Below are 57671 nucleotides of genomic sequence, written 5' to 3'. Positions count from 1 at the left end.
CATCTGCTGGTAATTTGCTAACAGGGAGTTCATCTCCTTCTCCTGATATAATTTTTGCTAACACGTCTTTAACAAATTCGGGGGCTTCATCTGGAACTGGTGGAGCCAAATCAAATGTGCTGGTCACGTTATCAGGGACCTGCACTTCATGAAGATGGTCTAATGTCATGTCTACAGCTTGCCAATTCTTCTGGACAATGGCTTCTCCACGTTTTCCATACGTTTTCTTGATGGATTCTTTGATAGCTTTAATTGCTTCTTCTCGCGGTAAGATTCCGCTGATAGCAAAGAAGCATGTTTGCATGATGGTATTTATTCTTCCACCCATGCCAGCTTCGCGGGCAACTTTCACAGCATCGATAACGTAAAACTTAATTTTCTTTTCAATAATTCGTTTTTGGGTGATTTTTGGTAAGTGGTCCCATACAGTATCGGGTCCATAAGGGCTATTTAATAAGAATATAGCATTATTTTCTGCTACTTTCAATACGTCGTATTTTTCAATGAAACTGAATTGATGACATGCCACAAAATTGGCACGTGTTATAAGGTAATTGGAATGAATTTCTTTTGGTCCGAATCGCAAATGGGACACCGTCATCGACCCTGATTTTTTTGAGTCGTAAACGAAGTAGCCCTGAGCATAATTTGGAGTATCTTCACCAATAATTTTGATAGAATTCTTATTCGCACCTACGGTACCGTCAGAGCCCAAGCCATAAAATACAGCCCGAACTACATTGGGGTCTTCTGTTGAAAAATTGGGGTCATAATCAATGCTGGTGTTTGTAACATCATCCTTAATCCCAACTGTGAAATGATTTTTGGGCTGGTCTTTAGATAATTCATCTAAGACCCCCTTAATCATTGCTGGGGTAAATTCTTTAGAGGATAGCCCATATCTACCGCCGACGATTTTGGGAATGGCTTTAATTTCACCATTCATATATGCCTCGCTAACTGCATTGACAACATCTAAATAGAGAGGTTCGCCCGGGGCACCGGATTCTTTGCAACGGTCTAATACCGCTATTTTCTTTACAGAAGCAGGTATTGCTTTGATAAGTGCTTCTGCATCGAATGGACGGTAGAGACGGACTTTGATAGCACCGACTTTTTCGCCATGGTTTACGAGATAATCAATCGTTTCTGTTACTGCTTCACAACCGGAGCCCATCAAGATTACTATTCGTTCTGCATCGGGTGCCCCAATATAATCAAAAAGATGATATTGCCTGCCTGTAATTTTTGCGAAACGATCCATATATTCCTGAACAATTGCAGGGCAAGCTAAATAATATGGGTTGCAGGTTTCTCTACCCTGGAAATATACATCTGGATTTTGTGCAGTTCCACGGATTACTGGCTTGTCGGGATTTAATGCTCTCTCACGATGTGCTCGGACATATTCTTCATCTATCATAGCCTTTATATCTTTGTCTGTGAGCATCTCAATTTTCACCACTTCATGGGATGTGCGGAAACCATCAAAAAAGTGGAGAAATGGAACTCTCGATTTTAGTGTTGCGGACTGGGCTATTAATGCGAAATCCATAGCCTCCTGCACAGAAGCGGAAGCTAAAAGGGCGAAACCTGTAGTACGTGCTGCCATAACATCGGAATGGTCGCCGAAAATGGAGAGGGCATGAATAGCAAGTGAACGGGCAGAGACATGAAAGACTGTTGGTGTTAGCTCCCCAGCGATTTTATACATATTTGGTAGCATCAACATTAAACCTTGTGATGCGGTAAATGTGGTTGTAAGGGCACCTGCTTGTAAGGCACCGTGGACAGCACCTGCGGCTCCTGCTTCACTTTGCATTTCTACCACTTGTGGGATGTTGCCCCACATATTTTTTCTACCTTCTGCTGCCCATTGGTCCATAAACTCGCCCATAGGAGAAGACGGGGTAATAGGATAAATAGCGGCAACATCGTTAACCTGATAGGCTATGGTTGCTACCGCCTCGTTACCATCTAACGTATGCATTGGTCTACTCATTGTTTTACTCCATTAAACAGTTTTATTTATATTAAAATTTAGTAAAAACAACAATCCCTCTTGCCGAGATTAACAAAAGAATTGAAAATATGATATATTATCCACCTTCTGCGTAGATAATTGCAATTTTATGGAGTAACGTTTAACCGATTGCTAACTCTTTTGATTTTTCTAAAGCATGTTTTTTCTGGAGAACTGGAATAGGTCCATTCTGTGGAAGTCCGTAAGTATCATAATTTTTAATGGTTTGTATCAAGACAGTTAAGCCTGCGGACAATGTTTCTTCGCTCATGGCATCAACAGTGTCATACCGAGTATGGTAATACTTTGCAGGACTGGGGTCCATAGCAACCAATCCAGAGGCAGGGATACCAGCACGGGTAAAAGCAGTTGCATCAGAGGAACCTAAGAATATAGAAACTGGTTTTAAGGCGATTCCACAGTCTAAACCTGCCTGATATAAAAGGGATATGGCTCCCCTGTGGTGGTGGAGCAAGCCATTTAGGTCTCGAATAACTATTCCCAACTCTGCCAAATCTCCCAATGTATCAATAGTAACTACAACTGTTGGAATACTTTGTAATTCGTCTTTATGACGCTGGACGAAAGCCATAGCACCACGTAAGCCTGCTTCCTCACTGCCAGTGATTAAACATGCAATTTCTGTGTTCTGTATCTCAAATGGATGTTTGGAAAACCATTTTAATACTTCAAGTGCAGTAATGCTTCCACTTAAATTATCATTGGCTCCGGGAACTACCCGTGAGAATCTTATGAAGGAAATAGCAATAATACCATAAATAATCCCAAATATAATGCTTAACTCCCTTATACGTTCAGGGATAAATAAAATTTCCTCACCTTTGAAATATTCATAGGAAAACAATAATGATAAAAAGAGCAGAATGAGTATACTTAATATCATAGATAAAACTGCTAATTTAAGGTATAATTTTCCCCATTGATTGTATCGCATTTCATAGGCGCTATCTGCATGCCCACAAAGGATAATCCTTTGAGTTATATTTTTATTTGATGGAGTCCATTTAGCATAAACATTGTTGGACTCTTTCTTAGGGAGAAATGGGTCTAATAATTGTCGGTACTGCCCAAATTGGAACCATATAATTATCAACGATGTTACAATTCCTAAAAGTCCGAGAAGAGGGTAACGATGAAGTACTGCGGATGAGAAAAAGACCAGAATGCCTGTTACTGGGAAAAAGAAGAGTAGTCCCATGGGAGCCACTGTAAATGGTTCTATCACCACAGAGTTTGCATAGTTACTTAATTCCTCTGCCAGATATTTTTGCGTTCTATACTCACTTTCAGAGCCAGGTTCACGGGGACCAATATTTTCTAAAATATACTGGACTGTTTTAATGATTTCTTTAGAAATCTGTAGACTTTCTCCCTCTGATATAAGAATTTTATTTATCATTTCCTTACTTTCCTATTGTATAGGTGTAAAGTTTTTTCGCACATTTTGCCAAAGTTGATTTGCCAGTTCTTTTCGGTCTGTTCCAAAAAGTGGTTCTTCTCCAAAGATAACTCGTGCCTTAAACCCGCGATACCCTAACAAGCGGAATAAATGGTATGCAAAAGGTTCTGGTCGCCACCATGCAACAAAATAACTTACAGGTGGTGTCCCTTCTATCTTTTCATAAGTAATACTTGCATAATAGACGGGGATATTAAATTCTACTGGGACACTAAGTAAAGCTGGCCGAAATGTCTGGACATCTTTTCCACAAGAAATTCGACTCTCTGCAAAAACTGCAACCCCATCGCCCATTCTTAGTGCATGTTTAATCTCTTCACTAACTCTTTTGGTATCCAGTCGGTTTGTTCGGTCAATAAAAATGATGTAAAGCATTTTAGCAACAAAACCAATTACTGGCCAGTGTTGAACATCGCCACGAGCAACGAAAATACATCTGGTTGCATAATGCAATAATAATGCGTCGATATAGCTAATGTGATTTGCCACAAGAAAACAAGGAACACGGGGCACAGTCCCTTTAATTTCTACTTGAATACCTGTTAGTTTTACGAATATGACAGACCATGTATGCAATAAATATCTGCGTACTTTACGGTCAGTACGTTCTGAAAACAATGCTGTAGGATATATTAAGCATCGAACTGAAAATAATATGGGTGCAATGACAAAGAAAAGCAATGTAAGACGAAAAAATGCCCTTAACTTTGAACTCGGCTTGTATAATGGTTTATGTTTCATGAATATTATTTTCTCGACAGAGTTAAGTTATCAAAAAATTGTTAGACAATTAACATTAGATTATATAAAAGGTAAGCAAAGAATATCATCTGAATTTTAAAACTATCTTTTTTATATTTGGTATTAAATTATTGTATATAATATTAAGAAATCTATCAAGAATGTATAAATTAGTATTGTGAAATAAAAGGAGAAATTTGAAGTGAATAAAAAAATATTGGGAATTTTTTTCCTAATTCTATTTCTTGTTATTGGAGTTCCCTTTTTAGCGGTAATAAAAAATATTATCATGGTTCAGATGATGATGAATTCCGCAGATACTAAAGAAGAGGCATCTGGTCCGACAACGAAGCCGAAACCTGCTCCACCATTGCTTAACGAATCGAATCTTGTAGGGACGTCGTGGATTGTAAAACACCCTTCAATCCCAGCCCCTGTCACCATAACCCTAAATGCAGGGGGACAGGCTGTTGCGACGGTTCCGCCAGAGTTGAGAGCGCTTGCAATACAAATGTTAGGTACAGACCATTTAGTTGGGAATTGGCAGGTCAATGGTGGAAAACTTATCGCATCAATTAATTTCCAAGGGAAAACACACTCAGTGGAATGTGATATTTACGGAGACAAAATTTATTTTCAGGATAAGGAAATTAAACGAGCCCAATAAACATATTACAGTGCTATTGACAAGGAGATTTTGTAATGAATCGGGGCTTGATAATTTTTATTGTAATTCTTGTATTGGTAATAGGAGTTCCAATTCTGGCTGGATTGAAAAATCAATTCTTACCAACTTCGACACCTTCGGCTCCAACAACGTCAAAATCAAACCAACAAACGACGGCGTCTAATCTGGAGCCAAATCCCAACAAATTAGTTCCCCCACCGACACAAGAAGCCATCCCACAAGTACAATATCAGGTTCCACAGATTCCACAAGGACCGCCAGACTTTACAGGGACGATGTGGAGTGTTCCTACGCCTTATGGTATGGTACAGGTGAGTTTAAATCCTGGGGGACAAGCAGTCGCTTCACATCCCATGGTAGGGAATATCACAGGCAATTGGCGGGTGCAAGGGAACAAGATAGTGGCGACTGTTTCTTTCATGGGTCAAACACAAACAGTAGCGGCTGACATTTGCGGGAATACTCTTTGTTATAATGGTCAACCTTTACAAAGATTACGATAAATATACCATTAAGAAGGACTAATTTATGGGTAAAAGATTTTCGGAGCAGGTAGTACTTATTACTGGTGCGTCGGAAGGTATTGGTTCTGCAACTGCAAAAGTCTTTGCACAAGAAGGGGCAAAAGTGGCTCTCATTGCCCGCAGAAAAGAGAAACTTGAACAGGTAAAGGATGAAATTTTAAAAGCAGGAGGTAGTGCTGAATATTTTGTTGCTGATGTAACTGACTATAATCAGATGACAAATGCAGTAGCAGAAATTATTAAATTGTGGGGAAAAATTGACGTTGTACTGGCAAATGCAGGCATGGGTATTCCTGGACACATTGCTAAATTGAAGGTTGAAGATTTTCGGAGGCAATTTGAAGTTAATTTTTTTGGTGTATTGAACACGATGGAATTAACCCTACCATATTTGATACAACAAAAAGGGAGACTTGGCATCGTAGGCAGTGTTGCAGGAAGGGTATGTACACCTTTTTCAGCACCATATTGTAGTAGTAAATATGCAGTGGTAGCCTTGTCAGAATGCAGTTATTTTGACTTGAAACCTCTTGGGGTTTCGGTAACATGTATAAATCCAGGCTTTATTGGCACAGAAATTCGACAGAAGAACAAATATGGTGAACTTACAAGTCGCCCCGACCCTGTCCCTTCTTTTTTGGTCTATCCCGTTGACAAAACAGCAAAACAGATTGTTTGTGCGATATATCGAAGGAAACCTGAAGTCGTCATCACAATGCACGGGAAACTTTCTATTTTCTTTGCAAGACACTTTCCAAGGACATACCGTTTTTTAGTAGGTCTTGTACCTCTCAAAAAAGCAATAAAACTCCCATTACCTGTTCACCCATTTGATGATGAGAAAAAATAATTTGCGGGGTTCTTAAAAAGAATGGATTACTTTACAAAATAAGCACGCTTGATATAGTCTAAATCAGGGAACATGCTGTTCAGATATGTGTTTCCTTGCATTCTTATCATTCTTTGGTCGGGTGCCTCGCCATGTTTTGGATTGATACTTTCCACAACCTCCATCCCTTCAATCACACGGGCAAAAGGTGCAAAACCCATTGAATCTAACCGAACATTATCTGCAAGATTGATAAATAGTTGTGTGGAACGGGAATTGGGTAGCGAACTTTTTGCGTACGTAACAGTCCCTTTTAAGTTACTCTGTTTTACGGGGTCGTCTTTTATCGTTTTTTCGCCATATTTCATATTTAACTGCGGGTCTCCAGCTAACCCAAATTGAACAACAAAGCCCGGGACAACTCGGAAAAAACGTGCGGAATCATAAAATTTTACCTTCAATAATTCGTAAAAATGTTCAACGCCGATAGGTGCCCAGTCTTTGTGACATTCTATAGTAAAGTTCCCATTTGAGCATTCGAAGCGGACTTTAAAAACATCTGGTGCTTTCTCTGGCATTTGTTCAAGGGGTATTTCCTGAGCGGAAGGGATTGTGTTTGGGTTTGTCTCTTCCTTTTTTTCAACTACACTTGTATTTTTTTTTGTATTTTCGTTTTCCATTTTTCCAGTCTCCTCATTTTCTTTTGAGATTTCTTTTGCTTGTTCAAGTTTTTTTAATGCCTCTTCTGCCTGTGCCATTTGAACCCGTGTTAATCGTGGTTGAGCAAAGAACCATGAGTAAAAACCGATGGAAACGATGCCTAAAACCAGCACGATAGGGATAAAAACGATTTTATTCATAGATTATTTCACCCTTTTAATTATTTTTTCTTTGAAATTATTACTCCTTTTTTATATAGTAGATATGATTTTTAAGTATAAATAATTATAGTATTAATTAACAACATGATTTTAAGATTAATTTCACGATGGAGGACAATTGATATGAGAAGGTATTTAATATTAACGGTTCTGGTAGTTATTTTATGTTCACGTTTGGCTTACGCAGTGGAGCTAACCCTTAGCATTCAGGGTTCAATAGATGACATTTCGAGGATAATTGAACTTCTCCGACAGGCTGGAATTGGATACTCAACCCAACAAAGTTCGGAAGACCCTTTTCGCATCCACATTTACAGTTCAAGTGAAGCAGTTCAAGAAGAGGTAAAAGAGAGTCCTTCGTTAGGCTTTCAAGAAATTCGAGGTGAACCTGAAAATCCTGTTGCAGGGACATCATTGAAAATTTTTGCAAAACCAATTGACCCTTTAAAGATAATAGACACTATTTCAGCAAATATTTTTGGGACAAACATTAATGCCGATTTGAGAGATGATGGACAGAATGGGGATGAGACAGCAGGAGATGGTATTTGGACAGGAATGATTACCCTACCTGTTGATGTTTATGGTAGTAAAACCATCTTGTTAACTGCCTTTGATGACAAAGGTAAAATAATCCAGCAGAAAATGTCGGACGGAACTGTTAAGCCAGTGATAGGAACACTTGACTGTGTTATTCAAACATCTGAAAACAAATAAACATTCGGTAAAATAACTCATATTTTGAGAAAAAAGGAATTAACCCTTGCAATCCGAAACAATTCGTCTTCTTGACCGATGGGTCGGCATACTTCTCTGTTTTCTGTTAACTATCTTCAATAAAATATGCTCTTTATTTTCAAGGGTAAAGGGGGAAATTCATAACCCCAAAAAGATTATTTTCGTAAAATTAATTGAACAAGGGGCTATGGTATTAGCAATTCCAGCATTAGAGAGAGCAAAACAATGGGTTGGTAAAGAGAATGTTTATGCGTGTGTGTTTAAGAAAAATAGTTTTGTTTTGCCGACATTAGAAATACTGCCAAAAGAAAATATCATTGAGATTGACACATCAAATGTTTTCAGGCTTCTCCGTGATGTGTTTAGATACATGTGTAAATGCCGTCGGATAAAAATAGACACGGCTATAGACTGCGAATTTTTCTCAAGGGGTTCCGCAATTATTACCTACCTTAGTGGAGCCCGAGCACGGGTTGGAATGCATGGATTCTTGAACGATACGCCTTATCGGGGCAATCTAATGACACATAAGGTAACCTATAACCCTTATATACACACTGCTTATGTATATCTCCTTATGGTAGAGGCAATTAAGGAAAAACCATTTGAAATACCTTTACTAAAAATCCCCTTCTTGCATGAACCATTAATCATTCCGCGTTATGTCCCACATCCAGAACGAAAGCGGAAATGGGAACAACGGCTTGGTATCGACCCAACACACGGGAAAAAGAAGCCTTATGTTATTCTAACTCCTAATCCATGTGATTTGCTTCGTGTTCGTAAATGGCCATTTGAAAATTATTTTAGTCTATGCGAAAAACTCATTCAACGATATCCTGAAATTGTGTTCGTGCTAACAGGTTTTGCTGAAGAACGTGAAGAACTATCAAAGTTTGAAAGAACGTTCGGAACCGATTACTTTATCAATACAGCAGGTGAGACAGATTTTGAGGACTTGCTAACGTTATACAACCTTTGTGATGTTTTGGTAACAAATGATAGTGGACCAGCTCATTTTGCGACAACATCAACGATAGGAATTGTTGTATTATTTGGGCCTGAAACCCCCGTCCTGTTTGCACCTATTGGAGATAATGTGCATGTGTTATATACAAACCTCGCATGTAGCCCATGCCTGAACGCTCATAATTATCGGTTTTCTTTCTGTAATAACAATTTATGTGTACAAATGATATCGGTAGACAACGTTTTTGAAGAAGTGTGTAAATCTCTATCTTCTTTCTCAACGACAGTATTAGATACAAACAAATAACATTCATGATTTGATTAGAAAATGAATATTATAACCCCAATAAAAACAGGTGTTAAGGTAGCAAATATCATTTGGAGTCGATGGAGGGAGTCTATCCCTTACTATTTACCTATTCTTATTGCCTTTGTTACGTACCGCTGTAATCTTCGTTGTGTTATGTGTGGTCTTTGTGAACTGAGAGAAATTTACAATCCAAAAGAATTGAATACAGAAGAGTGGAAGAACGTTATCCATTCTGCAAAGAAATTGGGGACAATGATTATTTCAATATCTGGTGGAGAACCACTACTACGAAAAGACCTTGAAGAAATCATAGCATGTGCGGACAAAAATAATATTTCTACACACCTTTGCACAAATGGCACACTTATTGACAAATCAAGAGCCCAATCCTTAAAAGAGGCTGGTGTAAAAACCATTTCCTTTTCTTTGGATAGTGCTTCGGAAGAAGTCCATGACTCTATCAGAGGTAAAGGACAGTTTAAACGAACAATGGAAGGGATACTATGGATTCATAAAATTGCACCTGAGATAAGAACGAGCATTAATGTTGTGATAACGCGGAAAAACTTTCGAGGAATGTCCAACCTTGTTAAACTGGCAAAAGAAGCAGGGGTTCATCAAATTAAGTTTGCCCCAGTACATAAAAATTTACTCCATCGATTTAAACGTGAGGATTCATGGACAGAATACTTTTTCGATGCAAATGATATTAAAGAGCTTGAGGAAGAACTGAAACAGACACAGGCACTTTGCAAACAGGAAAAAATACTTACGACCTCCGATAATTTTTATAAAGGAATTCCGAGAACGTTTATTCAACCTAATAAATTCACGTGCTATGCAGGTTTTTTGGATTGCATAATTACACCAGAAGGGAACATAGGTGCTTGTTGTGATATTGAAAGTACATTGTCCGTAAGAAATAAATCCCTTGAAGATATATGGCATTCGCAAGAATTTCATCAGTATCGGATGCAGGTCTGCCGTTGTAAAAAGTACTGCTGGGATACAACCAATACTGAATTTAGCCTACGTCTTAATGCAAAAACTTTGTTTTCCGAATTGCCTACTCTCCTAAAAGAATTTCTATTCTACCTAAAGTAAAAATATATACAAACTATATATACCCTATGTCTTTTTAATGGAGCAATAATATCTTTCACTTTTGAATATTTACATAGTATTTTTAAAAACAGTATTATAATAACATTGTTCATTTAAGAAGGGATGATTTTATGAGTGAAAACATAAATCGCCGAGACTTTATCGGCATAACAGGCTCTACTTTTAGTTTAAGTATGCTTGGTGGTACTAATTCACCGTCAATTATTGCCACCAGTAATCTATCCACAGAACTTTTATCGGATGTATATGGCTTAGTTGAAAAGACACCTTTTGTAGATACTCATGAACATCTGCCTCCTGAGAGCGACCGAATTGCAAACAAAGGGAATAAGGACAAAACACCTGCTCCTGATTTTGGAATGCTTTTTAGCCACTATGCGGATTCTGACCTACAGGTATCTGGACTATCCCGAGATGATTATAAAAAACTTATTTCATGGGAATTATCCCCTAAGGATAAATGGAAATTGATAGCACCATTTTATGAACGATGCAGAAATACCGGCTATTTACTGTGTGTTCGTGAAAGTGTAAAAGCCCTTTACGGAGAAGACGATATTTGTGAAGAAAATTGTGAAACCATAAGCCAGCAGTTAAATGAACAAATTCAATCTGGTTTCTATCGCCGAATATTACGTGACGTAGCACATATCGATTATGCACAGGTTAATTGCCTACAAAGTGGAACCTTTAGGGAAAGTGAACCTGCTTCAGACCTGTTATGTTTCGATATATCCACAGTTGGCATTGCCAGTTCTATTTCTAAAATTTCTAATCTGAATAAATTTGCAGAGAAACCAATAAAGACATTAAAACAAGCCCATACCACAATTGAACATATCTTCGAACGATTCGGGCAGAAGGCAATTGCTATAAAAGACCAGTCCGCTTACAGGAGACGGCTCTTATACGAAAATGTTAAGGATAAGGATATAGAGTCCATCTTTAAACAATTTGTTCAAAAACCGAGTTCCTTAAAGCCTGAAGAACTTAAAGCCATTCAAGACAACTTATTCCGCAAGTGCTTGCAATGTGCTACAGAATATCATTTGCCTGTAAAATTGCACACGGGATATTTCGCTGGATATGATGGAATGGATTTATCACGAGTTCGTGATAACCTATCTGACCTCGTATCGCTAATCAAAGACTTCCCGAATACAACTTTTGTGCTGATGCATATTTCATATCCATATCAACATGAATTAATAGCCTTATGCAAACATTACCACAATGTCTATGCGGACATGTGCTGGTCGTGGATTATTGACCCTGCTTCTGCAACACGATTTTTGAAGGAGTTCCTTACTACAGCACCTGCACATAAGATATTCACCTTCGGTGGTGATTATATTCCTGTAGAACTTGTTCCAGGGCATGCTAAAATTGCCCGCAAAGGAATTGCTCTGGCAATAATGCACCTATTACAAGAAGGCTGGCTTAGCGAGTCCGAAGTACCTACCTTGGTTCAACGTATTATGAATCGTAATGCCCACGAATTATTTGACCTTCCTCGTGTATTAAGGGCATATAGAACCTAATTTTTACAAAGTAAAATAAAATATATTTTCAAACACGAGCCGAGCCCTGATGTTTATTTGTCGTGACCCATAGAATACCATTTACCGTATGGTAGAGGAAGTGAAAACATTTCAAGTGATATAGATTTATTATCTATGGTCGAATTGGTGTTCCCTTGCCAATCTACGGTGATGTTGTCGAACCATGCACCGCTAAATGAACCTTCTTCATTACCACACCAGACTCCAAGCATAACAAGCATTGTATCGAAGTTTAACGAATCAAATGATTTGTCCACATTTATTAATTGGTAGATTTCTGGAAGGTTAAGGCTGATTTGATGCGACCTGTATCCATAATCGGGTAACCGCATTGATACCATAATTCCTTGTTCCCTATATTGGTCTAATGTCCTCGCTTTTTTTGGATATTCGTCGTGATAATTCCATATTTTTGGAATGTGTTTTACTCGCTCCTCACGGGCTCCCCAATGACCTACCCACATCCAACGAAGCTCCGTGTCTGCAAATAATGCGATACGGATATAACCCCCACCATAAAAGCTCTTTTCGTTATTTGGAACATAATATTGCAACTTACATGTAGGCTTTACATTGTTATTAGGAACTCGTAATACCTGATAGACATCCATTGTCTCGTCATATTGCCATGCATGTCCCTTATATCGAGTGTAGAGATGTAATGCTGTGGTACCTGAAAACTGGTCGCATGATTTTGTTTCCCAAATAAATCCTGATTCCTGCTCTGATTGATACCGATATGGGAAAAACCAACCTTTCGACTTATTTTCAAAATCTCCATTTACAATCTCTGGTGTATTCGCAATTTTACACCAATGTTCAAATGCACGAGGGTCCATGTCACGGGTGAAGATAGGAAATCGTTCAGGAAATTCATATTTTGCAGAACAACCTAATTGCCTACCATATAGTTTTAATTTTGATTGGGATATTTCTGCCTCTGCGAAATAACCCCGATCTTGATTAGTATTAAATTGTGGGTACTCTTCTCCAAAGGCTCTACCGTTAACTAACGTTGGAAGAACCACAAACGTTGTGCCCTGATACTCCCAAGCAGTTCTGACTGAAGCTTTAACTCCATTATGAACATGCCCCATAAACACATATTGGACATTGCCATAGCGGACAAGAACATCTAACAATTTGTTTTTCTTATCTTTTGGGTATGTGTAATATTCCAATTGTGATAGACCTACAGGCAGTAAATGATAGTGTAAAAATACTACTACAGGTCGACGCCATGCCTCATGCAATTCATTCTCAAGCCAGCTTAATTGCTCCTCAAAACCACCGTTCGGTGACAGTAATTCAGGTGCACATAAAATCACCATCCGCCATGTTCCAATATCAAAAGCATAATTCGGTGCACGAAAACCACATAGATGCTCCTGCAAATCTAAGAACAAACCATCGTTATATTTTCCATCATGATTTCCATGAACTAATGCTATCGGCATCTTTAACGGTTTCACTGCCTTCTCGAAACCTGCAAAATAATTAGGCTTAGGAAAGGCAACTAAATCGCCGTTAAATATTACAACATCGGGTTGTTCCTGATTTGCTAACTCAACAAACTTTTCTAATAACAATTCCAATTCTCGTTCATAGCCAGAATCGCTATCCGCTGGTCCTATTTGTGGGTCTGCAACAAGCCAAAGACGAGCACTATCATTTTTCTCCGCTAAAGAAGAATAAATCTGCCCAACATCATTTGCACATGAAACACAAAATAAAATATAAAAAGCAACCATAAACTATGACTTTGTTTTAAGTATTACCATACTTTATGAATATAGGATACCATAAAGATAGCCGTTTTCTAATATCACTCTCTTTTATTGAGTATCTGCTTATTTTATCACTTGAAATACCTCATATTTAATTTAAATTAAAAGGGAAATTTAGTAGAGGCAAATACATACGTTTTGATTAACTACATACGTCAGGGCAAACACATAGGTTTGCTCCTACATGAACATTAAGAAATGTGTATGGTTAGAGAAACGATGCTCACCCTAATTAGATCATTACAAAACTTTTACAACTACATAAAACAGATGAGATGGCTTCGTTGTTCTTTTAGCCATGAATGGCCACAAATAAATACAAATAAAACTATAACCAAAATATTTATCAACACATACAAGATAAAAAGAGCATCAAAGATGCAAAATTCATATTTTTATTTATACAATTGAAATAATAAAATATACGTAATAAACCTTTAAGATAAAAGCGGTGATAATTTAAGTAAACTTAAAATAATTAGTAAGGAGGTAATTATGTTGAGGAACCGTTACTTGCCTCTGCTCATCGTGTGTTTTTTTATGTTGATATTAGTTGGTTGTTCTGGACCACCAGACCCAGATTTGAATGGAAATTGGAAAGGACAGACATTCCGCAAAGGTCAATTGTTAGGTGAGTCAAGTTTTTATTTCAAAGACGGCAAAACAAGTGTAAACGTATTTGGAAAATCAAAGAATGGTTTTTACACAACTGACACATCGGTTGACCCACATAGAATAAAATTTGACTGGGGTACAGAAGGAAATGTTGCTTATTTTGATTGGGGGATTTATAAAATTCAAGAGTCTGGTTCTTTATATATGAGCATTAGTGAGAAAATTAATGAGTATCCACCATCTGACTCATTAGACCCGAAGATAGGGGATGCTGTTTTCGCATTAAATAGAAATCAAAAAAGTATGACGGTTGATGAATATTCTTATTTTTTGAAAAAACTCCGTATGATAATTGGTTTTTAAGGGTTGAGGATTTACTGTAATTCTATAGTATATGTATCTCTATTTTTTAAGGGTATGAATCTCTATTATTGCATATAATTTTGTTATTATATTTTGTAAAAGAATTAATACTAACAAAGTAATTTGCAAAATAACTCATTAGGAGATTTTATGTTCCTAATATTATTAACTCTATTAGGGATTTTTGGCGTTGAAAATATTGATAATAAGCCACCTATTGCAATACATAGCGATGAGATACAAATTCAGGAGAAGGAAGAGAATAAACAAATCGAGACGGACGCAGATAAATCACCAAAGCAAGAAGAAACGCTCCAGTTAAAGATTGGTCAGTTATTTCTAATTACCCTACAAGGGACACATGGTACTATTTCTGGTGACCGTATTTTTCTAAATCAATATACACCTGCAGGTGTGGTTGTTCCACGGATTCTTGAACCGAAGTGGGCAGAAGATTATTTGGCGGGGATACGTTTTGCGGTTCGGAATCCAGGATTACCGCTATGGTTAGCAGGCGATATATATGAGGTGACGGAGCGAGAACGAGGTGCTCCTTCGCCATATATTAATTTGCCTCCACTTTTGTCTTTGTCAGCCAACCCTGAGACCCAAAATATAGAAAAAATAGTTCAGCTTTGGCGTAGTTATATTCAGGGTTTGGGATTAAACATGATGTTAGGTCCACATTTAAGCTTAGCGTCGACATTGCCCAAAGCCCGTAGGGATCTGCAATGTTTCGGGTCTAATGCAAAAATATCAGCTGACATTGCGGTACAGATGTACCACCTATGGAATACCCCTTCCGCACTGATGGTGCCGATGGATTTTCCAGGGGGACAAACCAATCGTGAAGGAGTTCAACCTGCAGTGTTGCTCACCCCAGAACAATACCTTGCAGAGAATGATATTCTACCTTATAAAATGCTGATGGAGGAAGGGGTTCCAATAATTCATGTTGGGACAACGTTAGTGCCAACTTTAGACCCACAGGGGAAACCTGCTTGTATTTCACGTTATGTCTTGTCAGATTTACTAAGGAAACAATTAAATTTTACTGGTGTGGTTATTGCAGGTCCCTTAGATGCACCTGAAGTAGTAGAGTTTATGGATTCATCTGAGGCGGGTGTAGAGGCGTTACGATATGGTGCCGATGTGCTTTATTATCGCGGACCTGCTAATACAGCAAGCCGAGCCATCGATCGTATCACCCTCGCAGTTCAGCGGAATGAAATTCCAATCGAACGGATAGAACAAGCCTATAATAATATTAAATCATTGAAGAACGCTCAAATTGCTGTAGTGAGTAAAGAAAAACCGATTAAGCCAACAGAACTAACGAAACAAAAAGGTGATTTGTACGACTATTCCTACTTTATTATCAAAAATTCCATTACACTGGTTCGTAATCATGGGGATATACTGCCAATCGTCAAAGGCTCTACTCAAGGGATAGGTATTGCTGGTCCTGTTGGTGTTAAGGAATTAGATGAGTATTTACAGAAGTACCATAAAAACATCGGATTGCAACCGATGACATCATCACTTCGTTTAGGTTATATTCAGGATTTTGACATTGAACGTGCGGTGAAAAATGTTGGTAAATTCCCGATTGCGATATGTACTATTGTCTCTTCTCTTCGGCTAAAAGAACAAGAAGAATTCATAAATCGTATAAAAGAGACAGGAGCCAAAGTTATTGCCTTAGTTTTGGGACATCCTCAGGCACTTGTATGTGCCAAAAAAGCAGATGCAATCCTAATTACCTATGCAGAACCTCCTGCTTATCAAATTGCAATAAAGGCATTAGCGGAAACATTGGTCGGTTTCCCATCATTCCGCTTTCGTTCAGTTATTGAGGATTCTATATTGGAGGCAAATCGTGAGTATACTTTTTCATTAAAAGAATTAGTAGCTATGCCACCTGGTAGATTGCCGATATCTATCGGTGAAGATTTTCCAGAAGGGGCAAGTCTAAGTTATCAAGTAGAAACATTAATAAAAAAATGTGAATGGACTATTCAAGGGAAAGACAGGTTCAAAGAGTCCTCCTTTACGTACTCTTTTCCTTTATCAGGTGAATATACTTTGGAGTTACAGGTACAGGGTGCTGATAAACAAGTTCAAACAAAAACCTATGTGTTAATTGTAAAATAAAAAGATTGACTAACTTATAAGTCCTCCTTAACTCGCTTTTGAAATGGAGGAGAGATAGTATTGACCATTGTCAAACTATATGTAGTAAGACCTTAAAGCAAACTCTTGGTTATGCTAAGAAGATTAACACAGTATTTTAAGGAATAATATGCTGTTAGATATTATTTAAAGGTTATAATATTATATATTTTTTATATCATTTACATTTGAAGTTATATTTTAAGGTTTTATGTAGAAGTGAAGAAGTTAGCATTTATTTTATTACTTATTTGTTACTTGTTAGAAAACGAATCTTTTGCACAGAAGGCATCTTTACCTGTCCGATATATTGTGAAAGTAAACATTGAAAACATGTCGGATATTGATTATCTTGAGCAACAAGGTTATTCTGTTGATTCGTTTGATGGACGATATGCACATGTTTATATTCCAGAATCCGCAATGGAAAAACTAAAAAACGAGGGTTTTGAACTACAAGTTATAGGAACAGACCCTTCACCTCACTTAGAAAAAACACCTTCGGGGTATCATAACTATGCGGAATTAACACAATTTTTACAAAGCCTCACTAATACGTATCCAGATCTTACCCGCCTAACTTCATTGGGACAATCTGTACAGGGGCGAGAGTTATGGGCACTTCACATTACAGATAACCCAGATATAGAAGAAGATGAACCAGAGTTTAAGTATATTTCCACAATACATGGAGATGAACCCATTGGAACGGAATTGTGTTTGCTTTTTGCGGAATATCTTCTACAAAACTATTCCACAGATACGAGAATAAAAAATGTTGTTGATGAGGTTTCTATATGGATTGTGCCTTTGATAAATCCAGATGGACGTGAGACGGTATCACGATATAATGCTAACGGAGTGGATTTAAACCGTTCTTTTCCTCGTTATCCTACCGACTTTGACACATTTTATTATGATGGGGGTAACATATCTATTGAAACACGGCAACCTGAGACACAGCATATTATGCGATGGTCATTAGAACATAATTTTAGTCTATCCGCAAATTTTCATACAGGTGCTATGGTTGTGAATTATCCCTACGATAACGACGGAGGACCCAGTGGTGTGGAAGCACCTACACCAGATGATGCTCTAATGAAGTGGATAGCCACGCAATATGCTATGTATAACACACCTATGTATAACAGTTCCCAATTTCCCGGTGGGATAACAAATGGCGCAGCATGGTATGTTATTACGGGGGGTATGCAAGACTGGAATTATCGCTTTACAGGATGTATTGAAATGACAATAGAGTTATACAATACTAAATTTCCAGCAGGGTCATGGATACCGACACTGTGGAATAATAATCGAGAATCTATGCTGTCTTATTTAGAGTGTATTTTACGAGGAGTGCGAGGACTTGTATATGATAGAAAAACGGGAAATCCTGTCTGGACAAAAGTTTTAGTGCAGGGGAACACACAACCCGTATTTACTCATCCGCGTGTTGGGAATTATCACCGACTATTATTACCCGGCATATACAACCTTGCTTTTACTGTACCCGGATATATTCCCTACCGTGTAAATGGGGTTGAGGTCGTTGATGGATGGGCAACGCGTCAAGATGTTCCCCTGAGCGATGGTGACATTAATGGAGATGATAAAGTAAACGATGAAGATGTAGACCTTGCAGTAGAGGTCATTTTGGGCATTACACCAATTGATAAAGATATAGATGTTGACGGTAATGGGTTGGGAGCCTCTGACATACAGGCGATAATCAATCAATCTCTATCTGCTCCCATCGGTCTCTTCCCGGAATAGAGCTTACTCGGAGATAATATGTTTTATTTAGATACTTATCTTTTTAAAAAAGAAAGAATTATATATCGTATATCTGCAATTACCCCATTTATATTTCTTTTTATTGTTCTTTATCTTCACAAAACACGAATTCATGGGGACGCTTCTATATATTTTACTTTTATTCGTGACTTTTTCAAAAAGCCTTTTACCTACGGTTATGAAGTAAAACATGGAGCAACTTCTCCTCTTTGGGTTATATTGAATTCTGTTCCATATTCTCTTTTAGGTTTTGACAAATGGTTGGTTTTTGCTACCTGTTTGAATAAGATTTTTATTTTTGGGGGAATACTACTGAATGTTTATATATGCATTGGCAATAAAAAATCTCCGATATCAGAAAAAGAAAATCTATTTAGTATCTTGTTTTTAGTTTTAGCTTACATGTTTCTTTATTCTCTTTTTATATCCTCTACCCAGTTATACGAAACTGCATTGTTAATATTTCTTCCACCATTTGCTTTATTCTTATTAAAAATAAATTGGAAAAATACAGGTATATTTTTAGCAGGATGTTCTATGCTTATTCGGCCAGAATATCTTTTGTTTTTTCTTAGTGCAATCTTTTTTATTTCAGAGAATAAAAAAAATTTCTGGAAATATCTTCTTGTAGGTATATCGAGTACTGGGGTTGTTTATGGCTATCTATTCTTTATGACAGGGACTCTTCTCCCATCCTCATTTTTAGGGCGAATTGTCCGTTCCTTAGAAAACAAAAATATTTCCTATATAGAGAAATTATTTATATCCATTGGTGATTTATACCGGTTTGCTCCCTCTTTACTCTTTATCTTACCCCTATTTATTTTCTTTGTTGTTCTAAATTTTTCTAAATTCCGTTCCGTGGATAGAATAAAAAATATTATGTTTTTTACTAGTGTACTTCTGGTGTTTATTTACTTTATTTTTCCCCCTATGAATTATTCAGGCAGATATTTGCTAACATTAGTCCCTGTATTGTTCCCATGGATTACAATGGAAATAGTAAGACATTTTTCAAAATATTCAAAGATAGCAATTGTTATTATGTTGCCCCTGTTTTTATTTGCTCTATATCAACATTTGCAATTAAATAAACCCGAAAACTATAAGTATAGTTTTGACCGTATCTTAGGGAATGATTTTGCAGAAGAAATTCGGAGATTGGATGTGCATGAAAAAAGCAAAATATTAATTTATGAAATACAGTTTCAGTTCAACACGAGTGCCCAATTAGTAAGTGCAGATGGTATTGTAGGTGGAGAAATTCTTCCATGTTTATTAAAAGAACAAAATGAAGAAGAGTTTATTAAACAATACGATATTGACTATATTGTTGTATCTAATGCTTTCAAATATAGAAATATTTACAAAGATACTTTCTTTTCGCGAATATTTAAATTTGATTTATCAAGTCCTATCGGTTCTCAATACATACTTTCTGATATTGTACTTACGAAGGTAGCAACAAATCCTGTATTGTTAAATCCTGAGTTGTTTCGAATTGAAAATGGGATTCCTGTGTATAGTTCTAAAGATACTTTATGGAAGCATCATTCGTTGTTATGGAATTCCATTTATAAAGTAAAAAATCCGACTAATAAGTAAAAATATTCTCCTATTAAATTAAAGTAAAAAAGAGTTTATAAAGTCGGTATCAAAGAGGAATTACAGTATTACTTTATTATAAAAGTTGCTTCTGTGGTTTGGAGCAATTCAGGGAGGGGAATAGGCCAATTTGGATTTTTACCGGTTATGGAATCATGAAGGGCCAGCAGTTCTTCAAAGTGACCTTTCTGGCTGGTTCGAGTTTGTATTTCATTGATTTTCTGACCATAACCTTTCAAAGATTTATAATCATCCATCACGAGGGTTTTTCCATCGAAATGAACCTCCATGTACTCTTTACCAAATTCTGTACTTCCCACAGAGAAATATTCAAAACAAGCAATGGAACCATCTTTATATTTTAATATCACGATTTTATTATCCACTGGGCTATATCGGTCTGTCGTTGGTGTTATTGATTCTACTGAGATACTCTCTATGGGGCTTTTTGTAAGGAAGGAAATGGTATCTATAATATGGCATGCTTCCCCAATAATCCTACCGCCTGTTTCAAAAACCCAATGGTCTGGAGGTAAAAGTCCTGCATTCATTCGATAATGGATAAGCAAAGGGTTAATTCGTTTGTCGGTATGTTTTTTTATCTCTGTAAGATATTTACTGAAACGGCGATTAAAACCGACAAGTAATACAGGTTTAGGCCCACTTCCTTGTAAATAGAAGTCCTTTATTTTATCCAATTCCTCCTGAGATATGGCTAAGGGTTTTTCCACAAAAACATGTTTTCCTGCCTGTAATGCTTTCAAACAGTATTCCGCATGAGAGTCGTGTCTTGTAGTTATCAAAACAAGGTCCACCTGCTTATCACTTAATATTTCATCCAGATTGGTTGTGGTATATTTGGCTTGATATTGTTCTGCTACGAACTTTGCCTGTTGTGCGGAACGGTCCATAGTTGCGTAAATAGAATATTTATCTTTAAGTTTGGCCAGGTTTGGTAAATGCATATTTGTAGCAAAGCCCCCCGTACCAATAATAGCAACATTAATAACGGATTTTGGGGTATAGCTCGTATTCACATGAATTATTTGTTGTGATATGTCCGGGAGTAAAGGTTTTTCCTCAGGTAATCCATATTGGAGAAGGACGATTAACGGGCGCGGTATTTGTGAAGAAAGACAGTCAAAAGCATCCGCAATTTGTTCAATGGGGTATGTTTTTTCTATCAATCTGTCAAGTTTTATGTGCTTACTGTGTATTAATCTCAAGTATTCTTTCATGTTCCTGTTCTCTGTCCAGCGAACATAGGCATACGGATAATCAACCCCTTTTTCTTCATATTGGGTATCATATCTGCCGGGTCCATAAGATGTGGAAATAAGAAAATCCAATTCTTTGGAGTAAATATCTTCACGCTTAATTTCGGAACCTGACACACCTACCAATACAACTTTTCCTTTCTTTCGTGTCATACGGAAGCATTGAGATAACGGTTCGTTTTGCTGGGTAGACGCGGTAAAAATAACTGCATCTGCTCCGTAACCATCACTCCAATTGATTACTTTATCAACATGATTTTCATCATTAGAGTTAATAACCAATTCTGCCCCCAATTCTTTAGCAATGTTTAAACGATGTGGGTCAATATCAATTACTGCTGTCCTTATACCGGAAGCAATGAGCATCTGTGTAGTTAACAAACCTAAAATTCCTGCTCCAAAAACCACCCCAAACTCACCCAGTTGTAGGTTTGCCCGTCGTATACTTTGTATTGCTATTCCTCCCAATGCTACAGTGGAAGCCTCTTCGAACGATACTTCCTCGGGAACCTTAACCACGAGATTTTCAGGGACAGTAACAAACTCTGCATGATGAGCATATCCTACACCTGCTGCAGAAACTTTATCTCCGGGTTGAAATCGGCTAATCCCTTCACCGACTGCTATAACAATACCACTAACTGAATAACCGATAGGTGTGCCGGATTCTAATTTATTCTTAACTTTTGCATAGGCAACTGTAAAACCTTCATCTCTCAATATATCGAGCACTTTTTTTACTTTATCCGGTTGTTCCCATGCCCGTTGAATTAATGGTTTCTTACTGCGGGCAAGTCCGCTCAATTCAGTCCCTGCTGAAATGCAACTAAAAATAACTTTTATTAGCACCATTCCTTTGCCTACCTGCGGAGCAGGAACATCAATGGTCAGTGCTTTTCCTTTTTTAATAATTCCCTGAAGCATGGTAATCTCCAAATTATAAATAATTATGTTCTTTCTGTTGAATTGTTATTTGATGTATTTCCAGCGGTAGTGGTGGGTTCCATCCATCGGATGGCTTGCATTTTTAATCTTTCAACCCGTTCTTTGACTTCATAGAAACGGGATAGATATTCTGCGATAGCCCGAAACATCCACGCTACGCCCCACCTTGGAAAGGTGATTTTAGATGTAAAAAATGGATAACGCCGATAATATAGCTCACCTGTTTTTAAGTTCCGCATGTGGAACCATGCCCAGCGCAGAACAAACACTGCAAGAACATGTGCTGCAGGAATAACCTCAGCCAAAATTGAAGGGCACAAAATCCCCTCTGCACAAGCGTGTATATCTACGGGCCATTTCTTATTTTCTGCAAAGTAAGGTTGACCGAATTCTTCAAATAAAGTAGCGTAAAACTGGAACCCTTTCAAAATTTTTTCTTTGAGCACTTCATTGGGTTCTAACTTATAAATTCCATATAAGGACCTTAAAACAAACCCTGTATGATGATTATCTATGATTTTATGTAATTCTTTTTCAGAGGGGTCGCCATCCTCCCAATATCCATAATACCATGAACCGTTTTCGTTTTGTGCATTAAGAGAAAATTCTAATGCGGGTTGTGCGATCTCCTTATATATTTTCTCTCCTGTAATATGGGAGACATAATATAGATATTCTGCTACAAGCAGGTTTGCGTTATGAACTTTTCGTGGGTCCCCTTTAAGCGCATAGCCAAAACACAATCCGCCATTTTTCAGTTTCCAGTGAGGGAGTTCTTTAGTAAAAAATTCTGCAATTTCAAGTATAGCGGAGAGATATTGTTCTTCTTGTGTCATCTGATAAGCGGATAAAAAGGCTTGACCTGCAATAGCGGTAACAACGCTAACAGGAGTTTTCGCAGGGACATGTACTCCTTTGCCAGTATAAGCAAAGGGATATCCCCATGCCCAGCCATCAATACCGGGTGTTCTTTGAGAACGGAGCCATAACAAATGCGTTTTCGCTTTTTCTAAATGTCCCTTTTCAGGCTCTATTGAGTGCAACCGCAGATACCCCGTTGCCATTAATGCATGGGCTTTAGGATTTTCTGTTTTCTTCACACGCAGGAGCCATCGTGTAAATTTAGGAAATAATTCAGAATAGCCGGAACTTAATTTGCGTAGAAGAGGAATGGTCTGTACGGAACGAAATAGAGGATGGTCTTTTACATCGAAACGGTCATAGCCATACAAGCCGTTTTCTTCAATCCAGTTATCTAATTCTTCTATCCACTCCCACGCCAGAGCCACATCCGGATTGTTTGTTTCTTTCATTTGGTTTATCCCTTTGCAATATCCAATAGGAATTCTTTCAGTCGAGGATAGTTTGCTTCAAATGAATATAATTCTATAACGCGTTGTCGCGATTTTCTGCCCATTTGTTCTCGTAAATCTGGGTCCATTATCAACCTTTCTAATCGGTCATACCACTCTTCGGGGGTTTGTGCAAAGAAACCGTGAACGCCATCCTCTATTACTTCTGCATTCATCCCCACAGGTGAGATAACAACAGGTGTCCCCACACCCATGTATTGCAACGCCTTAAAGGCACATTTTCCTCGTGCCCGTGGTGTATCTATCAGTGGCATTAAACCGATATCCGGTTTTTGTAGATATTCAAATTCCTTTTCAAATTTCCAATTTTCGAATACAACATTTACTCCATCCATATTGTAATCCAAGCCATTAGAGGCAATAAACAATTGTATCGGATATTTTTTAGATAACTCTTTCAAAGGGTCTTTGAGTATATCCAGGTATCCTAAATTAGTATGTAGCCCTGTCCAACCTATAATTACTGGATTATTATGTTTTGGGTAATCTTTCTTTTGTTGATGCTTTTCCATATCAATACATGTAGGAACGATAACGATTTTCTTGGCTCCCCATGGTTTCACATGTTCTTCCAGATAACGATTGCCAACGACTGCTCCCGCACATATTTTGCACATCTTTTTAGCCCAATCAAAATCAACAAAACGAAGTAAAAAATTGTTTACGAAAGCTGGTTTTTCCCATACCGCATCGTCAATATCAAAAACCATGTTTTTATTAAATACATGGATGATGTATTCAAATATGGGTGGTCCGTATTTAAATATAGGTCCTCTTAAAAATATGACATCTGCATTAAAAATGTGTCGTAGTTGGAACCAGCGATTAAACCACACACATAGCCAATAAATTGCTTTTTTATACTTTGGTTGGTTCTCAAAATATTTTAGGTAGAAATCCACAGAAGAATGTAAGCAAATTACACATTGGTGCCCTTCCGCTTCAAACATATCCGCAAATTTTTGTACACGATATCTGATAGCGGCAATTTTTTCAGTGGCGTTCCCGAAAAATACTATTTTCATCCTTTTTTTATCCTTTATTAGCCATTTTCTTCACCAATGATGTCTCGCTCAACTATCTCTGCTGGTCGTGTAAATGTGCCAGGCCACATTTTGCGACCTGGGTAAATTGCAGTCAAGATTCCTGTGTGGACATTATCTCCTAAAACCGCTCCTAACTTTTTTAATCCTGTTTCAATCAAGACACCATTCACAACGGATTTAGGTGCTTGTCCATCATGACGGACATTTGCAGTTACCGTTCCACATCCAAGGTTGACCCCCTCACCCAAAATGCTATCACCAACATAATTCTGATGAGGGGCATAGGCATGGTTAAATAAAATCGAGTTTTTTATTTCAGAAGCCTGACCAACACGACAGTTATCCCCGATAGTTGTATAAGGTCTTATCCAGCAGTTCGGACCTATCATACAATTTTTCCCAATGTAAGCTGGTCCCTCAATATAACTACCTGGCCGAACAACTGTCCCTTCATCAATAAAGACTTTTCCTTCGATCCATGCACCTGACATTATCGTTCCCAAGACCTTAGGCTCTTCTATACGGTCTAACAAAAAAGCGTTAGCCCGAAGCAAGTCCCACGGGTAGCCAATAGGTAGCCAATATCCCTCCGCTGGTAATACCCAGAAACCCTTTTGTTCCGCCATTATTTGTATTGCAGAAGTAATTTCAATTTCTCCGCGTTCAGATAAAGGTGTATTATGTAGAATCGGAAAAATCTCTGATGTAAAAAGATAAGCACCGATATTTGCAATGTTGGAGAATATAACTTTCGGTTTTTCGACAAGTTTTTTTACTTTGTTATCACTATCAAGTTCATATATTCCGTAATCTTTGGGATTTGGCACTTCTTTTACTAATGCGGAAGGACGCTTTTGCTGGGCAAGATTTTTCAAATCGTTAGGGTCAAAGAGGTCATCTCCATTTATCGCAATAAATGGTCCTTGAACTTCTTTTTCGCACATCAATACAGCGTGTCCTGTTCCTCGCTGTTCTTCCTGAATAACATAAGTAATCTTTTTCCCTTTCCAGTTATCGCCCAATCGTTGCTGTATCATTTCCTGACGATACCCAACAACGAGAATAAACTCATCAACAAAAGAGTAAAGTCCTTCTAATTGAAATTCAATAATAGGTCGGTTTAATAGAGGGAGTAGTGGTTTTGGACGTGTTACAGTGAGCGGGTAAGTCCGTGTGCTTTTACCTGCACAAAGAATAATTGCTTTCATTCCAAACAAGACTCCTTTTTACCATTCGTCTAATGAATAATCTTCATCTAATCCTTGCATTCGACATTGAATACATAATAACCATGTCCAACAAAAAACAATAATATCTACAGCCGCTAAAGGAATAATTATAACTGTCTTTAGGAGGGCTGTTAAAATAGTTTGTTCCTCGAACACTGGCAAACTAAGGACAAATAATGAAGTAAATAACGACATGGCGATGATAACCCACATCCCGACTGTCTCACCGAACTGCCTTGTGATGGCACGAAAAGGACGTGTCATTGGGTCATCCTCCGATAACTTTTCCCCTGAATACATCCAGCAGATAGATAAGGGCAAATATATAATATTTGCAATAATTCCTAAGACACTAAATAAATCGGCAAGGTTTGAGTAACCATAATCTACTAATACAACTGAAACCCTTGTTATTGTAATCAAAGCAATATTTACACCGAACCAGAGCAGAAAGAAACGGCGCAATGCCTCAAGGTCACTCTTACAACGCCATACGGGGAAATCTAACAAAACTCCTAATCGTGAAAAAATAATAGATTGGATAATCGCCAGAATAGCACATAAGATAATCTCTTTTATAATGTCTATTACAGAAAGGATAAGACTATCAGGGAATCCTTCACCAGAAAGACCTAAATATAATGAAAATAATTCATAGAAAAGAAATAATAAGCTGTGAAGGGCAACATAGGTGACTCCCAACAAAACTACATTTGAGATTTTACCCTTCAATCGTTCCCATTCCATAAAATACAAAACCTTCCTTAAAAAACTATTTATTGTTTATACGTTTCTTAACTACTCCAAGATAGTATCGAGATTAAGTAATATTGAATAGTTACTTTAATATTTTATAATATCCAGCAAGATAATTATACTTCTTTTGCTTACCTTTGTTAACTTTATCTTATGGTTTGTTTTATCTAATTAGGGATTGTTAAATAAATACCTATACATTTTCGTTTATTTGATTAAACAGCACAGTTACAAATCAAAGCAGAAATAGGGAAAATATATGCGAGCATATTTGTTGGTTTTGACAAGTTTCTTTGTAATCTTCTTGCAAGAAATTACTTATGCAGACCGTGTTGAGTTTTCTAATGGCGATATTCTTACAGGAACTATTGTAGAGATTAATGAGAATTATTTGGTTATCAATACAGACATTGCGGGCGTTTTGACTATAAAACGTAAAGATATAAAGAAAATAGAATCTACTTCGCTTGTTGAGGTGACTTACTCGTCAGGAGAAACCTTTCAAGGAACACTGCATGTATCGGGAGATAAATATATTGTTCAGGAAGGGAAAGAGAAAAAGACAATTCTATGGGAAGAAGTAAAAAAGATTGCACCTTTATCAACAAATGAAGATGCAGAAGGAGACCCACTTATTCAGAAAGATAAACGGAAATGGTCAGGAAACATTCGGGCCTCCGCTACACTTCAAAAAGGAACAACGGACACTATAACTATGGAAAGCGGGATCGCTATTTCTGGAAGAAAGAGAAAGGATTCGATAAATATAGAATTAGACGGTGCCTATGGAGAAGTGGAACAACAGATTAATACTCGTAGATATGGTGGAAAGTTTCGTTATCAATACTACCCTAAAGAGAAGTGGTATATATATACAGACACAAATGCGGAACGAGATGAAAGCAGAAAATTAGGTTTGCGGGGGCAAATAGGTGGTGGGACTGGATATGAAATTATTTCACAACCACGTCAGACATGGGCTCTGGAAGGTGCGTTAATGTTAACCCACGAAGAATGGCTTCCTTATGTCCCTTATGAAAAGGATAAGGTTAAGGAACAAAATTTTCAAGATGGACTTAACAAAATTACACAGGCTTCCCAAAGATTAATTCAGTCTCCAGAAGATATAACAAGTTTGGGGGATATAATTGGGGGAACAATCAACATGTTAAATCCATTAGGCAATAATGAAAAGACAAATCAGGATTATACCAGCTTAAAACTTGGGAGCAACTATACAAGAAAGATATTTAATTCAGAATTGTCTCACTCACTAACGTTTGAACCTAATCTCGAACATATTGATAATTACCGGCTTTGCTCTCTCACAACTCTCGTAACACCTGTCTCTAAAAATTTAAGTATCGACCTAACTTTATCCAATGATTACGATAGCGAACATCAAGAACGACGCATTGAACCTTGGGAACATAGACTTTCCGCAGGAATTAGATATGATTTTGGCAAAAAAGATTAATGTCCCAATTCCTTAGTGATGCTTATAAAAAATAAGTGCAAAAATTCAGGTGTAAACCTTGATACAATTTAGGGGAGGCGGAAATTAAGTGTTATCGGCTTTCCATTCCGTATTACCTGAACAGATAATTCCTTCACACCTTTAAGCTGTTCATATATTGGCATAATTTGAGAGAAGTCATTTATTTGAATACCATTCACAGACGAAATAATATCACCATCTTGGAAACCAAGAGCATTAGCATAAGGGATTTGGTTAATATTTGGGACTGCCAAGCCGATAGCATTTCCTGACGAATCTTTTGCCACTGTAGGCAGATGCTTGCTTAACAATTCATTTGGGTCTACTTTTACTTCATTAAAATTGATTTTTGAAACATCTACAAAGGGTGCATTCGAAGTAGAAAATGTGCCTTTGTATACTTCATTCCCCTTGGCTTTTAGCACCTTCTTTTCCTCTTTTTCTTCCGTTTTCTTCTCTTCTTTCTTTTCCACTTTATAGGTTATCTGTGCTAACCCTTTACCTCTACGATAATCCCATGGAGATAATGGAGACATATCAGCCCATAAACCTTTTTTCTGTCGAATAGCCTCTGCACAAAGTTTTTTCAGTTCAATTGCTTCTTTTGCGTTCTCCTCATCCCACCACGCATAACCTTCCTTAACCATCAATTCTTCAACATTAGTAGCATCGTCTGTCTGAACATGAGCAACCTTATTGCCGATACTATCTTGTGTCAAAATATCAATGTTTACTTCTTTATCTTTTATAAGGTCTGAAAGAATTTTTTTTGCCTCCTCAAAATAGTTTTGGCCTTGTTCAGGGCTATCTATACCGTATATTCTTATCTTGAATTCTTGTGAATCATCGATACCTTGAGCAGTAAACAGGTCTCCTTCAGAAATTTCTATGACCTTTACTTTGACTATGTTTTCCCCCGCTAAAAACAGGTGCAATGTAAATATGAATATGGCGAGGAGAATTATTGTATTTCGTGTGTTGCAATTAGTCATAACTATCCCTTTATATATCCTCCCTATATTCTACAACAAAAGGGACAAAACATGCATACATAATTAACGAAACATGTTATTACGAAGGTCGGTGTATTATTAAAGGATGTAATTTAATTTGAAACGCTGGCTACAAGAGAGAAATAACGAAACTTACTCCCGTATTCTTGTTCATACCAATTATTAAATATGGGGGCATACTTTATAATCCACTCATAGGTGGCTTCGTATTTCATGTCTCTACCATGCTTTTCAGACTCAATCCAAACATGTCGCTCAATCTCACGTTTTTGCAAGATATTTTTATGAAGCACTTTAATGTGATGGGGTGAAAATTCGCATAGGTATTGTATCATTTCATTAATGATATCGTCTTCGATGGAAAACTCGATAAATTGATAAAGATTGGAGAGAAACAAATCACGATTACAACCTACTGATAGGAAGGCTTTACCATAACAACAGTCATCATTCACAACATAACTCCTTAACTATAAATCCATTTTATACTTAACGATATATATAAAGTCTTTAAATAATTTAACATATCTAAAATTAAAAATCAAGTTTTTTTGTCAATATTTTATATCTCTATTATTAAAATTATACCTTATACTTGCTAAATTGTGTCAATATATGTTATTTTTGTTTTGAACTTTCCATATTTGTTTGACTTACTTCAGTACCAAAATTTAAGATACTTATTGCCTTAACCTGCCCCTGATTTAGGTTGATTTTAATCTTAAATTCTTTGAATATCTTGATTTTACTGAACAGATTATTTATTTTCTCAGGGTTACGAAATTTGAACATGTTTGACTCTTGTAATGGTAGTAAAGAATTTTCAAACTCCGTTATTAGTTTTTCAGGTTTCAACTGGAGGATAAAAGATGAACTGTTTTCTTGGTTAGATATCTGGGATTTGAGGTGCTCAGTAAGTAAGTTTCCAAGTTCCGCATTGGTATAAAAGATTAGTTGATTCTCTGAGCAATTAATATGTAAATCTGTCTGCGAACTTCCGAACATCGGGAAAATAAATTCATTTGCTTTCTCAGTCGGCAATATTTTATTTTTTTCTCCCAATATGTTCACATTTATACGTGTAAGTGATTGGGTAAAACTTTCGCATATATTGGGCTGTGTTGTTGCAACTATACAATATTTAGGCATAAACGGGATAATTTCATCTACATAAAAGCCATCCAGCGAAAGATAGAACTGATTATTGACTAAAGGAGAAAAGGTTTTTATCCAATCCAATAGAGAAATTTCTTTTTCTATTGGAGGAACAAGTATATCCGTTGTTGTAGGAATTGTTTCAAAAGCCCGAATCCATGTCTTTAAGGGGACTCCTGTGTCAATTGCACATGAAAATGAGCCCTCTATCGGTTCCCGAATAGGTTTTGAAATTAATTGAGCTAATAATAAAGTCCATGGTTTTTCAGGGTCAGGATGGATAGTGGCTTCACTTTTCACACCTAACTGAGTTTCTGTTAATCCTATATAGAATTTTACTTCGGGAATTAAAGATTTTATATTTTCCCAAGGTATTTTTATTGTCCCCCATGCGAGGTGTTTTTCCTGATTTTTTGAGATTTCTGCAGAAAGGATTGTTTCGGATTGCGTTCTGATATCTTGGGTAATGGAATTAATCATTGTTTGCCTGTTTGGAGATAATAATAGAACTCGTCCTTTTCGTGTGTAATAAAGTTTTTGGTCAGGTAAAAATTTTAAATTTAACCCACCTGCCCAATCTGTTTCTACTGTGTGGGATAAGGTAAATAACGTTTCAAGGACACAGCCGACTCTGGATAAGCGAACGATAATTAAATAATCATTAAATGTATCGAGATCATTAATAGAAAAATAGAAGAAGTCATAGATTAAATGTTTGACGACCCATAAAGGAATCTGCTCTTGGTCTGATAATAACTGCTTTACCTTTATAGCTGGAGAATTTGGTTCAACTAAGTTCCATAACGGCGTATTTGCGAGAAGCATCCGATTTTGCATTAATCGAGGACTGAAAATCTGGAAATTTGTCTGCTTTGGAATAAAATTTTCTGCAGGATATGAATCTCTTGATAGCCAGAGGGTTAAAATAATTGCAAGTAAAATCAACACAATAAATAGATTAAGTAAAAACTTAAAAATTCCTCGGCTATGCCTTCGCGTACCATATTTCGGGGTTGAATATACCCGTAACGTTTCGCTCATATCTGTTTTTAGTTGTTTAACTCCATTGATATATAACTTGATGGTTTTCCATCATCTCTTCTTATCGTTATCCATATCTTTTTTTCAGTAGGTTCAAAAATTACAGTGCACCTACTTTGTTCATTCCATATCTGAGGAAGTGAAACGTCCTCCTCATCAGAAAATGTCATTATGGCTTTTAATTCGTCCGTACTTATAATTCGCTCCTCCTCAACCTTCTTAAGTAATATCGAATATCTCTTTACTGTAGTTTCAGATGAAGACACTAATGAACCACACCCCAATACAACACCTTGATTTTTCAATGCCTCCGTAGAAATATCTTCCGAAGGATGTGAGGGGAACGTTTGGGCTACCCATTTTCCTTTTGCGCTTTTACCAGCAATGATAGTGTGATACCCAGCTGGAAATTTTATTTTTTCTACTTCACTAATCACAGTTTCAAAGTTTGTTAACTTTGACAAGATATGTTTCAATGTAAATTCAGGTCCTGGGTTTTTCTCAGATAAATCCAATTTGCTCGTATCACGTGTGACTGATAGTACAATTCCTGCTTCATTCATCCCACATAAGGTACCATAAAACCATGGGAAACTTACTTCTACAAACTTAATACCATCGTTTGGTTGATGGTAAAAAACAGTTGGCGTTTCACTTTCAGCCCAGTCAATTGTATGCCCTATCAATAAATCTTTTGCTCCAGCGCGTTCTCCAAATACTGCGATAGCAGTGCATAAAGGCGTGTCAAATAATGGGTTATAAGTCTGGGCAGTTTTTATATTGAGTGCATTTTGTAAAAGCCATATTTTATCGAAGGCTACTTCTGTCCCGTCAGAAAGACCTGTCAGCTCTTCAATTACATCTGGATGCACCATAGAAGCCCATGGACGAATGCTAATAGCCATTGCTGGTAGGATAATACTACTTGCATCAATCCATGAAGTTGGCAAGGAAGATAATAATCCTTCTTCGGGCAGATATTTGCCTTCTTTTACTGGGGATAAAATAAGTTGTTCATATCGTTTCTGAACAATCTCTTTATATAATCTTCCCCGTGTAAGTCCTCTCTGGTAAGGTGTTCCAGTTAACCGCATGATACTTATCCCAATATCTGTCTGTTCTCTCTCAGGTAGAGTGGTGTTATCTATCTGCTGTTTGAACTGCTCCGCTCCTAATACGTTAAGACAGGAATTAATAACCCATTGTTCCGCTTGCGGTCCAAAGAAATGCATCCCTGCTTCATAAGTGCGGTCAAATAAAAGGTGCTTGGGCACAAAATATAAAAGGTAATCATTAGACAAGCCCACAGTAAAATGGGCTTTGAACCCTGCCATAATCGCAAGTTCTCTTAACTGAAGTGCATATTCAACACATAGCTCACCAGGAAAGAAAGAAATCGCGAGGTCATTGATCTGTAATGATTGGAACACTATTTTTTTTGGGAAAAACTCAGCAATGCTCATGGGCAAATCAATTTCTTGTGAATTGAATTTTAGTTTTACATCTGAAAACGGTATGCTCTTTTGAGCGTCATAAATCCGTTGGGCTAATAATTGACCTACCTTCTCTGTTCTTGCCCACCCTGAAGTATTTTCTGGTGCTTGAATAGTTTGGTTTCCTTCCGCTCCATTCAAAAATAGGGGTACACATCCTGGACTGGCTAATTTTTCTATTTCACGATAAAAATAGCCTGGATAATCAGCAGAGAAGGAGAAAAAATCCTCATCACCAATAGACGTTGGGTGACCTGCCATATTCGCTACAATAGCAATCTCATTCCCATTTGCATCTTCCGAAACGATAAAACCGACTTGAGGGTCCATAGGACCACCTGAATAGCGTCGGTTACATGTTAAATCTGTCTGCTGGATAGTCCCATATCCTAATACTGCATTTTTTGCGTTATTTTTCGCTTCTCGAAGGGTTTGGGCAATAATTCGTGCAGTACGTTCAATTAGTTCGGGTATGTATCTTCCTGAAACAAATCGAATTGGGTAATACTTACACATTCCACCAAAGCCATTATGTGTATGCGTTGCGGTCATGATAATGTTTGTAGGTGAAATATTGTCAGGTGCCATTGCAATAACGCGGTCACGAAGTTCACGGTCAATAACACAAAGGTCTAACGATACAATAAATACCTCTGTTTGGTCATCATTCAAATAAAGGACATGTACCCAGAGTGGGTCATGAACGGCACGTGCACCTTTCCCTAACCGTGCACCATACCCATTTAATGGCACACCTAAATCAGGTGTAATCTCCGCCTTGGCAGACCCTGCTTTCAAGGGATATGCTTTCAATGGGTAGATTAGAATTAGAAGTATGGTAATGCACAAAAAAATTTTTTTGACGTATAAAAAAAGCTTCCAATAATAATTTTTCATCTTTCGGTCTCAGGGTTTACTTTCCTATTTTAGCACTACCTATCATTAAGAATCGACTGAACAAACAAAAAGGACAAATGTCCTTACCAATAAATAAATTTACAGATATTATAAATATATCATTTTATTTTAATACCGTATCAGAATAGCGTTATATATAATTTGTATTTTTAATTATATCTAACACAAATCAGCACAAATAGCAATATAATGTAATGGAAAGATGAAATTATAATATTCTTAACTTCTTTTTATCGACCCTTATATTGAGGCTGTCTCTTATTTAAGAAGGCTTCAATTCCCTCACGAGCATCTGTCGTTTTGGCACATCGTTCAAAGGCTAATTTCTCAAGTTCACAAGCATGGGCAGGGTCTGCTATACGCTTTTGCTGTAACTTAATAAGTTGGCGGATACAAACAGGAGGCTTGCTGGCAAGAAGGTCTGCTAATTCCAGTGCAGTTTTCTTTAGTTCTTCAGGGGCTACCAATTTAGTAATTAACCCATATTTTAGAGCCTCATCTGCTGTGATACTTCTACCTGTTAACAATAAATCCATTGCTCTTCCTTCTCCAATAACCCGTGGTAATCGGAACGTTCCACCCCAACCAGGGATAATACCTAAGTTAATCTCTGGCTGTCCAAAATTAGCATTGGTCGAAGCTATACGGATATGACATGCTAATGCAAGTTCGCATCCACCACCTAATGCAAAGCCATTTACTACCGCAATAACAGGTTTTAAGCATGCCTCTATCCGATTCATCGTTTTAATTCCTTGGGATAACATTTTCCCTTCTCCCATCGGGTCATCTAAATCCTGAGCAATGGTTGGAATATCTGCCCCAGCTGCAAAAAACTTACTTTCTCCTCCCGTAATTATTACAACCTTAATATCAGGACTTGTCTCTGCTTCTTCAATCGCATGATAAATTTCAGCCAACAACTCACGGGATAGAGCATTAACCTTAGGCCGATTTAATGTAATCCAAAAACAGGAATTAACCTTTTCAGTAATTAAAAACTGATAACTCATAAACAACTCCTTGTTAATATTTATTATTATTCTAACTATTCCAAATAAAGTTTAACAAAAACCACAAAAACAAATCATCTTGATTTTATCACTTTCATAATTTCATATTCGTGACAGCAGAAGATATATCTTTTTAAAACTCCACATAAATTGTTAAGTAATTCCTTTATTTTTGAATTCTGAAATAACTCGTTTTATCCTCTTAATATTTATTTAGCATTTACATTACACACATTACAAAATGAACCCAAAAATGAAGGATTTGATTTCTGCATGGGATTAGGAGTATGCTAATGTAAAATTGGGCTGTTTCGTTTATGGTTGAGACTTCCCAGTAAATTTAAAAATAAGCCATTTTAAAGGAGATAACTACATGTTAATGTCGGAAAAAAGTAAGTGTTTAATGATTGTTTCAAGTGTTGTTCTATGTGTTGCTATGTTGTTCAGTGGTTTAGTATTAGCTCAAGATGAGCCGAAATCGGAAAAGCCAAAATTTGAAACAGATGTGGACAAACTTTGTTATACCTTAGGTGTTAATGTTGCAAAAACATTCCAGATGTTAGATACAAAACCAAACTTAGATATGTTAGTTCGAGCCATCAACGATGTTTTAGAAAACAAAGAAATAGCGATGACTGAGGAAGAGATGCAAAATTGTATCCGTTCTTTCCAGCAGAACTTAATGAACGCCCAGATGAAGAAACGAGAAGAAGAAGCAGTGAAGAATGAGCAGGAAGCAAATAAGTTTTTAGAAGAAAATAAAACAAAGGAAGGTGTCGTCACTCTTCCAAGTGGGCTTCAATATAAGGTTTTAAAAGAAGGAACAGGACCGAAACCGAAAGAAACGGACACGGTAACTGTTCATTACAAAGGAACCTTAATGGATGGTACTCAGTTTGATAGTTCTTATGACCGTGGTGAACCTGCAACATTCCCTCTAAACCGTGTTATTAAAGGTTGGGTTGAAGCCTTACAACTTATGCCTGTAGGTTCGAAATGGATGCTTTACATCCCGCCAAATCTCGCTTATGGCAAAGATGGAAATCAACGTATCCCACCAAATGCCTTACTTCAATTTGAGGTAGAACTGTTAGAGATTAAACCTGCGGAAGAGCAAACTGACACAAATACAGTTGAATTGCCAAAGCAATAAATAGTTTTCCAGACTATCTCAAATATGTTAGAAAAGAGCAATTAGATAAGCTTGGTGTTATCCTTCGTGTGCTTCAGGTGCTTTTTTCAAATACGCTACTAAAATCGTAATATAAATAAGGATAACAACAACAGGTATAATCATTGTGCCCCAAGTGGGATTTTCCACATTCCAGGGACCCACAGAATAATCAATTTCTAAAACGCCAGCATTACTTTTTGAAAACAGAGTACCTAAAGTGCTCCCTAACAATCCATGGATAAAACCCAGGGCCACAAGATTACGATTTCTATCTTCCATAAAAACATAGACTAATACAATCCCTAAAATCCATGTTGCAGCCACCAGTCCGTAAGAATCGATGTGAATCATTCCGAAGCATGATGCACTTAATGTCGCTACCAACATCCTTTTTTTATCCCTACAATAAAAATATCCATAGACAAGCCCCATAGGGAAAAAGAAGACTGCCAACCATAGAGCAAGGCGTGCCCAGATAGACGGTGAAGGAATCGCCTCTGGTCCATAAGCAATGGATATACTTATAAAAGCAAAGGCAATGGCTCCTAAAGCACCTAATATCCCAAAATATAATGTTTTAATTAACTGCTTTTTTCCAGTGATCACGTTTTCGGAATGTGTGGAAGGAGCAAACGCTTTGCGAAATCGTGTGCCGAAGTAGGAACTAAACAACAACTGTTGGACAAAACCCCAAAAAACATACCCAAACACACCCAAAGCCCATTGCGATACGCTTAAATGCTCAAAGGCTGACGAACCACGTTGAATATACGCAGAAATAAAGATAACAAATAACAATGGAAGGGATACAATCATTGCAGTGCGAAAGGCAGTATGAAAATTGTCGTATCGGATAGCACAAAACGTGATTAAGAATGAGATGACACTTCCAAACACAAGTACGAATATCACACCAGGAAACTGTGTCGGAAGTTTATATACGTCTACCTGAAAACCAAAGAAACGAATTATTACCTGGAGTTGGAAAAACCGTGCTACATGGTACCATTGTTGGTAATTGATAATATTTAATCCAACGAAAACGATTAGTGAGATAACAATAATTGCTATTCGTCGGTATACAGAACCTGTAGATACAAGTCGCCAATACTGCATTGGATTACCCAATCCCCACGATTGTGTTGTGTCTTTATGTACAGCAGGTGCTACTAATAGCAAATAAGCACCCCCAAAAACTAATAGAAGATTTACTAATACATTTATGGACTTAATTTGTAAAACAACCCCAAATGGATAAGCCACAAGCCACAAGGCACATAAAATAACGAGCATAACAGTCATGGCTTCAATAAAATTTTGTTTCCGTGAATATCGTTCTCGCTCCCAATCGCCTGCAGTTGTTTGAATTAAACGAACCTTTGTAGTGGTGTGTGCATCGGGCATGTTCATTTAAAGACCTCAATTGATGTTTAGATTTAAAAATATTGAAATTGATTTATAGATAACGGCTAACCACCGCTAATCCACGGGCTACACTGGTAAATGTGTCACGAAGGACAATTTTTTCTGGGCTATAACGTTCCTTTAACATTTGTTGAATTGCTGGAATTAGACATGTCCCGCCAGTAGTTAGAACAAGGTGAATCTGTTCTGGTTTCACTCCTGCTTTATCTTCTGCCTCAATAAGTAATTCCTGTATTTGCTCTAATATATCCTCGATAATAGTTTTAAATTCGCTTCTGTTAATCATCTCCTGTATAAACAATTCATCATACTGAAATTGGATCATGGATTCTTCAAAAAAACTTAGTCTTTTTTTTGCATTCTCAACAGCAAGCGATAATGGATAACCGCAGTTTTTTTGAATTAACATTCGCAAGGCTCGGATAGCCTCAGGTTGGTCGCTAAATGTTTCTACTGCAATAAGCCAATTTATGGTTTCCTCTGTATTCAAGCGGTATAGATTCTGCCAATCCAGAACAACGTTCAAAATATTTTTTGGGAGAGGTAAACGGGTAGGTCCATAGCGGGCATTACTTCCAAAGTAGCTGAAAAGTCGTTTCCTTATAATTTCTTTATCAATCATATCGCCAGCAACCGTATCACCAGATACAGCCAATACTTGACTTCGTTTCAACCGCTCTTCCACTGTATCCGCAGACTCAAATTTCATGATACACACATCACAAGTCCCCCCACCAATATCTACAACCATAACAATCTTCTCTTCGGTTTCCGAGGTGCTAATATACTCTACAGAGGCGGCAACAGGTTCATAGAAGAAAACGACGTCACTAAAACCTGCAATTAAACCTGCATTCCGAAGGCGTCGTTCTGCTATTTCATCTTCAAATTCATTCATCGAAAAATGAACGGGTCTTCCCACAACCGCGACATCAATAGGTGCTTTTAATGCCTCTTCTGCTTTTTGTTTGCATCGTTTTAGTATTAACGATACCAATTCCTCAATTTGGTAGTGTTTACCGAAGACATCTGTCCCCTTAAAATTCACATATTTCAATTGTGTTTTCAAGGACTGAAATAAACGGCCTGGCAGGTTAACATCTACCTGTGTTCTAATCGAGATAGATTCCAGTAGGTCAGGGTCAGTTAAATTTGGATTGTAGAACTCGCTTTTATCGGGCTCACCACGACTTATAACAGACACTTCTATGCCCGTCTCTTCCGATTTTAAGATAACCTCCCGACCGACATTTCGCTCAATAAAAATATTGGCCGCTTTTCTCCCTGTAAAAATAGCCCCATCTGAACCTATATAGACCAATGAAGGAAGAGATGTGGAAGGGTCATTATCTTCATCTAAATCTAAAACATGTTCTTTGCCTTTTTCATCTACAATAGCAACACTGGTATTAGTCGTACCATAATCAATCCCGCAGGTTACTATAGAATTTCCCAAATATATATCCCCTTATCTTTGTTTTTAATAATTTGTAAAATTAAAAAGTATATCAAGAGCCTGTTAACAAGTCAAACTACCCGAGTAACATAACCATAGATATGATTAAAAACGATAATATTATTCTTAAGTTTGACACTGACCTACATGCATCTTTATTCGTCAAACCAACAAACAATAGCAGTATTAAATTGGGTGTAACTTTTATAATGTCCGCGCATCCAGATGATATGGCTTACCTCTTTATTATAGCCCCAAGGCACAATAGGCCTAACGTTGATACAAGACGAATTTGTCGTTATTGACTTTGTCGTCCACGTTTTACCCCCATCTTCAGTACGCCATCGTTCGATTTCAAAAAATTCACCTACTTTTCTCGACAAATACACTTCGTTAGGGTTTGCGTGATTTAAAGAAATTCCCCCAGAATAGTGGGGTTCCGTTTCCTTTTTCCCTGTTGGAGTTTCGGGAAACCACGGTCCAGCAAGAGTTATTTCATGGTCTTCCCACTGTGTACCATTCCAGAAAGCATAATGATAATAATGTTTCGTCTCTTCTGGTAATCGTGTATATACAATCACTGGGTTCCCCTTCTTATTTAGTGCAATATCCCAAACCCAAGCCCGAGCCCCTGTTGTCTTAGCATCATAGACCCTATCACAAGCGGAATGAGGCACTGGCAGATTATCCATTGCTCCAATTTTTTCCCCATTCGCACGGTAAAGACTCCCTTCTTTATAGAAGGCATAATAAACAGAATTGAGAGGCTCGTTTCTTGGATGTCCATCTGTAAATGCAAAATGTATCGTTTTTTTATTGTCAGAAACTACTTTAAGATAAGGTCGAATATCCTTTGATTCTTTCCCTTTATCTTGGAATAAAATGTTAGGTTCTGACCAGTGTATCCCGTCTACAGACGTAGCAAAGGTAGGTTTCCAACTTTCACCTCGCCAGAAAACATAATATCGGTTTTCTTTAGCTAAAAATACGGGGTGACTGTACGTAACTTTACTCATGTTGGAAACGATGATTTCGCTTTCCCATTCAGAAATATCCTCAGGGCGGAGTGTCCTGCGGGCATATAGATTTTCCTTATTATGCTTTGCATAGAAAATCATTAACCTCAAGTCAGGTAGGACAAGAAAAGAGGGGACGTTATGGTCGTCAATGTCCCAATCTTCCCTTATGGTATATACTTTTATTTCTCTACTTTTATGGTCATAATAACCTACTTGTAGTTTACCATCTGCAGTTACCCAACCGACGTAGGTTCTAAGAAATTTCCCTTCTACAAATACGGCACGTGGATCCTGAAACCAACAATATGCACCCGATTGGGATAATATATAACTATTGCCAATGATCACATCTGTATAACCAATAATTGAAAGGTGTAAAAATAATAGGAAAATAGATTTTAGGATACATTTCATTTGACTTTCCTTTGATTTTAATCTAATGTCAACAATATTGTATATTAGAATCGTTTCTACTAAAAAATCTCTACTTTTTAGTAGGGTATATTTTTTATTATTGTTCAGAGTTTATTCTGAATACAATTAACCATAATAATTAAATCTTAACCAGAAAGGGTAAATGTTATGAGTAAGGGTTTAAAAGTTTTTCTCGGGCTGTTTGTTCTGTTTTTAATGATTGGTTTATTAAGTTCTTGCGGTGGGCAGAAGAGCACACCTACACCAACTCCACCCACGCCAGAACAGAAACCAGCACAGACAACTCCTGCACCATCACCAGCGAAAGAGGCACCTGCTGAAAAACCACAGGCACAGCAACCCCCTGCTCAGAAAGAGGCAACTGCTTCGGTGGAATCGACTGGTGGAACTCCAAAAATTACGTGTGATGAACCTGAATTTGATTTCGGTGAACGCAGTAATGATGAAAAGGTAGAACATGAATTCGTTATCAAAAATGCAGGTGATGGACTTCTGAAAATCTCAAATGTAAAGACAACCTGTGGATGCACAGTAGCCCAGCCTGAGAAAAAAGAGATTGCGCCAGGCGATACTACAAAAATAAAAGCAACACTTACCTTAGCAGGAAGACAAGGACCTATTGCAAAACAAATTACAGTTGACTCTAATGACCCAGCAACACCGCAATTGACATTAACCTTGAAAGGAACTGCAACATCCGCCATCTTGGTTGAACCACGTGTTATTAATTTAGGGCAAATTATGGAGGATATGCCCCAACCTCAAACGATAGAAATAAAATCAAATATTCCCACTTTAACCTTCAACATTACTAACGTTGACATGTCACAACTTCCCGAGTTTCAACACACTTTAGAGACGGTGGAACAAGGTAAACATTATAAAATCACGTTAACACCTACAAAACCTATTGAACCAGGAATAACATTTAATAAACCTTTGTATATCGAGACAGATGCGACACTTCCACAAAAACCAGGACAAGACCCCAACGCTGTAAATTCATTCAAGAAAATTACAGTGACTGTTTATGGACGTTCTATCGGTCCTATTGATGTCGCTCCTGATACAATTAATGTTCGTGTAGACGACGAAGACCCGAATGCAAAAACACAGCAATATCTACGCGTTAAAGCAGGTCGTGAAAAAGAGTTTCAGATTACAGAGGTAGTTCCACCAACTCCTGAAATTCAGGTAGAAGTTAAAGAACGTGCACCTTCTGATTATTTATTACTGGTTAAAGATATCCCGATGAATGAAAGTTTGAAAGATAAGGAATTGATTGTTAAAACCACCTCTAAATCTACTCCCGAGGTGAAAATCCCGTTTAAGGTTATACGTCTTCCAAAAATTGACAGACCAAAATTCCCTCCTAACACACCTCCCGATATTGAGAAACTGAAGGAGATGCAAGAGAAAATGAAAAAAGCACTTCCGCCAGCTCAACCCGCTCAGCCACCAGCCCAACCTGGACAGGCTCAGCCACAGAAATAAGACTTTTAAGAAATAAAAAATATCAGAATATAGCCGATACAGATAATGTATCGGCTATATTCTTTTTCGCGAAACAAATATGTTCTTATTGTAGTCCATAGAGTTATTAAGATAAAATAACAGATAAAGATTTTACAGGCGTTAATTTTTTTTCAAGGAAAGGATAAACAATGAAGCCCATTATGAAAAAAATGTATTTTTCACAACTTATTCTCCTGGTAGCGTTAGTCACTTTTTCATTAGGTTGTGCAACCAGGTCTCCTCTCACTACATCACATCAAGGAGAGATTACTCATGCAAGAGAAACAACGAGTCCTTCTCCTCTCGACATATATGTCTATAAACCAGACCCAACTTATAATTATCAATTAATAAAGAGTGAGAAAGTCGAAGATGTAAGTATTCATTACATTAAAATGACATCGCAAACATGGAGAAAACCTGAAGAGGTTGACCGAACCGTATGGACGCATTGGTTAACGATTGTAGTGCCCAAAAAAGTAAAAAAGCCTTCTGCCCTGTTAATCATTTCAGGTGGTAAAAATACAGATGAGCCTCCAACATCATCCAGCCCATTGCTCCGTAAAGTAGCCAAAGAAGTAGAAACTGTTGTCGCAGAAATCAGACAAATTCCTAACCAACCATTAGTATTCGCAAATGATAATAATAGAAAGCGTTCAGAGGATAGCATCATTGCTTATAACTGGGACAAATACTTAAAAACAGGTGACCCAGAATGGTTAACACGGATGCCTATGACCAAAGCGGTAGTTCGTGCAATGGACACTATCCAAACGCTCTGCGAAACGAAAGAAGGGGGAAAAGTTAAGATAAAAGAGTTCGTTGTGGCAGGGGCATCAAAACGTGGCTGGACTACGTGGACAACGACAATAGTAGATAACCGAGTTGTTGCATGTGTACCCATTGTAATCGATTTGTTAAATTTGGTTCCTTCATTTAAACATCATTATGCTGTTTATGGCGGTTGGGCACCTGCAATTAACGATTATGTAGAGATGAACATCATGGATTGGTTAGTTGTTCCCGAATTCGCATCAATGTTAAAAATTGTAGACCCCTATAGTTACAAAGACCGTCTCACAATGCCTAAATTCTTAATTAATTCCTGTGGAGACGAATTCTTTTTGCCTGACTCTTGGAAATTCTACCTATCTGATTTGCCATCACCAACCTATATACGCTATGTTCCGAACACAGGGCATGGCTTAACCCCACAGGTTATTAACAGTGTCATTGCATTTTATAAGGCAATTATATTTGAAAAACCAATCCCTCAATATTCATGGTCATTTCCAGACGACTATACAACTATCGTGAAAACCAAAGATAAACCAACAAAGGTAACTCTTTGGGAAGCAACGAATCCCAACGCACGTGACTTCCGACTTAATGTCTTAGGCAAAGCCTATCAGCCAACACCACTTACAGACCAAGGAGATGGGACTTATGTAGGAAAAGTCAGTCCACCTGAAAAAGGGTGGAAAGCCTATCTTGTCGAGATGGAATTTGCCGGACCGGACAACACCACCTTTACTTTCACGACTCCTGTTCGAATTGTCCCTGACACAGAACCATATAAGTATGAACCCCCAACAGAATTACCTAAAGGGTTTTTAAATAAATAAAACATTTGTTGACTTCATTTTGTTGATATAATATTACTGTTAGATACTTACAATCCTCAACAGGAGGGTTTTGTGAAACACAATTCGTCGATTTTGATCGAAGTCGAAAATCTTACAAAAATTTACGAAGTTGGGGATAATAAAGTTATTGCATTAGATTCAATTTCACTAACAATCGACGTGGGCACGTACGTGGCAATTATGGGGCCGTCGGGTTCGGGGAAAACGACCTTCTTGGATATTATTGGTTGTTTAAATAGACCCACTTCCGGATCTTACCGATACTTTGGAGAAGAAGTTCATAGATTCTCTGAAAAAAGACTGGCTCAACTACGCAATCATGAGATAGGTTTTGTGTTCCAGAACTTTAATCTGTTAAGTCGAGCAACCGCATTAGAAAATGTGGAACTCCCTCTTATTTATGACCGCATCCCCAGAAAAGAGCGACGGCAGAGAGCAATGGAAGCATTGGTCGCTGTCGGATTAAAAGACCGTATCTATCATAGACCAAATGAACTTTCCGGTGGACAGAGACAAAAAGTGGCTATTGCACGGGCTTTGGTTAATAACCCATCAACTATTTTAGCAGATGAACCTACAGGAAATTTAGACACCGTTAGTGGTGAAAACATATTAGAAATTTTTGATGAACTCCACAGGAAAGGACATACTATTGTAATGGTGACCCACGAAAGCGATGTGGCTTCACGGGCTCAACGAATAATACGATTTAGAGATGGAAAGGTGATATCAGATACATGGCAAAAACAAAGTACAAAACCTATGTCATAAGAATATTTCTTATTCTTGTCCTTCTTTCATTAATCTTCGTACCCTTGTATTATTTCCTTTTTTACACACCACCCATTCAGGTAACTGTGGATACTGTTAAGAGGGGAAAGGTTCAGCAAACCGTTTCTGCCTTCGCTTCTGGAACAGTTACATCAACCCGACGTTCTATGATTGCAGGAGGAACACTCGGGACTGTTTCCATAGTACATGTAAAAGAAGGTCAGCGCGTCTCTAAAAACGATATATTGCTTGAGTTAAACCATGAGGATTTAGATGCCCAAGTTGCCCTATCCGAAGCAAACCTACTCGTTGCAGAGACGCGACTGGAACAGGCACGCGTTAGCTACGAAGTAGCGAAGGAACTTTCAGAATCACGTTTGAAGCAAACTCAAGCACAGTTAAAGCAGGCAGAGGCTGATTATGAACGGGCTAACAAACTACGGGAACAGGGGATTCTTTCCCCCGGTGAACAGGAAAAAATAGAGTTAGCATATCGAGTCGCTCAAGAGGGTTATCAATCAGCATTAGTCGGAGTAAAAGAGATTAAAGTTCGTGAACAGGAAGTAAAAGCAGGGGAGACCGCAGTTGCACAAGCAAAAGCGTCACTTCTTGCAGCACAGGCTACCCGTGATAAGGCTATTATTAGGGCACCGTTTGATGGGGTTGTTGCCACTATTAACATCCATGAAGGGGAAGGTGTTGCAATGGGACTACCTTTAATGTACCTCATAGATGATAAAGACCTCTATGTAGAAGCACCATTTGACGAAGCCAATGCCGGTCAAGTCTCTCTTAACCAAAAAGCGCGGATTGAATTAGATGCATTTCCTGGGAAAGTATTTCAAGGCGAGATAATCGAGATTTCTCCGACTATCACTATCAGTAAGGAATTTACACGAACATTTACAGTGAAAGTTCGATTTTTAGAGCAGGAAAACTTTATGCCTGGCATGTCTGCTGATGTTACCATTATAGTATCGGAGAAAGATGACGTACTATACGTACCAAGTGAAAGCCTTATCCGCGATGAATATGCCTTCGTATTGGAACAAGGAAAGGCTATCCGTCGACCTGTTACCATCGGCATTGGTAATTGGGAAACACGAGAAATCATAAAGGGTCTTAAAGAAGGAGAAACTATTATCACATCTGTTGGTATAAAAGGACTGGTAGACGGTTCTCGTGTTGACGTAGTCTCTTCGCTGGGAGAGTAGTTTATGACCTTCTGGGAATTAATACGAACTGCTATCATCGCACTCAATCAGAATAAGATGCGCGCAGCACTTACCGCATTAGGGGTCATTATTGGGGTGATGTCAGTTATACTTCTTATTGCATTAGGCGAATCGGCACAAGCCTACGTGGAACGCGAATTCGCAATCATGGGTAGTAATGTTATCATCATAACCCCAGGTAGGCAGGAAACAACTGGTATGTTTCCCATAAGTGCTGGGAGTCACCGCAAACTCACATACGAAATAGCAAGACAGATTAAAAGGAAAGTACCTGGCATTATCGGAGTTGCCTCAAATACCTTAGGATTAGCAAATATTCGCTATAAGAACCGACAGCGGAATGTACTGCTTATTGGGACAACTCCTGATTTTGAGAAGGTTCGACAACTTTACACACAAATTGGACGATTTCTATCGGAAGAAGATATTGAACGCAATAGCAGAGTTTGTATCATCGGTACTACTGTAAAAAAAGAACTCTTTGGCACACATCGTGCCCTGTATGAAAAAATTTCAATCAACGGCTCTAAACATACCATCGTAGGAATATTAGAGGAACGTGGAATGGCTTTAGGTATCGACCTTGGCGATTTGGTAATTGTTCCACTACCCAGTGCACAACGCATTTTTAACATAGAAGAGGTTATGGAAATCCTTGTTGGGGCTCGCACTCAGGAAGATATTCCGAGAGCAACTGAAGAATCAAGAAGAATTGTCCGTTCCGCCCATGACAATGAAGAAGATTTTACAATCACTAATCAGGATAGTATGCTTTCCGCATTTTCCCGAATATTCAGTATGCTACGTCTAATGCTTGTCGGGATTGCATGTATTTCACTGCTGGTCGGTGGGATAGGAATTATGAATATTATGCTTGTATCTGTACGCGAACGAACTCGGGAAGTGGGTATCCGTATGGCGGTCGGTGCAACTCGTGCGGATATCGGTTTTCAGTTCCTTGTTGAGTCCATCACATTAAGTGTGCTCGGAGGTATGACAGGTATCTTTTTAGGTTTTATCGGGTCAACAGTTATTCGCGCATTATATCCCAGTCTGCCTATTGGCTTATCACTTTGGTCAATACTTACAGCGTTCTTTTTCAGTTCCGCTGTGGGCGTCGTCTCTGGCGTCTATCCTGCCTTGAAAGCGGCAAGTGTTGACCCTGTTGAAGCATTGCGATATGAATAATAGCCATAAAAAATATGGCCAAAGGTTAAAAACCTTTGGCCTTGACCTCAATATCTACTATTTCCTACTTTAGCAGGGAAGTTCCCAACCTTTGCGATACTCTTTACTTATAATTGCCTGCGGATTAGAGACATTTTTCACAACACCTTTAACATTATCCCAAATCAATTTCTGTCCAGACTTAACCACCAGATTGCCAAATTGCACCATTTCTGTAAATGGACCGGAATAATTGAAATTTGAGCATGCCAGTTTATCTTCTTTGCAGGCGCGAAGCCAATCAAAATACGGGCTTTCCATCGGGATACGCTCAATCGTTTCCGGTGGCATTTTGTAGTCTTTCATGATAGATGAAGGTAATAATCGCGGTTCACCACCATATTCTCCTGCAGTTAACATCCCTTTATCACCGATAAACAATGAGCCATTCATGTTATCATCACCTAATACTTCGTCTTCCGGAATACCTTCCGGGCGTTTGGGACGATTATATACTTCCTGACCGGTGGCTTCATCCTTCCAGTGTCCATCATACCAGTAAACATCAACAGGGCCCATATCCCCCCGGGCTACAAAGGAATACTTCACTGTCGTTGCAATGGGGAATGTCTGCTGATTCTGACCTTTCTGAAACACGACTTCGACAGAAAACTCAGGTGCTTCATACAATTTCAATGCCCAGTATGCTGGGTCCATAATATGGCAAGCCATATCACCTAATGAACCGGAACCGAAATCCTGCCATGCCCGCCAATCGTGTGGGGCAAGTTTATGATTATATGGACGCCATGGAGCGCAGTTAATCCAACGGTCCCAATCCATATCTTCCGGTGTCACCTCCGGAGGCAATGGTTCGGTCATTCCCTGATTATCCCAAACAGGTCGATGGGTCCAAATATGCACCTCTTTTACATTACCGATAGCACCACTCCAAATCATTTCACATAACTGACGAACACCATTACCACAATGACCTTGATTTCCCATTTGCGTCGCAACACCCATTTCACGCGCTGTTATAGTAAGTAAACGTGCTTCCGCTATAGTATGTGTTAACGGCTTTTGTACATATACATGTTTCCCCATCTTCATCGCCATATATGCTGCAGGGGCATGGGAATGGTCAGGGGTAGAAATTGTAACTGCGTCGATCTCCTTCATCTCTTCTAACATATTCCGATAGTCTTTGTACTTTTTCGCTTTCGGTAAACGATAAAATGCTTCTTCAGCACGCTTCCAATCGACATCACACAACGCTACAACGTTATGTCCAAGCTTAAAGCAACTCATAATGTCAGATAAGCCTTTACCTCCTGCGCCAATTGCAGCCACGTTCAGCTTCTCATTGGGAGATATTTTACGCGGGACTACTTGTGCCGTGTTCGGTGTTTGACCAGCTGTCTGACTAAATGCACCTGCGGAAATAACAGTTGTTGAAGTAGCTAAGAATGCTCTTCTTGTCATTTTTGACCACTCATTCTTTTTCATTGAAATTATCCTCCAAAATAAAAAGTTATTATTAAAAGGTTATTCCCATAATAAATGAATATAGTGTAATACAAACTTGAAAGTAAATTAAAAATGATGAGTACGGTTTAAATAAGTGAAACGTCTTTATGTGTCTTTATTATAACGAAATGGTATAATCGTAAAACTCATGTCCGTTTGAGGTAATAATTCACCATAGAGGACATCGTGAGATTCTTTTAGTAATAGCCTCCTACCGCAAACAGGACACATTATCTCAGAGCCTGGCCGTGTTTCTTCTGGAACGCGAATATGCGTGCTACAAAACGCACAGGCGATACTACGGCTATCACGTTTGTGATAATCTTGTAGAATGGAATGGATACGTCCCAAATTATATGCTTCAAGCAGGGCATCAACAATTTCAGGGTCTAACTGGGTTTCCTTCAAATCAATAATCTTCTCAATGGCAACTTCAGGTTCCATGCCCTTACGATAAGGACGATTACTTGTCATTGCATCTAAGGTATCCGCTACTGCGATTAAACGCCCTTCTATAGGAATCTCTTTACCTTTCAATCCATAGGGATAACCTTTACCATCATACCTCTCATGATGGTATAAACAGTAAGGGATAATGGACTGAAATAAAGATATATCACGAAGTAAATCTGCACCACGTACTGGGTGTATTTTCATTTTCTCAAATTCTTCCTCTGTGAGTGGACTCTCCTTCCGTAATATAGCATCATCAACGGCTATCTTTCCTACATCATGAAGAACACCTCCCATATATACCTCTTCAATTTTTTCTTCAGTCCAACCCAAAATTTTGGCAATCTCAATCGCAAAATTAGTCACCCGCCATGTATGGCCAATGGTATAGTGGTCTCGTAATTCAACAGCATTCGCAATCGTCGTTAATGTGTCCCTATAACTTTGCTTTATCATTTCAATATACTGGACATTTCGTAAAGCAATGGCGGCAGGGCCCGCTATAGCCACTAACATCTCAAGGTCCTCTTGTGTAAAGGCACGGGATGTCCCACGGGTATCGACATAAATCACACCTAAACAATGGTCTTGATAAACTAATGGGACACACATAGCGGAGGCAATTCGATGGAGAATAATACTACCAGAAACATTCCTAAATCGACTATCTTCCGCTGCATTTTGTGTAATAACTGCTTCTTTATTTTCGAAAGCTCGATTTACAATTGTTAAACTAATTGAAAAATCTTCCAAATTCGTACGGGTATAAACATGTTCGATAACAAGCCGTTTCTTTCGTTTATCCCAAAGTAAAATCGCCCCATTATGTGCAGGCAACAGGGAGAATATTTGTTCTATAATTTTTGTAAATAGATTCTTAAGGTTTTGTTCACTCACAATAATTTGATTGGCATTATAAACCGCCCTAAGTCGATTCTGAATAGTCTGAATATGTTCCTTTGTTGCGGTGTATTCTGGCAACTGGAAAAGAGTCTCATGAATATGACTGAGCGTTTCACTTTCTGTCTTTTCTTCTGTTGTAACTTCAAAACGGACAGGTGGTTCCGTATCGGCTGAACTTTGATGTACCTCTTCATATCGGATTAATTGTGTGCCAACGCGAAAGACATCTCCTGGTTTCAGAAAATACTCCGTAATTCGTTGACTTCCAACATAAGTTCCGTTGCCACTATTTAAGTCTTTTAACAAAGGACCTTCCTCAGTAATCTCAATAACTGCATGCTTCCGTGATACCTTCGGGTCGTCAAGAATAATAACATTTTCCTGGCTTCTACCAATAGTGATTGGCTCTTTTAATTGATACGCCATCCCTTTCTTTTTGCCTGTTAAAACGAGGAGCTGTGAATCCATTGCTTGTTTCCTTACTACTACTGTTCGTTTAAATTTTATCTAAAAAATGAACAAGAATGAAATCTTATCTGTTCTCATAATAATAAATTTAACAAAAGAAAGGTTAAACTTTATTTTTCAATCAAACAATTTTTTAATTCTCATCTCTATTATAATTCTATCAATTATAGAGGAGTGCTAACAAAAAAATGGCGCGCCCGGCGGGATTTGAACCCACGGCCCCTTGCTCCGGAGGCAAGTGCTCTATCCAACTGAGCTACAGGCGCACATACAATAGTTCTTCATTTATATATATTAGAATATCATAAATTCTGTATTTAAGTCTAAATAATATATATAACAGTTTTATTTAAAATCCTTTTTATACTATGTCTATTTAATTAAATCATTAATCTTATAAAGAAAACCTCTACAAAACAATTTAAGTACAACGTGTAAAATATAAAAGGTCTCGGTCAAAATAGTATTTTTTATTTTGCATATGTAATTTAATTGCTTTATAATTATATACCCGGGAGCCACTTCCGGGGTTAAATTATCAATTTTCAATCCTTAATTTTTAATTCAGGACGCGTATCAATGCAAAATAACGAACGAATTACCGAAGGTTTATCATTTGATGACGTTTTATTAGAACCAGCATATTCAAAGATTTTACCACGGGATACAGATGTAAAAACACGACTTGCATGCAATCTCACATTAAACATCCCCATCATGAGTGCCGCTATGGATACCGTGACAGAATCACGGCTTGCAATTGCAATAGCACGAGAAGGAGGCATCGGGATTATTCACAAAAACCTGACCGCCGAAGAGCAAGCAACAGAAGTAGATCGTGTAAAGAGATCCCAATCAGGCGTTATTACTCATCCATTCACTCTATCTCCAAACCATACCCTTGCAGATGCAGAATCATTGATGTCTCGTTATCGTATTTCTGGTGTGCCTATTACAGATGAAAACGGTATTCTTGTGGGGATTCTAACCAATAGAGATTTAAGATTTGAAGAGAATTATTCGAAAAAAATATCCGAAATTATGACCCCAAAAGAGCGAATAATTACCGTACCACCAGGGATAAAATTAGAAGAAGCAAAATATATTCTACATAAACATCGCATCGAAAAATTACCCATTGTAGATGAGCTTGGACGTCTTGTAGGTTTACTTACTGTGAAAGACATTATTAAAGCAAAAGATTTTCCAAACCGATGTGTAGATGACATGGGACGTTTAAGGGTGGGTGCTGCAATAGGAGTTGGTGAAGATGAACTATCACGAGCAGACGCGTTAGTCGGTGCAGGGGTTGATGTTTTAGTTATTGATTCAGCACATGGACATTCTGCCCTTGTTTTGAAAATGGTGTCAGCAGTTAAAAAACGTCATCCTCACGTTCCTTTGATTGCAGGGAATGTGGTTACCGCGGAAGGTGCTCAGGCTTTAATTGATGCAGGAGCTGACGCAGTCAAAGTCGGTGTTGGACCAGGGGCTATTTGTACTACCCGCGTTGTAACGGGGGTTGGCGTTCCACAAATCACCGCTGTTCTTAATGTTGCCCGCCTCTGTCATGAACAGAATATCCCTGTAATATCCGATGGTGGGATAAAATACTCTGGAGATATTGCAAAAGCCATCTCTGCTGGTGCAGATGTCGTTATGATTGGCAGTCTCTTCGCCGGTACAGAGGAAAGCCCCGGTGAACGTGTTTTATACGAAGGTAGAACATATAAACTTGTCCGCGGGATGGGGTCTATCAAAGCCATGCAACGTGGAAGTAAAACAAGATACATGCAATTTGAAACTGAAACCACAAAACTTGTTCCAGAAGGTATTGAGGGGCGAGTTCCATACCGCGGTGTCCTGGCGGATGTCATTCATCAACTGGTCGGTGGATTACGTGCAGCAATGGGTTATTGTGGTTGCCCTGACATAAAATCTCTACAAGAAAAAACCAGATTAATCCGAATAACCTCTGCTGGTATAAAAGAAAGTCATCCTCATGATGTAACTATCACAGAAGATGCTCCAAATTATCAAATACCGAGGTAATAATTTATGGAATATAACGGACCCGTTATTGTTGTCTTAGATTTCGGTGCTCAATATAGCAAACTTATTGCCCGACGTATTCGTGAATCAGGTGTGTATAGCATTATCTTGCCTTACAACACATCTTTAGAGAAAATTAAATCGCCAAACTTAGTGGGACTTGTGTTAAGTGGGGGTCCAGCGAGTGTTCATCAGCCGAACGCTCCTTTACCAAACCCTGAAATTTTCAAACTCAACGTTCCTATTTTGGGGATTTGTTATGGTGTGCAAATATTTGCCCATCTTCTCGGTGGGAAAGTGGAACCAGCAACACAAAAGGAATATGGTATTGCTTACCTTAAACATAAAAATCATTCTGAATTATTAAAGGGTATCCATAAAGAAACACCTGTCTGGATGAGTCATGGAGACCATGTTACAGAATTACCACCAGGTTTTACCCCAACAGGAGCCACTGCAAATTGTCGATACGCAGTTATTGAAAATTATGAACAGAAATTTTATGGGGTCCAATTTCATCCAGAAGTGGTCCACACACCAGAAGGACAAAAAATCATATCAAACTTTGTGCATAACATCTGTAAAGCAGATTCTTCATGGACAATGGGTAATTTTATAACCCACACAGTGCAGGAATTGAAAGAGAGAATTAATGGTAAAAAAGTACTATGTGCTTTAAGTGGTGGCGTCGACTCAAGCGTCACTGCTGTGTTGCTTCATCGGGCAATTGGTGATAATTTACATTGTGTTTTTGTAGACAATGGCTTGCTTCGTAAAGGCGAGCCTGAAATGGTAGAAAAGATATTCCGCGATAATTTCCATATTAATCTACATTGTGTAAAGGCACAAGACCTTTTCTTGAACCAATTAAAAGGAGTTACAGAGCCAGAACAGAAAAGGAAGATTATCGGTTCACTATTTATTGACGTTTTTGAGAAGGAGGCAAAAAAATTGGGAGACTTGTCTTTCCTTGCTCAAGGGACATTATACCCGGACGTGATTGAGTCTGTTTCTGCAACTGGGGGTCCATCATCAACAATAAAAAGTCATCACAATGTAGGGGGATTACCAGAAAAAATGAATCTACAATTAATAGAGCCTCTTCGTGAACTATTCAAAGATGAAGTCAGAGATGTGGGAAAACAATTAGGGATTCCAGAAGAGATTATACATCGCCATCCGTTTCCGGGACCGGGGCTTGCTGTGCGATGTATCGGTGAAGTAACCGAAGAACGATTGAATACCTTACGCGAGGCAGATGCTATTTTTATAGAGGAAATTCGAAAAGCAGGATTATATAATCAAATCTGGCAGGCTTTTGTATGTTTGTTACCCGTAAAAAGTGTCGGAGTACAAGGGGATGAACGAACTTATAAAGAGGTGTGCGTCCTTCGGGCGGTAACTTCCGAAGATGCCATGACCGCAGATTGGTTCCGTTTTCCTCATGATGTAATTCAAAAAGTTGCCAGTCGCATTTGTAACGAAGTTCATGGAATTAATCGCGTTCTAATAGATGTTACCTCAAAACCACCTGCAACTATAGAATGGGAATAAACCTCGAAGGTTCTCTCCGCAGGTATCTGCTCCCATTTTAGGGATGGCGATGTGATTATAAAATAATAAGCCTTATATTCCCGTCTTTTCACGTAAAATATTTACAGAATCCGTCTCTTCCCAGCGGAAACCTTGGTCTTCACGACCAAAATGCCCATAACTGGCAGTCTTTTTGTATTGCGGTTTGCGAAGATTAAGGAATTCGATAATAACCGCAGGACGGCAATCAAAAACTTCTTGTAATATCTTTGCTAACTTTATATCCTCAATTTTACCAGTGCCGAAAGTAGATACATTTATAGATACAGGTTTTGCAACACCGATAGCATAAGCCAACTGAACCTCACAACGGTCTGCAAGTCCAGCCGAGACGATATTTTTAGCAATATATCGTGCCATATATGCTGCACTGCGGTCTACCTTTGTCGGGTCTTTGCCACTGAAAGCACCCCCACCATGTCGACCCATCCCACCATACGTATCAACAATGATTTTCCTACCTGTAAGCCCACAATCACCTACCGGACCACCTGTAACAAATCGGCCTGTCGGATTAACAAAATATTTTATATCTCCCTTGACCAATTCTTTTGGTAATGTCGGTTTAATAACGTTTTCAACAATTGCCTCTTCAATTTCATCATGCTCTTTTTTCAATTCTTGTGGTGTAGGGTTTAATCCACCATACAAGGGAAGGTGTTGATTCGACACCACTACTGTGTCGATACGAACTGGTTTCCCATTAACGTATTCAACAGTAACTTGGGACTTTCCATCTGGCATTAACCAGGGGAGAATCTTCTCTTTACGCATTTTACGAAGTTGTAAACCTAACTTATGGGCTAACGATATTGGTAATGGCATTAATTCAGGAGTTTCACGAACCGCAAAACCGAACATCATCCCCTGGTCGCCAGCACCTTGTTCATGGTCTGATGACGCATCTACACCACGGGCAATATCGACAGACTGTTTTTCAAGGGCAACAAGAATTGAGCATGTTTCACCATTAAAACCAACATAACCCGAACCATAGCCAATATCCAAAATGGCTTGCCGAACTACTGAGGTAATATCAACTTTAGCGTGTGTAGTTATCTCACCTGCTACAACACACAAATTCGTTTTAACTAATGTTTCACATGCAACACGGCTATAGGGGTCCTGTTCTAACATGGCATCCAGAACTGTGTCCGAGATAATATCCGCTACCTTGTCAGGATGCCCATCCGTTACGGATTCCGATGTAAATAAAATTCCTTCTTTGTTCATCATAACTATGCCTTTATTTTGCTTTTAGGTATACACTTCTATTTATGCTCATACTTTACGAGGTGCCACCACGATATTTTGCGGTTAATGCAGCGGGGTCTAATTTCACACCCGGACCCATTGTAGAACAGATACAACACGTTTTTAAGTAAGTACCTTTAAGGGAAGCAGGGCGTGCTTTTATAATTGCAGAGATTACAGTCGCCGCATTTTCTTCAATCTGTTCCGGTGTGAAGCTTGCCTTTCCGATAGGGACATGGATATTTGCGTTTTTATCTACACGGAACTCTATTTTACCTTTCATGATCTCGGCAACTGCAGAGCCTATGTTAGGAGTAACAGTTCCCGCTTTAGGACTGGGCATTAATCCACGTGGACCTAAGATTTTACCTAATTTACCAACCTGTCCCATCATATCCGGTGAAGCTACTGCCGCATCAAAGTCTAACCAACCGCCCTGCACTTTTTCGATAAGGTCTTCTGCACCAGCTTCAATAGCACCGGCTTCTTTAGCTGCTTTGATTTGTTCTTCTTGTTTACAGAAAGCAACGACTCGAATTTTCTTGCCTGTCCCATGGGGCAAAGATACCGCACCACGAACCATTTGCTCAGCATGTCTGGGGTCAACACCCAATAGGAAGGCTAACTCAATCGTCTCGTCAAACTTGGCAGTAGCACATTCTTTTACAATTCGTGCCGCTTCGGATAGGGAATAATAGCGGGAACTATCAACCTTTTTATATAGTTCCCTCATTCGTTTACTGACTTTTGCCATTTTTTATCCTCCTGTGGTTCAATCGGACAGGTTTGCTGTCCTCCCACGGTTAAGAGTTACTAAATATTTATGACTTTTAATGTTATTTTACAACGATGCCCATACTTCTTGCGGTTCCGCGAATCATGCTCTTTGCTGTTTCAAGAGAACCAGCATTAAGGTCAGGCATCTTTAATTTTGCAATTTCCTCGATTTGTGCTTCTGTGACTTCACCCACTTTGTTCCGATTAGGTTCACCTGAACCCTTGGCTAATTTGGCTGCCTTCTTTAATAAAACGGCGGCTGGTGGTGTTTTGGTAATAAAGGAAAAGGATTTGTCCTCAAAAATAGATATAACGACAGGGATAATCATACCCTGTTGGTCTTTAGTCCTGTCGTTAAATTGACGGACAAAGTCCATAATATTAACCCCATGTTGTCCTAACGCAGGACCTACGGGCGGTGCAGGGGTTGCTTGCCCTGCTGGAACTTGTAATTTTACAATGGCTTTTAACTTTTTAGGAGGCATATTTTTTACCTTTCATTTTATCTCAATCAAAATGTTTCTACTTGCCACGTTTCAACTTCTATTGTTGTAACTCTATTAAAAATTTCGACGGATATTTTTAACGCACCACGTTCGGCGTTGATTTCTTCAATTTTACCGACAAAGTTAGCAAATGGTCCTTCTACAATTTTTACACGGTCACCAACAGAAAATTCCAATTTGGGTTTAGGAGCCTCTTCTTCTCCAGTCATAATAGCGATTATACCTTCCACTTCTTCATCGGGAATAGGTGTTGGGACGTTTCTTCGACTACTGACAAAACCAGTAATCCCCGGCGTCTCACGTATTAACGACCAGACATCTTCATATTTTTCAGGATGCTCCGGCAATTGCACAAGCACATAGCCCGGAAAACATTTATGTTCGACCACCTTTGGTGTTCCACCACGTCGTTCGGTTACTCGTTCTTTAGGGACCAACACATTAACCACTAAATCCTCTATTCCCCGTTGCTTTGCACCCTTAATAAGTTTATCACAAACTTCGTATTCCTTTGCGGTAAGAACATGAAGGGCATACCACCGGCGAGGAATTCCGTCTTCAGGAACAGGCCTTAATAACTTTTCACGTGTAGGCACTGTTCCAACATCGGAACTTTCTGCTCCTTCTTTCTTAATTGTTGTTTCTTTTTTATCACGTTCTGTCACCGATGGTCTCCTTGTTATTAGTCTTAAGAGGCTATTCCGAGAATAAATAACATTACTTGGGCAAAGGTAACATCAAAGGCAAAAATAATTACCGCCATAATCACCAACATAATCATAGTTACCTTTGTCGAAACTTTCAAATCATCTACAGTTGGCCAGGTAACTTTTTCTAACTCCGATTTAACTTCGAGAAGAAAGTTCTTCGCCTTAACATATAATGCTTTAAGCCCACGTTCCTGTTTTTCTTCTACACTTAATACTGTTTTTGACATGTGTATTTACCTTCTAAAAATTTATCTTTTCCTTCAACTTTATATTCAAAGTACTGGCAGGCCTGGAGGGACTCGAACCCCCAACCTTCGGCTTTGGAGGCCGCCGCACTACCAATTGTGCTACAGGCCTGCATCCTTCAAAACTAATTTTATTTCATTTCACGATGTACCGTATGCTTACGGTCAAATTTGCAAAATTTCTTTATTTCCAACCTCTCAGGATGTTTTCTCTTTTCCCGAGTGGTTGTGTAATTCTTACGTTTACATTCCATACATTGTAATATTACTTGTTCCCGCATGGGAGTCTTTCCTCATATTATTATATTATATATTATTATTCGATGATTTTACTTACGACGCCAGCACCAACAGTGCGTCCACCTTCT

At 38.3% G+C, this 57671-nt stretch carries 46 protein-coding genes and 2 tRNA genes (1 of these 48 running past the window's edge); 20 read left to right on the top strand and 28 right to left on the bottom strand.

Going from position 1 to position 57671, the window contains the following annotated elements; all coding sequences use genetic code 11:
* From nifJ to PLJ10_05830, 3 genes are all read right to left on the bottom strand, one after another.
* Nucleotides 1-2002, bottom strand: partial view of a pyruvate:ferredoxin (flavodoxin) oxidoreductase gene (nifJ, locus tag PLJ10_05840; GenBank protein HOK09167.1) — the 5' portion only. 1604 nt of this gene lie to the left of the window's left edge; 2002 of the gene's 3606 nt are visible here — the first part of the coding sequence; the start codon lies at nucleotides 2000-2002; its stop codon lies beyond the left edge, outside the window.
* 142 nt (nucleotides 2003-2144) lie between these two features.
* On the bottom strand, nucleotides 2145-3443 hold the full coding sequence (locus PLJ10_05835; GenBank protein HOK09166.1) for a M28 family peptidase: 1299 nt from the start codon (nucleotides 3441-3443) through the stop codon (nucleotides 2145-2147).
* Nucleotides 3444-3455: 12 nt separating this feature from the next.
* The gene (locus tag PLJ10_05830) at nucleotides 3456-4244 is read right to left on the bottom strand and encodes a lysophospholipid acyltransferase family protein (GenBank protein HOK09165.1); all 789 of its coding nucleotides are present in this window, start codon (nucleotides 4242-4244) and stop codon (nucleotides 3456-3458) included.
* Between the two features lie 202 nt (nucleotides 4245-4446).
* Here PLJ10_05830 and PLJ10_05825 point away from each other — a divergent pair, with 202 nt between their 5' ends.
* From PLJ10_05825 to PLJ10_05815, 3 genes are read left to right on the top strand one after another with little or no spacing between them, the layout of a single operon-like run.
* Nucleotides 4447-4911: a hypothetical protein gene (locus PLJ10_05825; protein HOK09164.1), complete on the top strand. Its 465-nt coding sequence runs from the start codon at nucleotides 4447-4449 to the stop codon at nucleotides 4909-4911.
* A gap of 35 nt (nucleotides 4912-4946) precedes the next feature.
* Nucleotides 4947-5435, top strand: a complete 489-nt coding sequence (locus PLJ10_05820; protein HOK09163.1) for a hypothetical protein — start codon at nucleotides 4947-4949, stop codon at nucleotides 5433-5435.
* Nucleotides 5436-5460: 25 nt separating this feature from the next.
* The gene (locus PLJ10_05815; GenBank protein ID HOK09162.1) at nucleotides 5461-6306 is read left to right on the top strand and encodes an SDR family NAD(P)-dependent oxidoreductase; all 846 of its coding nucleotides are present in this window, start codon (nucleotides 5461-5463) and stop codon (nucleotides 6304-6306) included.
* 26 nt (nucleotides 6307-6332) lie between these two features.
* Here the strand turns inward: PLJ10_05815 and PLJ10_05810 are convergent, their stop codons facing one another.
* The gene (locus PLJ10_05810; protein ID HOK09161.1) at nucleotides 6333-7145 is read right to left on the bottom strand and encodes a peptidylprolyl isomerase; all 813 of its coding nucleotides are present in this window, start codon (nucleotides 7143-7145) and stop codon (nucleotides 6333-6335) included.
* Between the two features lie 144 nt (nucleotides 7146-7289).
* On the opposite strand from PLJ10_05810, the gene PLJ10_05805 reads away from it, so the two are divergent.
* The 4 genes from PLJ10_05805 (at nucleotide 7290) to PLJ10_05790 (ending at nucleotide 11849) form a co-directional block, all read left to right on the top strand.
* Nucleotides 7290-7883 carry a hypothetical protein gene (locus PLJ10_05805; GenBank protein ID HOK09160.1) on the top strand — a complete coding sequence of 198 codons (594 nt, stop codon included), beginning with the start codon at nucleotides 7290-7292 and terminating at the stop codon, nucleotides 7881-7883.
* Nucleotides 7884-7929: 46 nt separating this feature from the next.
* Nucleotides 7930-9180: a glycosyltransferase family 9 protein gene (locus tag PLJ10_05800; GenBank protein ID HOK09159.1), complete on the top strand. Its 1251-nt coding sequence runs from the start codon at nucleotides 7930-7932 to the stop codon at nucleotides 9178-9180.
* Nucleotides 9181-9201: 21 nt separating this feature from the next.
* On the top strand, nucleotides 9202-10287 hold the full coding sequence (locus PLJ10_05795; protein ID HOK09158.1) for a radical SAM protein: 1086 nt from the start codon (nucleotides 9202-9204) through the stop codon (nucleotides 10285-10287).
* Nucleotides 10288-10418: 131 nt separating this feature from the next.
* On the top strand, nucleotides 10419-11849 hold the full coding sequence (locus tag PLJ10_05790; protein ID HOK09157.1) for an amidohydrolase family protein: 1431 nt from the start codon (nucleotides 10419-10421) through the stop codon (nucleotides 11847-11849).
* Nucleotides 11850-11902: 53 nt separating this feature from the next.
* On the opposite strand, the gene PLJ10_05785 is transcribed toward PLJ10_05790, so the two are convergent.
* Complete coding sequence (locus PLJ10_05785; GenBank protein HOK09156.1) at nucleotides 11903-13621, bottom strand: metallophosphoesterase; 1719 nt, start codon at nucleotides 13619-13621, stop codon at nucleotides 11903-11905.
* A gap of 531 nt (nucleotides 13622-14152) precedes the next feature.
* Between PLJ10_05785 and PLJ10_05780 the strand changes: the two genes are divergently transcribed.
* The 4 genes from PLJ10_05780 to PLJ10_05765 all read left to right on the top strand — a co-directional run bounded on the left by PLJ10_05780 (nucleotide 14153) and on the right by PLJ10_05765 (nucleotide 20212).
* Nucleotides 14153-14635, top strand: a complete 483-nt coding sequence (locus PLJ10_05780; protein HOK09155.1) for a hypothetical protein — start codon at nucleotides 14153-14155, stop codon at nucleotides 14633-14635.
* Nucleotides 14636-14785: 150 nt separating this feature from the next.
* Entirely contained in the window at nucleotides 14786-16789 is a 2004-nt protein-coding gene (locus PLJ10_05775) for a glycoside hydrolase family 3 N-terminal domain-containing protein (protein ID HOK09154.1), read from the top strand.
* 237 nt (nucleotides 16790-17026) lie between these two features.
* Nucleotides 17027-18586, top strand: coding sequence for a M14 family zinc carboxypeptidase (locus tag PLJ10_05770; GenBank protein ID HOK09153.1), 1560 nt, complete (start codon nucleotides 17027-17029; stop codon nucleotides 18584-18586).
* An 18-nt stretch (nucleotides 18587-18604) separates the two neighbouring features.
* The gene (locus tag PLJ10_05765; protein HOK09152.1) at nucleotides 18605-20212 is read left to right on the top strand and encodes a hypothetical protein; all 1608 of its coding nucleotides are present in this window, start codon (nucleotides 18605-18607) and stop codon (nucleotides 20210-20212) included.
* Nucleotides 20213-20280: 68 nt separating this feature from the next.
* Here PLJ10_05765 and PLJ10_05760 read toward each other — a convergent pair whose 3' ends face one another.
* The 5 genes from PLJ10_05760 to PLJ10_05740 are packed head-to-tail and all read right to left on the bottom strand — an operon-like array spanning nucleotide 20281 to nucleotide 26829.
* Complete coding sequence (locus tag PLJ10_05760) at nucleotides 20281-22413, bottom strand: bi-domain-containing oxidoreductase (protein ID HOK09151.1); 2133 nt, start codon at nucleotides 22411-22413, stop codon at nucleotides 20281-20283.
* Nucleotides 22414-22436: 23 nt separating this feature from the next.
* On the bottom strand, nucleotides 22437-23747 hold the full coding sequence (locus PLJ10_05755; GenBank protein HOK09150.1) for a hypothetical protein: 1311 nt from the start codon (nucleotides 23745-23747) through the stop codon (nucleotides 22437-22439).
* A gap of 5 nt (nucleotides 23748-23752) precedes the next feature.
* Nucleotides 23753-24832 carry a glycosyltransferase gene (locus PLJ10_05750; GenBank protein ID HOK09149.1) on the bottom strand — a complete coding sequence of 360 codons (1080 nt, stop codon included), beginning with the start codon at nucleotides 24830-24832 and terminating at the stop codon, nucleotides 23753-23755.
* A 17-nt stretch (nucleotides 24833-24849) separates the two neighbouring features.
* Nucleotides 24850-26061 carry a sugar phosphate nucleotidyltransferase gene (locus PLJ10_05745; GenBank protein HOK09148.1) on the bottom strand — a complete coding sequence of 404 codons (1212 nt, stop codon included), beginning with the start codon at nucleotides 26059-26061 and terminating at the stop codon, nucleotides 24850-24852.
* Nucleotides 26062-26079: 18 nt separating this feature from the next.
* Nucleotides 26080-26829, bottom strand: a complete 750-nt coding sequence (locus PLJ10_05740; GenBank protein ID HOK09147.1) for a hypothetical protein — start codon at nucleotides 26827-26829, stop codon at nucleotides 26080-26082.
* Between the two features lie 268 nt (nucleotides 26830-27097).
* Here PLJ10_05740 and PLJ10_05735 point away from each other — a divergent pair, with 268 nt between their 5' ends.
* Nucleotides 27098-28315: a DUF481 domain-containing protein gene (locus PLJ10_05735; GenBank protein ID HOK09146.1), complete on the top strand. Its 1218-nt coding sequence runs from the start codon at nucleotides 27098-27100 to the stop codon at nucleotides 28313-28315.
* A 68-nt stretch (nucleotides 28316-28383) separates the two neighbouring features.
* On the opposite strand, the gene PLJ10_05730 is transcribed toward PLJ10_05735, so the two are convergent.
* The 5 genes from PLJ10_05730 to PLJ10_05710 form a co-directional block, all read right to left on the bottom strand.
* Nucleotides 28384-29328: a thermonuclease family protein gene (locus tag PLJ10_05730; protein HOK09145.1), complete on the bottom strand. Its 945-nt coding sequence runs from the start codon at nucleotides 29326-29328 to the stop codon at nucleotides 28384-28386.
* Between the two features lie 113 nt (nucleotides 29329-29441).
* Nucleotides 29442-29804 (bottom strand): hypothetical protein, encoded by a 363-nt coding sequence (locus PLJ10_05725; protein ID HOK09144.1) that lies wholly within the window; start codon nucleotides 29802-29804, stop codon nucleotides 29442-29444.
* 163 nt (nucleotides 29805-29967) lie between these two features.
* Nucleotides 29968-31545 (bottom strand): hypothetical protein, encoded by a 1578-nt coding sequence (locus PLJ10_05720; GenBank protein ID HOK09143.1) that lies wholly within the window; start codon nucleotides 31543-31545, stop codon nucleotides 29968-29970.
* An 8-nt stretch (nucleotides 31546-31553) separates the two neighbouring features.
* Nucleotides 31554-33836: a neutral/alkaline non-lysosomal ceramidase N-terminal domain-containing protein gene (locus tag PLJ10_05715; GenBank protein HOK09142.1), complete on the bottom strand. Its 2283-nt coding sequence runs from the start codon at nucleotides 33834-33836 to the stop codon at nucleotides 31554-31556.
* Between the two features lie 350 nt (nucleotides 33837-34186).
* Entirely contained in the window at nucleotides 34187-34969 is a 783-nt protein-coding gene (locus tag PLJ10_05710) for an enoyl-CoA hydratase-related protein (protein HOK09141.1), read from the bottom strand.
* A 373-nt stretch (nucleotides 34970-35342) separates the two neighbouring features.
* Here PLJ10_05710 and PLJ10_05705 point away from each other — a divergent pair, with 373 nt between their 5' ends.
* Nucleotides 35343-36122 carry an FKBP-type peptidyl-prolyl cis-trans isomerase gene (locus PLJ10_05705; protein HOK09140.1) on the top strand — a complete coding sequence of 260 codons (780 nt, stop codon included), beginning with the start codon at nucleotides 35343-35345 and terminating at the stop codon, nucleotides 36120-36122.
* Between the two features lie 57 nt (nucleotides 36123-36179).
* Here PLJ10_05705 and PLJ10_05700 read toward each other — a convergent pair whose 3' ends face one another.
* The 3 genes from PLJ10_05700 to PLJ10_05690 all read right to left on the bottom strand — a co-directional run bounded on the left by PLJ10_05700 (nucleotide 36180) and on the right by PLJ10_05690 (nucleotide 40457).
* Nucleotides 36180-37553 carry a hypothetical protein gene (locus tag PLJ10_05700; GenBank protein ID HOK09139.1) on the bottom strand — a complete coding sequence of 458 codons (1374 nt, stop codon included), beginning with the start codon at nucleotides 37551-37553 and terminating at the stop codon, nucleotides 36180-36182.
* 46 nt (nucleotides 37554-37599) lie between these two features.
* Nucleotides 37600-39024, bottom strand: coding sequence for an Hsp70 family protein (locus PLJ10_05695; protein ID HOK09138.1), 1425 nt, complete (start codon nucleotides 39022-39024; stop codon nucleotides 37600-37602).
* A gap of 155 nt (nucleotides 39025-39179) precedes the next feature.
* Nucleotides 39180-40457 carry a BNR-4 repeat-containing protein gene (locus PLJ10_05690; GenBank protein HOK09137.1) on the bottom strand — a complete coding sequence of 426 codons (1278 nt, stop codon included), beginning with the start codon at nucleotides 40455-40457 and terminating at the stop codon, nucleotides 39180-39182.
* 168 nt (nucleotides 40458-40625) lie between these two features.
* On the opposite strand from PLJ10_05690, the gene PLJ10_05685 reads away from it, so the two are divergent.
* The 5 genes from PLJ10_05685 to PLJ10_05665 all read left to right on the top strand — a co-directional run bounded on the left by PLJ10_05685 (nucleotide 40626) and on the right by PLJ10_05665 (nucleotide 46833).
* Nucleotides 40626-41972, top strand: coding sequence for a DUF1573 domain-containing protein (locus PLJ10_05685; protein ID HOK09136.1), 1347 nt, complete (start codon nucleotides 40626-40628; stop codon nucleotides 41970-41972).
* Between the two features lie 170 nt (nucleotides 41973-42142).
* Nucleotides 42143-43618, top strand: a complete 1476-nt coding sequence (locus tag PLJ10_05680; GenBank protein HOK09135.1) for a PhoPQ-activated pathogenicity-related family protein — start codon at nucleotides 42143-42145, stop codon at nucleotides 43616-43618.
* A 72-nt stretch (nucleotides 43619-43690) separates the two neighbouring features.
* Complete coding sequence (locus tag PLJ10_05675; GenBank protein ID HOK09134.1) at nucleotides 43691-44410, top strand: ABC transporter ATP-binding protein; 720 nt, start codon at nucleotides 43691-43693, stop codon at nucleotides 44408-44410.
* Nucleotides 44377-45624, top strand: a complete 1248-nt coding sequence (locus PLJ10_05670) for an efflux RND transporter periplasmic adaptor subunit (protein HOK09133.1) — start codon at nucleotides 44377-44379, stop codon at nucleotides 45622-45624. The genes PLJ10_05675 and PLJ10_05670 overlap by 34 nt, the downstream gene beginning before the upstream one ends.
* Nucleotides 45625-45627: 3 nt before the next feature.
* Nucleotides 45628-46833, top strand: coding sequence for an ABC transporter permease (locus PLJ10_05665; GenBank protein ID HOK09132.1), 1206 nt, complete (start codon nucleotides 45628-45630; stop codon nucleotides 46831-46833).
* A 69-nt stretch (nucleotides 46834-46902) separates the two neighbouring features.
* Here PLJ10_05665 and PLJ10_05660 read toward each other — a convergent pair whose 3' ends face one another.
* The 3 genes from PLJ10_05660 to PLJ10_05650 form a co-directional block, all read right to left on the bottom strand.
* Nucleotides 46903-48321, bottom strand: a complete 1419-nt coding sequence (locus PLJ10_05660; GenBank protein HOK09131.1) for a Gfo/Idh/MocA family oxidoreductase — start codon at nucleotides 48319-48321, stop codon at nucleotides 46903-46905.
* 126 nt (nucleotides 48322-48447) lie between these two features.
* Nucleotides 48448-50166, bottom strand: a complete 1719-nt coding sequence (locus PLJ10_05655) for an HD domain-containing protein (GenBank protein ID HOK09130.1) — start codon at nucleotides 50164-50166, stop codon at nucleotides 48448-48450.
* Between the two features lie 189 nt (nucleotides 50167-50355).
* Nucleotides 50356-50432 (bottom strand) — tRNA-Arg (locus tag PLJ10_05650).
* A gap of 313 nt (nucleotides 50433-50745) precedes the next feature.
* Between PLJ10_05650 and guaB the strand changes: the two genes are divergently transcribed.
* Nucleotides 50746-52218, top strand: coding sequence for an IMP dehydrogenase (gene guaB / locus PLJ10_05645; GenBank protein HOK09129.1), 1473 nt, complete (start codon nucleotides 50746-50748; stop codon nucleotides 52216-52218).
* 6 nt (nucleotides 52219-52224) lie between these two features.
* The gene (gene guaA, locus PLJ10_05640; protein ID HOK09128.1) at nucleotides 52225-53772 is read left to right on the top strand and encodes a glutamine-hydrolyzing GMP synthase; all 1548 of its coding nucleotides are present in this window, start codon (nucleotides 52225-52227) and stop codon (nucleotides 53770-53772) included.
* A 72-nt stretch (nucleotides 53773-53844) separates the two neighbouring features.
* On the opposite strand, the gene metK is transcribed toward guaA, so the two are convergent.
* The 7 genes from metK to rpmG form a co-directional block, all read right to left on the bottom strand.
* Nucleotides 53845-55047, bottom strand: coding sequence for a methionine adenosyltransferase (gene metK, locus PLJ10_05635; protein ID HOK09127.1), 1203 nt, complete (start codon nucleotides 55045-55047; stop codon nucleotides 53845-53847).
* 52 nt (nucleotides 55048-55099) lie between these two features.
* A complete protein-coding gene (gene rplA, locus PLJ10_05630; GenBank protein ID HOK09126.1) occupies nucleotides 55100-55819 on the bottom strand; it encodes a 50S ribosomal protein L1 in 720 nt (239 codons plus the stop codon).
* 82 nt (nucleotides 55820-55901) lie between these two features.
* Nucleotides 55902-56327 (bottom strand): 50S ribosomal protein L11, encoded by a 426-nt coding sequence (rplK, locus tag PLJ10_05625; protein HOK09125.1) that lies wholly within the window; start codon nucleotides 56325-56327, stop codon nucleotides 55902-55904.
* Between the two features lie 26 nt (nucleotides 56328-56353).
* Nucleotides 56354-57013: a transcription termination/antitermination protein NusG gene (nusG, locus tag PLJ10_05620; protein HOK09124.1), complete on the bottom strand. Its 660-nt coding sequence runs from the start codon at nucleotides 57011-57013 to the stop codon at nucleotides 56354-56356.
* Nucleotides 57014-57036: 23 nt separating this feature from the next.
* Nucleotides 57037-57285, bottom strand: a complete 249-nt coding sequence (gene secE / locus PLJ10_05615) for a preprotein translocase subunit SecE (GenBank protein ID HOK09123.1) — start codon at nucleotides 57283-57285, stop codon at nucleotides 57037-57039.
* Between the two features lie 54 nt (nucleotides 57286-57339).
* Nucleotides 57340-57415: transfer RNA gene (locus PLJ10_05610), tRNA-Trp, on the bottom strand.
* A 19-nt stretch (nucleotides 57416-57434) separates the two neighbouring features.
* Nucleotides 57435-57584, bottom strand: coding sequence for a 50S ribosomal protein L33 (gene rpmG, locus PLJ10_05605; protein HOK09122.1), 150 nt, complete (start codon nucleotides 57582-57584; stop codon nucleotides 57435-57437).
* Nucleotides 57585-57671: the final 87 nt, after the last annotated feature.

Origin of the sequence: Candidatus Hydrogenedens sp. (assembly GCA_035361075.1) — a bacterium.
Lineage (GTDB): Bacteria > Hydrogenedentota > Hydrogenedentia > Hydrogenedentales > Hydrogenedentaceae > Hydrogenedens.
Note: the sequence above shows the minus strand (reverse complement) of the source record. Positions and strands in the feature narration are given on the sequence as shown.

Bases quoted from the DNA above. Each gene is read 5' to 3' on its own strand.
- PLJ10_05835 (HOK09166.1), bottom strand. From the start codon at position 3,443: ATGATAAATAAAATTCTTATATCAGAGGGAGAAAGTCTACAGATTTCT.
- PLJ10_05830 (HOK09165.1), bottom strand. From the start codon at position 4,244: ATGAAACATAAACCATTATACAAGCCGAGTTCAAAGTTAAGGGCATTT.
- PLJ10_05820 (HOK09163.1), top strand. From the start codon at position 4,947: ATGAATCGGGGCTTGATAATTTTTATTGTAATTCTTGTATTGGTAATA.
- PLJ10_05815 (HOK09162.1), top strand. From the start codon at position 5,461: ATGGGTAAAAGATTTTCGGAGCAGGTAGTACTTATTACTGGTGCGTCG.
- PLJ10_05810 (HOK09161.1), bottom strand. From the start codon at position 7,145: ATGAATAAAATCGTTTTTATCCCTATCGTGCTGGTTTTAGGCATCGTT.
- PLJ10_05805 (HOK09160.1), top strand. From the start codon at position 7,290: ATGAGAAGGTATTTAATATTAACGGTTCTGGTAGTTATTTTATGTTCA.
- PLJ10_05795 (HOK09158.1), top strand. From the start codon at position 9,202: ATGAATATTATAACCCCAATAAAAACAGGTGTTAAGGTAGCAAATATC.
- PLJ10_05790 (HOK09157.1), top strand. From the start codon at position 10,419: ATGAGTGAAAACATAAATCGCCGAGACTTTATCGGCATAACAGGCTCT.
- PLJ10_05785 (HOK09156.1), bottom strand. From the start codon at position 13,621: ATGGTTGCTTTTTATATTTTATTTTGTGTTTCATGTGCAAATGATGTT.
- PLJ10_05780 (HOK09155.1), top strand. From the start codon at position 14,153: ATGTTGAGGAACCGTTACTTGCCTCTGCTCATCGTGTGTTTTTTTATG.
- PLJ10_05775 (HOK09154.1), top strand. From the start codon at position 14,786: ATGTTCCTAATATTATTAACTCTATTAGGGATTTTTGGCGTTGAAAAT.
- PLJ10_05765 (HOK09152.1), top strand. From the start codon at position 18,605: ATGTTTTATTTAGATACTTATCTTTTTAAAAAAGAAAGAATTATATAT.
- PLJ10_05760 (HOK09151.1), bottom strand. From the start codon at position 22,413: ATGCTTCAGGGAATTATTAAAAAAGGAAAAGCACTGACCATTGATGTT.
- PLJ10_05755 (HOK09150.1), bottom strand. From the start codon at position 23,747: ATGAAAGAAACAAACAATCCGGATGTGGCTCTGGCGTGGGAGTGGATA.
- PLJ10_05750 (HOK09149.1), bottom strand. From the start codon at position 24,832: ATGAAAATAGTATTTTTCGGGAACGCCACTGAAAAAATTGCCGCTATC.
- PLJ10_05745 (HOK09148.1), bottom strand. From the start codon at position 26,061: ATGAAAGCAATTATTCTTTGTGCAGGTAAAAGCACACGGACTTACCCG.
- PLJ10_05740 (HOK09147.1), bottom strand. From the start codon at position 26,829: ATGGAATGGGAACGATTGAAGGGTAAAATCTCAAATGTAGTTTTGTTG.
- PLJ10_05735 (HOK09146.1), top strand. From the start codon at position 27,098: ATGCGAGCATATTTGTTGGTTTTGACAAGTTTCTTTGTAATCTTCTTG.
- PLJ10_05730 (HOK09145.1), bottom strand. From the start codon at position 29,328: ATGACTAATTGCAACACACGAAATACAATAATTCTCCTCGCCATATTC.
- PLJ10_05720 (HOK09143.1), bottom strand. From the start codon at position 31,545: ATGAGCGAAACGTTACGGGTATATTCAACCCCGAAATATGGTACGCGA.
- PLJ10_05710 (HOK09141.1), bottom strand. From the start codon at position 34,969: ATGAGTTATCAGTTTTTAATTACTGAAAAGGTTAATTCCTGTTTTTGG.
- PLJ10_05705 (HOK09140.1), top strand. From the start codon at position 35,343: ATGTTAATGTCGGAAAAAAGTAAGTGTTTAATGATTGTTTCAAGTGTT.
- PLJ10_05700 (HOK09139.1), bottom strand. From the start codon at position 37,553: ATGAACATGCCCGATGCACACACCACTACAAAGGTTCGTTTAATTCAA.
- PLJ10_05690 (HOK09137.1), bottom strand. From the start codon at position 40,457: ATGAAATGTATCCTAAAATCTATTTTCCTATTATTTTTACACCTTTCA.
- PLJ10_05685 (HOK09136.1), top strand. From the start codon at position 40,626: ATGAGTAAGGGTTTAAAAGTTTTTCTCGGGCTGTTTGTTCTGTTTTTA.
- PLJ10_05680 (HOK09135.1), top strand. From the start codon at position 42,143: ATGAAGCCCATTATGAAAAAAATGTATTTTTCACAACTTATTCTCCTG.
- PLJ10_05670 (HOK09133.1), top strand. From the start codon at position 44,377: ATGGCAAAAACAAAGTACAAAACCTATGTCATAAGAATATTTCTTATT.
- PLJ10_05665 (HOK09132.1), top strand. From the start codon at position 45,628: ATGACCTTCTGGGAATTAATACGAACTGCTATCATCGCACTCAATCAG.
- PLJ10_05660 (HOK09131.1), bottom strand. From the start codon at position 48,321: ATGAAAAAGAATGAGTGGTCAAAAATGACAAGAAGAGCATTCTTAGCT.
- PLJ10_05655 (HOK09130.1), bottom strand. From the start codon at position 50,166: ATGGATTCACAGCTCCTCGTTTTAACAGGCAAAAAGAAAGGGATGGCG.
- guaB (HOK09129.1), top strand. From the start codon at position 50,746: ATGCAAAATAACGAACGAATTACCGAAGGTTTATCATTTGATGACGTT.
- guaA (HOK09128.1), top strand. From the start codon at position 52,225: ATGGAATATAACGGACCCGTTATTGTTGTCTTAGATTTCGGTGCTCAA.
- metK (HOK09127.1), bottom strand. From the start codon at position 55,047: ATGATGAACAAAGAAGGAATTTTATTTACATCGGAATCCGTAACGGAT.
- rplA (HOK09126.1), bottom strand. From the start codon at position 55,819: ATGGCAAAAGTCAGTAAACGAATGAGGGAACTATATAAAAAGGTTGAT.
- rplK (HOK09125.1), bottom strand. From the start codon at position 56,327: ATGCCTCCTAAAAAGTTAAAAGCCATTGTAAAATTACAAGTTCCAGCA.
- secE (HOK09123.1), bottom strand. From the start codon at position 57,285: ATGTCAAAAACAGTATTAAGTGTAGAAGAAAAACAGGAACGTGGGCTT.
- rpmG (HOK09122.1), bottom strand. From the start codon at position 57,584: ATGCGGGAACAAGTAATATTACAATGTATGGAATGTAAACGTAAGAAT.